A 57671-nucleotide genomic window follows, 5' to 3' on the forward strand; every position below is an offset into this window, starting at 1 on the left:
GTCGAGACCGCCCTTGATCAGCTGATCTGAAAGGGCCTGAGCGTTCACAATAACCTGCTTGATGTAGTCCTTGAACGCAGGTTGCAACGCCTCTCCAAAGGCCACGGCCTTGGCCGCGATCACGTGCATCAGCGGGCCGCCCTGAATGCCGGGGAAGATGGCCGAATTCACTTTCTTAGCGATATCTTCATCATTGGTCAGGATCATGCCGCCACGCGGGCCGCGCAGGGTTTTGTGCGTGGTGGTGGTCGCCACATGCGCATGCGGGAAGGGGCTGGGGTGCTCACCCGCTGCCACCAGACCGGCGAAGTGCGCCATGTCCACGTGCAGATAAGCGCCGACCATGTCGGCGATCTCGCGCATGCGGGCAAAGTCGATCTGTCGCGGAATCGCGGAACCACCGGCGATGATCAGCTTGGGCTGGTGTTCTTTTGCCAGCGCCTCGACCTGATCATAGTCCAGCATGTTGTCTTCTTTGCGGACACCATACTGCACCGCATTGAACCACTTGCCCGATTGGTTGGGGCGCGCGCCGTGTGTCAGGTGACCGCCTGCGTCCAGGCTCATGCCCAGAATGGTGTCGCCGGGTTGGATCAATGCCTGGAACACGCCCTGATTGGCCTGAGAGCCCGAGTTCGGCTGAACGTTGGCAAAGCCGCAGCCAAACAGCTCTTTGGCGCGGTCGCTGGCCAGGTTCTCGGCGATGTCCACGAACTCGCAACCGCCATAGTAGCGACGACCGGGATAACCTTCGGCGTATTTGTTGGTCATCACCGAGCCCTGCGCTTCCATGACAGCGGCAGAGACGATGTTTTCCGATGCGATCAGCTCGATTTCATCGCGCTGGCGGCCCAATTCGGATGTGACCGAGCCAAATAGCTCGGGGTCACGATCGGCAAGGGATTGGGTGAAGAAACCTTGGGTGCGTTGCGGGGCGTTCACGTTGAAACCTCCTGAAAAGGGTTAGCCGGTCCAGCCGAGGCCAGCGGAAATGGCATTCATGGATTGCAGCAAAGGCACAGGTACCGATCCTGCCTGCGGCTCGCTTCGGGCTTGTCGCAGCAGTTCGACTTGCAGCGCGTGAATGCGGGCCAGTTCGGCCCGTTTACGATCAAACCGCTCGCACAGACGAGGAAAACGGTGACCGATGGTCTGACCGCCGGTCAGAAACTGCACTGCGCTGCAGGCACTGTCGTATTCCGTTTTGATAGCCCGCGAGATGCGTTGGCGAGTCTCCGCATCGGGGACCAATTCGCCGTATTGTGCGGCGATATCCATATCCGCCTGATAGAGCGATTTTTCCATCTCATCGACGGCGAGGCGGAACAGGCGAGAATCATTGAACATGTCCTGCAGCACTTCATCACCGCGCGCGCCCCGGAATTTGCGAAAGCTGGTCATGGCGGCGCCAAACCCGTACCAACCGGTGATCAGGTGACGGTTCTGCGACCACGCAAAAACCCATGGAATGGCCCGCAGGTCATCCAGACTGGCTGCACCGAACCGGCGGGTCGGGCGGGAGCCGATTTTCAGGCGGGCGAGCTCTTCGACCGGGCTTGCCTGCTGGAAATAGTCCAGAAAACCCGGCATCTGCAGAAGCGAGACATAGGCTGTCTGCGACAGTTCAGACAAGGCATCCAGCGCATCGTCGAACTCGGGCCGGGCAGGGGTTTCGCCTGGGTTGGCTGTATGGCGCAGCGTGCTTGAAAGCAGCAATTCCAGATGCGCCGCAGCCGTCCCACGGTTGGCATACTTGGTTGAAACAACCTCGCCCTGTTCGGTCACGCGCAACCGTCCGGCAATCGTTCCACTGGGTTGCGCAGCTATGGCGCGTCCGGTAGGTGCGCCGCCCCGGCTGACCGAGCCGCCGCGACCATGAAAAAATGTGGCCTTGAAGCCTTGCGAGGCCAGTGCCGATACGATTCGGCGTTGGGCACGTTCCAGTTCCCATGTTGAGCAGAAGTAGCCGCCATCCTTGCCGCTGTCCGAATATCCCAGCATCACCTCGATTACGTTACCGTTGGATTTGAGGCTGCGGCGGGCAAGCGGAACGCCCAGGACATCCAGCAAGATCGCCGGGGCGTTACGCAGATCGGCAATCGTTTCAAACAGCGGAACTACCGAAATATCCAGTGTCTCGGACCCGAACCCGGCATAACGGGCCAGCAGGTAGACGCCGAGCATATCATCGGCAGAGCGGGTCATGGACAGGATGAACGGACCGATTGCCTTGGGATCTGGCCCTGATCGTACGCTGTGGACCAGCGCCAGAAGAGCGAGCAATTCCTGTGCCTGATCGCTCAGCGCGTCGCGGCTTTGATAAGGCAGGTTCTGATCCGACAATTCGGTGCGCAAACGGGCAGACCATTCGGCCGTGCCATAGTCCGGAGCCTGGCCGGATTGTGACCAGATTTCGGCCAGAACATCGGTTGTGACGGTCGAATTCTGGCGGATGTCCAATGTTGTGGTTCGGAACCCGAAAACCGTTGCAGCTCGGCGCAGGGGGCGGACATGCCGTCGCGCCAGAATATCGGCGTTGACCGCGCATAAAGCGTTATCAAGCGCATCAAGATCGCTCACGAATTGTGAGATGTGATCATAGCCGCCATCTGTCAGCCGATGGCGAATGGCATTGAGAGCTTGCCGAAACGGTTCGTTCCGATTGCGGCCAGCTTCTGGAAACCGATTGATTATTTCTTGTATACGCGCCCTATTGAGCTCGGGCAGCGGCAATATGAGGGCACTGATGCTCAGCCTGCTTGCAGCCTGTTCAAGGACCTGACGGTAAAGGTCCAGAACCGTTTCACGCCCGCGTTGCAAAGCCAGTGCGGTCATCTCGGTCGTGACATTCGGATTGCCATCCCGATCGCCGCCGATCCAGCTGTGAAAGCGGATATCGGGTGTTTCGTTCAGGGTCTGGCCCAGCACATGCAGGCAGGCCTGATCGAACCGATTCATGACCTGTGGGACGGCGTTAAAGATTGCATCCCGGAAGAATTGCAACCCCCACTCGATCTCATCGCGCAGGCTTGGACGCGTCAGGCGAAGTTCCCCCGTCAGCCATAGAAGATCGACCTCACCTTCCAGGCCATTCAGCAATTCGGCACGTTCGGTCGGGGTCCAGCGCTGGGTTTCAAGGCCAACGAGGTTGCGGTATATCCGCCGGTGAATTTCCAAAACAGTGACCCGTTTGGCCTCGGTTGGATGCGCGGTCAGGGTGGGGCCGGCACAAAGAACAGCGGTCAGTTTTTTTATTTGGCTGTCTGTCAGGGACAGGTCGGACAACACCTCGGAAAACCCGCCTTCGACCGCTTCGGGGCCGCTATTGGTCTCGGCCAGGCGACGATCTCTGACTTCGGCGTTTTCGTCGATGATGCGCAACAGTTGGAACCAGATCGACAGGGCCTGCAAATACGGAGTCGCCTCGGGCCCGGCGGGAATAGGCTGCAGCGGCGAAGACTCGGCCCATGTCGCTACATGAGGCGCCCGTTTCAGCAAAATGTTCCGCCACAACACCCGCAATTCCGAACGCAATCCTTCGGCATAGTTCGAAGGTTCTGGGGTGGGCTGAATATTCCGCGCCAGTGCTTGCATCAGATCACCTGATCCCGCGGAGTACGACCTGCAAAAAAATCGCCGAGATTGTCGAGAACGCGAAACCCCATGGCTTCGCGGGATTCGCGCGTGGCGCTCCCCAGATGGGGCAACATCACCAGATTGTCGCACTGCAGCAGGTCCGGGCTGATCCGGGGTTCGCCGTCAAAGACATCGAGCGCCGCGCCGCCGATCGTGTCGAACATGAGGGCCTGTACCAGAGCGTGCTCGTCCACAACTTCGCCGCGGGCGGTGTTGATAAGGAAGGCATCAGGCTTCATCAGGTCGAGCCTGCGCCCGTTGATCAGGTGTCGGTTCGACGAACCTCCGGGGCAATGCAGCGAGACGAAATCGCATTGTGGCAGCAAGTCATCGACCGTTTCGACCTGTGCTGAGTTGAACTGTTTCAGCATCTCGGCCGACACTGCGCTACGGTTCTGGACCAGAATTTTCATGCCAAAGCCGTGATGTGCGCGCCGCGCCATTTCCTGACCGATCCGTCCAAAGCCGATAATGCCAAGCGTCTTGCCGCTGACCTTCGTGCCGACAAGGTGGGTTGGACGCCAACCGGACCAGTTTCCAGCGCGCAATTCGCGCTCGCCTTCGCCAGCGCGACGGGCAACCATCAGCAGCAATGTCATGGCCAGATCGGCCGTACACTCGGAGAGGACATCCGGTGTATTGGTCACGGTCATCCCAAGATTGCGCACCGATGGTTCGCAGATATGGCTGTATCCCACGCCATAATTGGCGAGGATTTTGGTCTGTGCTGCGGGTACGTCCAGCGCCTCGGCGCTGAGCGTGTCCGTAACCGTGGGCAAAACTGCGTCATAGCTTTTCAGCGCATCGCGGAATTCGGCCGGTGACATTGGTTTGTCTCCGGTGTTAAGCACAGCGTTGTAGTTCTCGGTCAACTGCGCTTCGACCGCAGCAGGCCAACGACGGGTGACAAGAACCGAAGGCTTGACCATCACGCAGCCTTTCCCATGACACGGGCGATCGTTTCACCGATGACGGCAGGGTTTTCGGCAACGGTCACACCGGCGGCGGACAGAATCTCGACCTTTTCCGATGCACTTTCACCAAAAGCCGAGATAATCGCACCGGCATGGCCCATAGTCCGCCCTTTTGGCGCGGTCAGACCAGCAACATAAGCAATGACGGGTTTCGAGATGTGATCGCGGATGTATTCAGCCGCTTCAGCCTCTTGCGGCCCGCCGATTTCGCCGATCATGGCGATGACCTCGGTGTCCTCATCCCATTCAAAGCGTTCGAGGATGTCACGGAACGAGGAACCGTTGATCGGATCACCCCCGATGCCGACGCTGGTCGAAACTCCGATCCCGCGCTCTTTCAGCTGCGCCGCAGCCTCATAGCCAAGTGTCCCCGAGCGGCCAATGATGCCGACATTGCCCGGCAGGTAGATATGCCCGGGCATGATCCCCAGCAAAGCCTTGCCGGGGCTGATCGTTCCGGCGCAGTTCGGGCCGGTCAGCACCATGCGCTTATCCTTGGGATAGCGATACATGTAGCGTTTGACGCGGATCATGTCCTGAGCCGGAATGCCGTCGGTGATGCAAACGCAATAGCGGATACCCGCGTCGGCGGCCTCCATGATCGAATCCGCAGCAAAAGGCGGCGGGACAAACACAAGGCTGGCATCTGCGCCGGTGGCTTCGACAGCCTGTTTGACAGTGTCAAATACGGGCACACCTTCTACGGTTTCGCCGCCTTTTCCGGGAACGACGCCGCCGACTACATTGGTGCCATATTCCAGCATGTCCTTGGTATGAAAGCGCGCCATGCGTCCAGTGATTCCTTGCACGATAACGCGCGTGTTGCGGTCGAGAAGAATGCTCATTACACGGCCCTCATCTTGGTGTTTTGGGTCAGATCGTTCTGCCATGCGCCCACGGCCCGTTCGGCGGCTTCCATTAGCGTTGTGGCGCGGATGATCGGCAGGCCGGACTTGGCCAAAATCTTCTGGCCTTCTTCGACATTTGTCCCGGCTAGCCGCACAATAACGGGGATGTCGATTTCCAATTCGCGAAGTGCCTGCACGACACCTTCGGCAACCCAGTCGCAGCGATTGATACCGGCAAAGATATTGACCAAAACCGCCTGGACATTGTTGTCGGACAGAACCAGACGGAAAGCCTTGGCGACACGTTCCGGCGACGCCCCGCCTCCGATGTCCAGGAAATTTGCAGGCTCGCCACCCGCCAATTTGATCGTGTCCATCGTGGCCATGGCCAGACCAGCACCATTCACGATACAGCCAATATTGCCTTCGAGACCCACGTATGAAAGCCCCCGATCCGCCGCGCGGCTTTCGCGCGGGTCTTCCTGGCTTTTGTCGCGCAGTTCGGCGATCTGCGGATGACGAAACAGGGCGTTGTCGTCAAAGCTCATCTTGGCGTCCAACGCCAGTACACGATCATCCCCTGTGATGACTAGCGGGTTGATTTCGACCATGGTCGCGTCAAGTTCGCTGAACGCTGCGTAACAGCCCTGCAACGTCCGGACCATCTGCTGAATCAGACGGGGTTCCAGCCCGAGATTGAAGGCGATCTCGCGTGCCTGAAACTCCTGCAGCCCGACGGCGGGTTCCACGATTGAACGGACAATGCTGTCAGGGCGTTCAGCCGAGATCTCTTCGATCTCCATTCCACCTTCCGAAGAGGCGACGATCATCACGCGCTGGCTGGAGCGGTCCAGAACAAAGCCCAGATAGATCTCGCGATCGATCGGCACGGCGGATTCGACATAGACACGGTAGATGCCTTTTCCTTCCGGCCCGGTCTGGTGGGTCACCAGCTTGCGCCCGAACATCTCGTCGCAGGCTGCGTGGATCTCGTTTTCGCTGTCGCACAGCTTGACGCCGCCGGCTTTTCCTCGGCCGCCTGCATGCACCTGGGCTTTGACAATCCACTTGTCCCCACCCAGCTCGCGTGCGCGGTAGGCCGCCTGCTCGGGGCTGTAAGCCAACGCACCCGATGGTATGGCGACACCGAAATTCGAAAGAACCTCTTTCGCCTGATACTCATGAATATCCATCTGCATTCCTCCCGTTTATGCAGTGCGTTCAAGCAGCGATCGATGTGCCGTAACGGCTTTCGAGCAATGCCTCGATCTCTTCGAAATCGACGGTGCCGCCCAGTTCGCGCATGGCTTCGGCGAACAGACGGATGATCTGGCTGATCGCCTGGCGGTTCAGTTGGTTGAGGATGCCGATCCGGACCTGTACAGGTGCGCTGAGCGTCGGCCAGATGCCGAACCCGCGCGCCCGGCAATTCTGGACCAGCTCCATCTCGCGACCGGCCAGATCCGGCGGCAGGTTGAGGACCAGTAGGCTGGGCATATCCGAAGTCACTTCGCATCCCATTGCGGTTACGGCGTCACGCAGCACCTTTTCGTGCGTGCGGTACGAGCCTGACCGCTTTGCCAATCCTTCTGTCAGCGTCAGACGAAGGGATTCATGGAAGGCGGCCACAGCGTAGCCGGAATGGGTCCGGTGATAGGTACCTTTCTCGACGTCCTGCCCATCGACGATTCCCCAATGACGAGCCTCGAAAATGGGATTGTGGACATAGCTGTAGGCACCTGTTGATTTAAGGCTGTCGATATATTCATCGGAAAAGCTGACCGGCGCATAGGTCAATGGCAAGCAGCACAGACCCTTTTGCGGGCAAGAGGCCCAGCCAGCGATGCCCGGGTAGTTATCAATTTGAAAATCCTCGACACCCAGAGACGAAACAGCGTCGATCAGACCCATAGCGCCATGGCGTTCACAAGCATCGGAGAACCCGCGCAGATCATTTATCCGGCCAGAGCCCGTTTCCCAATGGGCCATGAACGCCCATTTTGGTCTATGCTCGGCCAGTGCAGCCTCGACCATATCGCCGGTTACCGACTGACCATGCGGTATATCGATCACGGTGACGCTGGCGGCTTGCGGGTCCAGCGGGTTGGCGGCATGCTCATCCGGTGTTGCTGCCTTGATCCTGAGGGTCAGTGTATCGATGCCTGAAAAGGTTCCGTTGTTGAATGCAATAACCTTGTCGCCGGGCATGACGGCCGAAAACATGGTGTCCAGCGCGCTCCAACCGGTGCCCGCGACCGCGAAGGTATAGGTGTTCGAGGTTCCCCAGATCTCGCGTAGCATGAGTTTGCATTCGACCATACCGCGCAAAACATCACCCTGCATATGGTCAGCTACCCCTGCGCTTGCGAATGCCTGCAGAACGCGGGCGTCGGTATTGCCCGGTCCCGGGCCGGCAGCCAAGGTTTGGGGGATTTCGAGCGTGGGATAAATCTGGGAATTCATTCGATCCTCCTTGATCGTCGGGGTGTTCAGCCACACCCAAATACCGTGTTGTGGATCAGGAAAGCCTTGCTTGCATCGGCACGCAACGTAACTTACTACTGCTTTAGGACTTCTAATAGGATGGGGAAAAACCTACCCGGTTTGGTAAGAATACTAGAGTATACTAATTTTGCACCTATACAAATGGGTAGAAAATTTGAATTTTGGATGTAAAATCAATGTCAGAGCTTCCACAACAACCGATTGACGTTATGTTGGCCGACAACAATCCGCTGGTGTTGTCGGCCATGTCGGAGATTTTTGAACGTGATCCGCGATTCTCTCTAGTTGCCACATCAGCCACCGCCGAAGGGTTTTTGGGCGCGGTCATGAGGGTACCAGTCAAGGTTTGCGTAATTGCATGGAATTTGCCGGTTCTCGGTGCGGCCAAATTGATCGAAGTTCTACGGGAACAGGAAAACGTACCCCGATTTGTCATCTATGGCGATGAGGTCGGAGATGTTCCGCGCCTCGCCATGCAGGCAGGCGCGGCAGGGTTCGCATCCCGGTCGGGTGAGGTTGAAGTATTGCTGGAAACTTGCGCGGACGTGGCGGCTGGTAAAATGGTGTTTCCATTTATCGATGTACGGAAGATGCAGCAGGACCCAATTCACAGCCTTTCCCGCAAAGAGCGCGTCATCCTTGAAGCGCTAGCCAAGGGCCTATCCAACCGCGAACTTTCGAAAGACCTGCAAATCTCGACAAATACCGTCAAATTTCACCTGAGCAACATCTATGAAAAGCTCTCGGTTAAAAACAGGACGCAAGCGATTGCTTTCTACTATTCTTCTGGCGCAGCCTCAGATTAACCAAATTACGGCTATGGCCGAGCATGTACTAGCGATCGCGCAATACCGGTGGGTAAGGTAAATTATGTGAAACTTGCGCCTGCAGTCTTTTTAAAGACGAAGCAGTGCGTTTTAGCCGAATTCAGAGTACCTGATCCGCAATCTTTGATCCCGATTACACGCAAGTTCCTCGACCACCTCGTTTGCACTCAAGTTAAACTCTCTCGCGAGATCCGTGAACTGGACCGGCTGAAAGCTATCAGCGTTCCGAACCAGTCTGCCGTCTTCAAAAGCGATAAACTCGTGAGACCTGCCACCCCAACGGACGATCCCACCGCATAGTCGCTGACTTTCCATATTGACCAGTTCGGCCACAGGGTCGGCAAAGAAATCGCTCCACTTAAGAAATCCAGTACTGACTGCCCGCGCCACTGCCTGTTCAATCGTCCGGCTTTTGAGCTTGGTGGTGATTGAAGCAGTCAGTGCCTCTACCATTCGCGACGAATGCCCCGTCTGCCGGGCAATGACAGACGGTATCAAACCCGACGCGAGCATCTTCAACACATCCAGCTCATCGCCGGACAGGGAATCCGAGGGAAAGTTGAATACGGTTTCAATCACATCTAGGGCAAGCAGGTGTAGAATCTGTGCTTCATGGCGTAGGGCAGGGAGCATTCTCGTGATCAATGCGTCCCACTCGGGGCGAGGCGCATTGGACGTGACGGTAAATACGCCCCGCTCCCCGAAGGGGTTGATAACCGGAATGGAAAGACCGTTGCGTCCAACGCCAAATTTTCGGGCTGCCTCAAAGAGCGCTGCGTAGTCAGCCTGGTTGTCGAACACTGACCAGTCGATCGGTGCGATCATTGTGGCGCCAAACCGAATGAGGGGATCGGCCAGAACCAGATCGTTATCGACGTAATACCTGACCCACTCGGCTGAAAACGTGGTGCAGCCGTGGACAACGTTGTGATGTTTGTCGATATGGGCATAGGACGCATTCTCCAACCCGAACCTAGAACATATCTCCTGAAGGCGCGCCTCCCCGGTTTGCCTGAAATCCAGTTCAGAATTGCCAATATCCGCAATTTTCATAGATCGTCTTTCTGTTCCGCGTTACCGTCGGGGCCGCATAGCAACCTAAAGCTGAACAAACTACTCGGGAATTCCCGTAGCCAATCACAGATTTGAATACAGTTCTGTTCTGGAGGTGGAAACAGAGCAAAAACCTGCCGATGAGACACACGAATTTGAAAAGCTGGCAACCGATAACCCGCCAAGGCTAAATTTGGTTCTTGTGGTCTTGCTGAAGCCCGCCTTCCTCTTCCCGCGCCCTTCGGCCAACAAACCCATGAAACTGGAAATCAGGTTCAACTCCCCGCGCTCATCTGCGTGCACCATACCACGCAGATATCCGCCCGGATTAACCACTGGCGGCAACCGTGGATCGCTCAGCCTCGCGTCTGTGATCAGCCCGGCCAGGATTGCACCCATCACGGTCAATCGGTCAATCGCCGTACGCCAAGCCGAGGCATTGGCGCCGTTCTCCGACAATCGCGACCAAACGCCGGTCTCAATCGCGTAGAGCGACGGGCTGGAATTCTGATCTCCGCCACCGGCGATATCGATATGCATACGCAGCTCGGGTGAGGCCAGTTCATATAGGATGCGGTTATTCACCCGCGGTAGTTTTTGGGCCTTGCGTGATGCCGTATCTGTCGGATGATTGCTTTCTAAGCAATGCGGAGGGCCGTCAGGCCCGGAACCAGAGCAATTTGGTTCCGAGGCTTCAATCGAGAGCATTATAACTTCGCCATCGGCGTTACAGGACAGAATTTCTTCTTCAATTTGGTCTTGTATATGGCACCCGAAACAGGCTTCGGGTTCACCCGAAATTTCACCGGGTTTTGCGACACATCCAATCGGGAGACCTCCGGCGGGTTCCGTTGCAAAGATTTCAGCCAGGCGAGCTACTTCAGTGATCACACCGGCGTCAATAGGCTAGTTCAGCGAACTGTTGGAACGGACAGAGTCCGGATGTGAGTTGCCCCTTGAGGATCATGTGCGCGAATTCGATCCCGGCCAGAGTTGCTGCAGCCGAGATATAGCACTTGAAGCCAAGCATCGGACGGGTTCGTCTTTTGATGAACCTGTGAGCTTGTTCCATGATGTTATTGAGGTATTTGCGCCTGATCATCTCGATCGGGATCGGGCAGCCATACCCCTTTAACATCTTGTAAATGGCCGTGATGCCAGCGGTGTTTGCGCCGCTTTTGTCGATGACTATCTCTCGCGGAAGGCCGTTGACCTCCAGCATCTGGGCAAAGAATTTCGTGGCAACTGGTTTGTTGCGCCGCTCGGACAGCATGAAATCAAGTGTTTTTCCGTGTTTGTCGACGGCACGGTAGAGATAGACCCACGCGCCTTTCACTTTGATGTATATTTCGTCCATTCTCCAGGAGCGGTCGCATGGTCCTTTGCGCCTACGCGCGACTTCGGCAATGGCGTCTGAGTATCGCGTTACCCAACGGTTCAGCGTGGTGTGATCCACGGAAACACCTCGCTCTCCCATGATTTCTTCCAAGTCGCGATATGAAACACGGTATCGAACATAAAAGAACACCGCGAACAGGATCACGTCCTTCGGATATTGCGCGCCTTTGAAAGAGTTCATGGACCGACTCTCGACTTGAATACACCGATAGCCATTCACTCGCAGCGCCTACGAGCGTCAACAGCCAAAAGTTTGCAACAGATCATCCGAGAGGTTAACAAAATCCTTAATCGGTTTGGTTGCACCGCCAAAATTTAAACAGTCAGGTCCAAGTATTTAAACAACCTGATCGAGCAGGATCATCGGTTTATCAAGCGTCGCATCCGGCACATGTGCGGGTTCAAATCTTTCAGATCCGCCTCGGCCACACTGGACGGCATTGAGGTCGCCAAAATGATCAGAAAGCAGCAATTCCCCAGCACTACGACATCTGGTTTTCGGCAATTTGCAGAGATCGCAGGATAAGTGTGTCCGGTAAGTCGCTAACTCTGACCGTCCCAAAAGTCTGCGACACATCCGTATGTGGATGCGCCCGTCTTGCCCCTCTGTCATAGTTTCGTTTACTCATTTCCATGTAGGCGAATTCAGAGAGACTGCCATGCACAGGGATATTGGCCATCCCAACGGCCCGTTTGGTTTATTGATTTTAGCATTGGTTTCGGTTTTTGGGACTGTCCAAATCTATTTCTGGACTGATCGCAGCATCTGGATTGATGAAGTTTCGCAGTTGCTGAACTTCCCGCTGACCAATCTGGCCCAGGCCTTCGGCCCTTTGCCCGAGGCGCAGCAGGCGGGACCGCCCGTATTCAACCTGCTGCTGCAAGCTATCTCTGGTCTGTCAATTCATGTGATGCGTCTGATCATCATCCTGCTGACGCTGTGCGTGATCTCGGCGGCAATGTTTGGCGCTTTTGGCAAGCGGGCTCTGCCGATGGCGGCGGGGTTGCTCGTGTTGCTGTCGCTCCCGTCTTTTTTGATCAATGGCTCGATGTTGAAATTCTATGCTTTCGATGCCGCCGGGTTCGCCATCTTTGCGGCCTGGATCTATGCGAAAGACCGGAGCGCGGGGCTGAATTTCCGCGACATTGCAGTTCTTCTGGCAGGCCTCTTTTTGGGTGTTTCCACTATTGTCGGGGCGTGCGTCGTGGTGGGCGTATTTCTGGTATTGCGGCTTCTCGGGCGTCAGCTTGAGGTCAAAGAGATCGCGCTGGCGGGCCTTCTGATTGTGCTGTCTTTGGCTTATTACCTTCAGATTGGTCATGCGACGAAAATCCAGATTACTGCGTTTCCCGATGCCTATGGGGGTCTGGGCATGGAGGCGTTGCAGCGGTTCGGCGACGCCACAATGGAGCTGTTTCGGATCAGAGGCGCGGCCATCTTGTTTGTGGTTTGCCTCGTCGCTCTGGCCGCGGTTGCGTTCACAAAAGGGGCAGAGCGATCGCAACTGTCAGGGCTGATACTGTTCATCAGCGCCATTCTGGCGGTCTTTCTAGGGCTTGCCGCAATCGGCAAATACCCGGCCGCCAGTTCGCGCCATCTGGTTTGGATGTTGGGAGTGTTTCCCGTATTGGCCGGGGCGGTTGTCGATTGCCTGCTCCGCTCGTTAAGCTATCGACGTTCAATTGCCATTGCAGGTTTGGCTGTATTGAGCTGCATATTTGCAGCGACCGGGCTGCGCGTGGTATCGAAATGGCCGCCGCAACTTGTCGAAGGATCCAGTGATCAGGTGATCGCAACTTTGGCTGATCTTCCGCCGTCGCAGGTATTGCATTATTTCGGAGCATTTCGCCTGATCCCATTGATGATCGAACGAGGCGCACCCATTTCCCATCACAGTTATGCGCCATCTCTGTCGACCCACAGTGTTGCGATTGATCCATCCTATTTTGATCCGGAATGGAACGAGATGGACGCCGATCTGTTTTCCGAACTGATCGAGGATATGCTGCACAATGATCCTGCGGGCTGGGCGAAGATGTACATCATGTTGCGTTTGCGCGGCGATTTTCGCCCGTTGGCACGATTTGTTCTGGATGCTGCGCCCCGCGATGGTAGTACGTTCTACATAAGCTCAATCCATGCGGTCTGGCCCGGAGACACGGGGCGGGCGACCCACGGGTTGCGGCAAGTGCTTGACGAAAAGTCCTGCGATTATGAACCGGTGGGGGTTTTCATAACGCTGCTCAGTCCCGGTTATGTCCTGAAGGTCAATTGCCCGAAACTCCCTTAGTCCTGAAGGCAGTAGATGGCAATTTCATAGTTTCAGCCTCTTGAATATGTTCTCTGGAATGTTGCAGATGATCGTCATGATCAGCCACCAGATTGAACGGACATAAATCACGTTCTTCCCGCGCTCGACAGCTGTGGCGATCTTCTCGGCGACCTCCATCGGTTGTGCCGTCAACCATTCAGGCAGGTCCAGGTTTTCGGTCATCTGCGTGGCGACAAAACCAGGCAGAACCGTCACCACATGCACACCCTTCTTTGCCAACCGGTTCCTCAGACCTGACAGGAAGGCGGTAAATCCGGCTTTGGCCGAACCATAGACATAGTTTGTTGCGCGCCCACGCAGCCCGGCGACTGAACTGATGCCTACCAGAGTACCGGAACCACGCGTCTCAAACCGATTGGCGAGTTCAGCCAGAATGCCCGCGGGGCCTTCGTAATTCGAACGCATGACCAGGCTGGAGGCTGCTAAGTCCTGTTCGTTCTGCGATTGCTCACCCATGAACCCGACGGCGCAAACCGCGATCAATGGCAATTTCGGCAAACTGTCAACGAAGCCTGCAAAACTGTCAGGCTGCAACGCATCGAACTCATGAAGTGTAACGTCGACTTTGTATCGTGTCGTGATGTCGGCGCGGTTGGGTTTCAAGGTTTCGACATTACGCGCCGCAAGCTGGATCGGATGGCCGAGGCTTGCGAATTTATGCGCCACCGCGAGGCCGATGTCCGAGCGCGCACCAAGGATGAGAACGGAATCTTTGCTCATATCGCTAGCCTTTCGGATTGGGAGGATTGAAAAGTTTCAGAGGCACCGCTGTCCTGACGTTGGGCTACAAACCGCGCCACGCGCGGATCGCTCTCGATCAGCGTCTGTGCGGTCATTCGGGCATCCTTGGCCAGATAAAAACGGCCCCCATGGGCAATGGTGATCCTGTCCAACTGCTCAAGCAACCTTAGGTTTTTGGAAGTGGCAGGGAAGTCCAGCGCCAGTGTGTAGCCGAGCATCGGAAATGAAAACTTGCTGGACTGCTCACCAAACCGTTTCAGCACAGCCAGAAACGACCCGGCACCGGCTTCGGAAATCGCCTCGAGCAGAGCTTCGAGACCTGCTTTGGATGCATCGAGCGGCAATGCGCACTGAAATTGTAGAAAACCCCGGCGCCCATAAACCCGGTTCCAGTTCAAAATCGCATCCAGAGGATAAAAGTAGCTGTCCCAATCTACCAGATTGTCGCCAGCCTTGCGCAGCCCGGCGCGGTAGTACAGCGCGTTGAACGCCTTTACTAAGGGGCCTGACATGGCAAAACCCGGAAAGTCGAAGGCTACACTCTTTTTTCGCTTGGGGCGTAGCGCGTATCGGTCATCGTTTTCCTGCGCGCCCAGCATGTCGCCTGAGGCGTGTTCGCCCAACATGACCAGAGATCGGCCCCGGTTCGCACCACCCTTGAGGCAATCGATCCAGGCGACCGAATACGGGCTGTCGTCAGAGGTTTCGAAGATCTCCATTGCCTCGGCGAGGTTTTTGGCCGGGATCGTGGTTTGCCTGATCCAGCCGGTCTCGACCGATTGCAGGCGAATGGCTGCCCGCAGGATTATTCCGGTCAGTCCCATGCTGCCAGGTACCCAGTCAAATAGTTCCGGGTTTTGTGTGCGGGATGCCCGGTGCACCTGACCGGATTGATCCATGACATCCACCCATTCGAGGGCCGCCGACATCGAACCGTCACGATGATGGTTCTTGCCATGTACATCGGCCGCGATCATGCCTCCCAAGGTCACGAATTTGGTGCCCGGCGTGACCAGAGGGAACCAGCCGCGCGGCAGGAAAGAGGTGATGACATCCGCCAGCATTACACCAGACTCTGCAACCAAGATGCCGGTTTCCGCATCAAACGAGATCATGCGGTTGAAGTGACGCATATCGATTGTACCACGACGGCTGACGGCGCTGTCCCCATAGGCACGCCCGTTTCCGCGCGCGATGACGCCGCCTTTGGCCTGGGCAGCGGTCAATTCTGCCTCGGAACGCGGCCTATCAACGACCGGAGCGTAGATGACTGGAAAGCGCCCCCATCCGCTGAGCATCATGTCGCACGCCCCAGCGACAGCATCGCGTCGGTGAACACGTAGCGCCGGTCCAGATTGTATTTTACCACATAGCCGATGGTCAGGCCGATCACGGCACCGATCTCCCGTGCAAGGTCGGTTTTCCAGATCAGCCAGCATGCTGTTTCGGAACCCCAGAAGATTACCGTCGTGACCAGCCCCATGATGGTGTAGAGCGTGAACTTCTTGCCATGCGCCGCAGCGCCCGAGGACAGGTCATAGAAGATCCAGCGTTTGTCCAAAAGGTACTTTATGACCAGTCCCACAAATGTACCTGCGCCCATGGCAATGACAAAGAGGCCCAAACCTTCGCCCCAGTGCAAAACCAGCCGTTGGGTCGTCAGGTTTGCAATCGTTGCGATGACTGCGAACACGCCGTAGCGCAGGACCAATCCCCCCAATGTCATAGCAGCGCACCCCAGATGGCGCAGAACAGAATGCCCAGAAAACACAGCTGACTGGTTCGGTCCTTGGCCGCAAACACGACCGGGTCGTCGTGCATGTGTCCGCGATGGGTAATCATGATGATGCGGGTAAGCCAATAGAGCAGGATCAGGCATACAACCCAAAGCGCCGTAGGGGATCGGTAAAGCTCCACAACGGTTGGCGAGTTGATATAAAGCGCCATCACCAGCACCGATACATAACCTGACGAGATTGCCACCTGACTGATCAGCGGCAGATCATCGACCTGATATCCGCGACCAGCAGCTTCCATCGCACCACGCTTGGCGGTGTCTATCAGTTCGGCTTGACGTTTGACCGATGCCAGAGACAGGAAGAAAAACACCGAAAACGCCAAAAGCCAGACCGATAGGGGTATTTCTGTCGCATAGCCACCAGCGATGATGCGCGTCGTGTACAATCCGGCCAGCACTATGATGTCGATCACGATCCGGCGTTTGATGTTCAGGGAATAAGCGGTGGTCGCAACGTAGTAAAAGATCATCGCCCCCAACAAGGCGAGATTGACACTGGCGGCGATGATGACGCCAAGTGCAAGCATGCCCATCGCCATCCAGGTGCCATGAGCGATCGGTATTGCGCCTGACGCAAAGGGCCGTTTGCATTTGCGCGGATGGGCCCGGTCGGCGGCCAAGTCCAGAAGGTCATTTGTGACGTAGGCGCTGGAGGCAACCATCGAAAAGGAGATGAATGCCATCAGAGCGGCCAAAAACGTGCCCCAATCGTACTGATGGGCCGCCAGCATCGGCAGAAAGACCAATATGTTCTTGAGCCACTGATGCGGGCGCATTGCCTTGATATACGGTTTGATGCTGTTGGGCCGGGTCTGAAGATGATCGACCTGAGCGTCCAGGCTGTCCACCGTGCTGCGCAACGAGGCAGAGGTATTTACAGTGATTGCGCGTTCGGCTTGTGACCATACAGGAATATCGGCATGGGCGTCGCCCATATAAGCAAAACCGCCCTCAAAATGGTCCTTCAGAAAGGATGCCTTTGCAGGGCCTTTCAGGTTGCGAACGCCGTCCGATCCGTAGACCTCATCGAAAATACCCAGATGGTCGAAGATGCCATTGGCAATCCTTTCGTCACTGGCCGTTACCAGCGCCGTCCGGCCACCACGATTGCGCCAGTTCTTCACATAAGAGATGACCTCGGGGTCGTAGGGCAGCGTCGCCACATCCAATGGGCCGGATTGGGCAAGGTCCCGTTTCAGCTTTGCCTTGCTTTGCATCAACGCGCCGACAGCCTGAATTGGCGTCCGCCAGTTTCTTCCCAATGCACTCCAAAAAGTCTCAAACAAAATGTCAGAGCGCAGCAGCGTTCCGTCCAGATCCACCACCAGTACTGGTAAAGGTGTTTCACTCGTCATATGAACAAATGGCCGAAGCCCCTCAAACTATTAGTCAGATAACGCAAGTATATATATTTACTTGGCTATGGATATAATACGGCGGATGTATGTCTGGCGAGGCGCTATTTCACACAGGCTCGTTCATTGTGCCCCCATTACCCGTACTGATTTGAAATACGGACTTTTTCGGGATCGATCAGGGATAGCCCCTGTTTCATTGCCAAGAACAATATGCTGAATCGAGTAGAATAGTAGAGGGTCCGCGGAAGAATTTGTTTTGCAGGATGTACTTCGCATTTGCGCGATGTACTGTATTTCAATGAGATGAACCTATCGGGAGTTTATGCAGTGCGATTCTTGAGTGCAGTCGTTGTTTCGCTGGTCACCGTATCCTCGGTTCCGAGCCTTGCCCAAGCCGAGGCGTTACAGCGGAGGTCGACTGGTGCGTATATGAACAGTCTTTATGATCTGGTTCCCCCGATGATGAAGTTGCTGGTGGAAGCGAATGGCGAACAGTTTTTTGCGGCTCAGGGTAGCTATGACATTACGCCGCCTGTCGCTCCGCCGAATTGGAACCAGAACTGGATTCGATTTGGGGTTCCGTCGCCAGGGGTCACCCAGTCATGGCCGTCAGTTGAACGCGCAAACGTGACAGATGTTATCATCGTGACGGATAACTTTTCGGGCCCTCCTGTTTATGGCTCGCAAGGTGCTAACCCGAACCCGGCTGTCGCCGGGCCTATCCCCAGGCCCCCGGTCGAAGGCAAAGCTTTAACCTGGGGCGATGAGGTAACGGATATCATCGCGGCCCATGAAGAAAATGTGACGGATGAGCCGATCTATTGGATCTACGAAGGCTGGGCTGATGGCGGCAAAATATTGGACGATAGTACCGGTGCCGGATCAGACCGCGACTTTGCCCGTTGGCGTGAAAGAACGACATCACAATATGATTACACGGGTTGGTTCGACAATCTTCTGGAGCACGCCAAAAAAACTGAACCCAGTGTCGCATCGCGCATCAGGATGATCCCGGTCGCCCGCACAATGGTCTCGGTCATGGAAAACACGCCGGCTTCCGACATCAAAGCTGGCGAATGGTTTAAAGATGCCGCACCGCACGGCAATGACACGCTGCATCTGTTGGTCGCGATGATCGTATACTCGACCATGTTCGAGCAAAAAGCGCCAAAACCGGATGTCTCGACAAAGAATATTCACAGCGTCTTCATGGACAACTATGAAGAAATCTCTGACCATGTGTTCGAGGCTGTGCAGCCCTACATACCGTCCTGACGTCATTACTGCGTTAGCCAGAACCGAAGGTGATCCCGCTTGAGGGTTCATCTTCGGTTGCCCATCTGACGCGAGAAGCGGGTTGTTAAGGGCAGGCTAGGGAAGATTATCCGGCGGTTGGTTAGAGAATGCCATTTACCGCTTTCCACGCCATGCCGCCCCAAATCACGTTGACGAAATGTGAGAAGCCCACAATCAGGAAGAAAATGAGCAATATGTTGAACAATACAGGCGGCAGCTCCCGGCCCGGTGTGTTTTTCGCGAAGCCGAGGCTTACGGCAATCAGCAATGTAAAGATCACAGCTGTTGTGTGGAAACTGACCCAACGGCCCCAATCCACTGCAACGAGATAAAGAGGCAGAAACAGGAATGCCGAGACCACGTAGGCCTTGATGAACATGCGACCATCAATGAAATGCCTGCCGATGACGATGATCGGGATCGCAGTTATTGCGTACAAAAGTGCAAAGGACAGGACGAGGGGTGAGAAAAACATCCAGAACGTCGCTGTCAGGTATTCCTTAAGCGGAATCTCAAGTGCTTTGATTGCTCCGGAACAAATCTCAGCGTCGACGCCCGCTGCCAGTACCGGGCGGCAAACTGTCATGTAATCGGTCACCGTGTCGAAGCTGAATGCAATGACGACGGTGGCGACGCAGGAGCCTGCAAGGATAATCAGAAGAGCAGCGAGCTCTCGGCGGGAAATCGCGGATTTCGCAAACAGCAGGTAATAGCTGAAGGCAAAGAAGGGGGCGAAGAAAAGGTTGCCTTCGTGGCTTAGAACAGCAAAGCCGAATACGAATGCCGAAACGTAGATCAAAATCCTGCTGGGTGTCAGGCGGCTGGTGGCATACAGCAAAAGGGTAAATGCCAGAAAGGTGATCAGCTCCTTTCGCAAGCCGCCCTGATCGTCAAGTGACCAGAAACTGATGAAAAAGCCCGGCGACAAAATCAGAAGCCAAATGGTCGCGGGTGTATCGGATCTTCTGATTGATTGGGTGAGCAGACCCATCGCGGCCAACAATAGGGAGATTTGCAGCAACACTACCAATAGCACAACGTCAATGGATAAGGTCTGAGAGACTCGTAGCAGTAATGAGCCCATTATTCCCCGACGCACGGTCGTATCGACGCTATTGATAAGCCAGTCACCCTGTTTCCAGGAGTTCCCACCCAGCAGAAAATCCTGGTACGCAAGCACCACGACATAGAGTGTGAACATCCATAAGAGAAATTTGGGAATGGAATAAATGTATCTTTGCAAGATCAACGGGTCCAGTTGAACATTAGCCAAAGCAGAGATTCACCATGGCGGTAATGCAGAACATATGAATTACCAACTGCAGCCGATGACTATGGTGGATCCGAGTATCTGGCAAGCCCACCTATGCAGTTGACGGTGAAAGCTGATCACGGCCGCCAAGCGAATTCTCGACCAATCTGAAAAAACGCCAGAGGACTGGTAGCTCGGCCAAGGCCCTCTTCATCACGGACACTGTAGTTTAGACCGGCATTTATAATCCATTGAGACTCGAGCTCGTAGCTGTATACGGCATTCAAGTCTGTCCGTTCAACGCGAGGATCTACTTCAGTAGAATCTTGGAAAATCTGCGTTGCACCAAGCCCGAAACGTGAAGATGGGCCAAGGCCCCAGATATAGCCGACGTCAAGAATATATTCGTCGCGAAATACCTCGTCATCTGTGATGACGACATCCCTATCGAAGAAGATTCGAAGTTCGTTGTCGCCAAATTCATTACTGTATGTCAACGACCCGATTGGTTCTGTTTTTCCACCATCTGTATGCGCAACACCCAAGCTGGCCGAGAGCTCAGCGCCAAGCACTTCAAGGCTGCGACCGACACGGAATGAATTAAGGCGCCCAGCCAGCGCCAACTCGCTTTCAGCATCGAAAAACACTGCGCCATTAGGCATATCATACTCGGCACCAAATCCTCCGATGAGGCCAGAGGCAGAGTCATCGCCGGAAATCAGTTCGCGCTCATCGATATCCACGTACCCTAACGCGAAGTCCAACCGCAACCGTTCGGTGACTTCCTGAGACAACCCAAAAACAATATCTTTGGTTTTCCGGTCAGTCTGATCCGGGTTATCTTCTTCGTATCGCTCTGCGCTGATATCAATCGCGGCAGTTGTGACCGGCGACAGGATAAAGCCAATGCCCGCACCGCCGCTAATTACATCAGTATCGAATAGATCCGGACTTGTCTGATCTACGTAGTCAAGATTCTGCGTATCTATGCGGAAATAATAGTTGACCAAATCCTGACGCCCAAAGTCCATTTGGAAGGAAAAGAGTAACTCTCTGCGAGTCCCGTCGCCCGTTAAATCGCCAAAGTCGGAGGGTAAATCGACTACACCGTCTTCATCTATGAAGTCATTAAGTGACCGAAAAAGACCTATATCATAGCTTGAAAAGTCGAGGCCAAGGTCGAGACCAGCGTTGGCTCCGTCTCGAATGTAACCAAAGTCAAAGATGGAATCACCGATATCAACGTCGCTGCCTCGATCTGGCAGATCGCTAAACCGCAAAGCGGTAACAGCATCCAAGCTCAGGCTCTGTATGGGAGTTTCACTCGATAGCCCAAAGGATAGGATTGTCGAAGCAATTGATCCATTGCCCTGCTCGGGAACATCAAGTGTCAAATTGCGCCCTGTCTCAAAACGCTGAGCTATGCCAAGGGTCATTTGCGGCCCGCCGGGATCCAACTCAATGCCCTGAGCGATTGCGCGGTTACCTGTATTTACCGACATACAAACAGCACCACAAAGTGCTGTTTGTAAACCAAGCTTTAATTTCACTGCCCTGCCCCTTTTTAGGGGTTATTCGAACAAGCGCCGTTGTGGGATTACAATCACATCACCGTCGGCCAGCCTCGTCGATCCCCCTGTTCCTGTGCCGTCCAACATCGCATCATAGTCAAACTGGTAAACAGTTTCCTTACCTGCGCTGTCTGTACGACGTAGCATTATCCGTTTTGTGGCGGCGAATCTAGAAAATCCACCCATCTCACCGAAGAATTGCATAAGTGTTGTACCGCGCACTGGCGCATGACGCCCGGGCGAGCCTGCTTCTCCAATCACATATACATAGATCGTTTCGTCGGGAAGCGGCGGAATCGGTACGTTCAACGCGCCCAGCGATACAAACACGTTGGGCGTAGAAGCGAAGTTGGGAGCAAGCAGTTCGGTCAGATCAGACCTGACCTGCTCAACTGTGCGGCCCCCGGCCCTGATGGTGCCCGCGAGCGGTACGTTTATCTGACCGTCAGGCGCCACAAGAATGTCGCGGTTGAGGCTCTCATCTTCAAGCACTTCGACGCGCAGCGTATCGCCTGACTGAATCCGATAGCCCTGCGCCAGCGCCGGCAGCGCCAGAACGCTGATCAATGCCGAAATAAGCAATGTGAAAATTGATCTCATGTCCAAACTCTTCCATCTCTGCATTGCAGTATCGCTCGGCGCTGCGCCGAATACACTCTATCCTGTTTCGGCGATATCTTGCCCAGCTTTCAAGTCAGTTTTCATGATTTCTTGCAGACTGTGACGTAGTTACCCTTTGTTAACCGGATCTTCCTAACCTGATCGGCGAATGACCGCTGCCTTCGTGCGCTGGACGAAGACATTATTGTGACACAATTGTATAATTTGCTGGCGTGGTGTCAGGACAACCGCGCGTAGGGACATCTCAGGGGATGAAGTGTGAGATGATAGTCGGATTGATCTTGCATGGATTGATGGCCGCGGGCGCATTGAGCGTCGGTGCGCTGGTTTCAGGCGCTTCATTGGGCACCGCGATCATGATCTATGCAGCAACAGGCGGTATTGTCGGCCTTATGCTGTGTGCCGTCCTCATTTGCCGCGCCCTGCTTGTCGAGGAAAATTGTGTCGAACACGTTTCGGTCCAACAGGTGAATTGACAGGCGGACCGCGCGACAGTCACCGGTTGACAGACAATTGCTGCAACAATTCCTGCGTTCTTTGTAACTGAGAGAAATCGTGCTGCGCCGAAAGCGCGACAGCCCGGTTCAAGACTCTTTGTGCGTCTTCCCCGCGTCCAGCAGCAACATAAGCTTCTCCCAGATGATATTGAACAGTCGGATTGTCGGGCAGTCCTTGCGCTGCTGCCTCAAGGTGAATTATCGCTTCATCCAATTCGCCCCTTAGAAATACAATCCAGCCATAGGTATTGCGAAAGGCAGGTACGTCTGAACGTTGAAACCGGCGGGCGACGACAAAGGCGCGCGACAGGCTTTCGGCATCATCGCGATGGATGCTGATCAGACTGGCCAGATTGTTGGCAAATACCTCTACGTCAGAGTTATTTGTGTAAAGCGCATCATAAGCTGCAATCGCTCCGTCGAAATCATTCTGACGTTGAAGCTGCTCTGCCCGCAGGGCGCGCGGCAACACTGCATCTGGATTGGCGTCTGACGCGACATTGAGCAGTGCCGTTAGCTCTGCCTCGCGCCCTTGTCGGGTCAGCATCCGGGCCATTTGGCGTACGGCTCGAAGATTTTCCGGGTCTTCTGTAAGCAACACGCGATAGATCGCTTCGGCTTCGTCATCCTGGCCTTCGGCCTCGTAAATCCCGGCGCGCAAATAGCGCAATACCGGATCGCCGGGCGTGTCCTGCAACCTGTTTTCAAGCACATCAACAGCCGTATTGATTTTGCCGTTCTGTACCATGGTGCCGATCAAGTTTGTCAGTGCATTAAGGTCCGCCGGCTCTGCGGCGCTCAGGTCGCTCAGGAATCTGATAGCGTCTTCGGTTCGGTTCTGTTGAACCAATACTGCTGCTTCGATCCGATCGGCGGCTGTCAGTGCAGAGGGATCATCTTGTGCCCGCAGGCGCCAGATCAGTCTCTTCACCCGAATCCAATTCTTTTGCCGCAGCTGAATCTCAGCCATTGCGGTCAGCAATTCGACATTGCCGGGCGTGACACCAAGCGCATCCGCCAGAACGGTTTCAGCAACATCAAGCCTGTCATCCGACAGCAGGAACGCAGCATAGCGCAAAGACTCGTCCAGAGCGCGACCTGAGGCCTCAACCGCTAGCGCATAGCGCTCACCGGCCAGCTCTCGCGCTCCGGTGCGCTCATGTGCCTGACCCATCAGAATCAGAATGTTGGGATCGCGCGGTGCTCCGGCCTGGGCGGTGCGCAGCGTCAGAATGGCCTCCTCGGGGCGATCCTCGCGAATTTGCCAGGTGGCGTGCATTTTCAGCGCTTCCGTATGACCCGGAGCTTCCGCCAAAACCTCGCTGATCAGCGCCTCGGCGGCAGGTACATCCCCGCCGCTGATCAACATGCGCGCCAGATTGATCTTAAGGTTTGCTGTCTCTTCCGTGGCCTGAGCGTCCGCCAGCAGTTCGTGCATCATTTCGATGGCGGCTGCGGTCTGGCCTGCCTCGTAGTTCAGGGCCGCCAATGTGGCCTGATAGCTTTTGTTTTCGGGCTGCGCGGAAATCAGGCTGTTCAGTTCCGAGCGCGCAGCTTCCTCACCTTGGGTGCGTTTCAAGAAATTGACCACTTGCAGGTGATCGTCGACGCCTGTGTTTGGTGCATTTGCGAGCTGACGCAAAAACGCTTCGCCTCCGGCGACGTCCTTTTGCTCCATATGCCATGCCAATCGCATGTTGCGCGCCAATCGCCGGTCGGGAAAGCGGCCCGTCAATTCCCGCAATGCCTCACCTATTGCCGCCATGTCTTGTTGGTCGGACAGGATACGCAAACGGGCCAGATGGAATTCATACTCATCGGGAAGATGCGTCAACGCTGTTTCGATACGGCGCAGGGCCAGATCAGGGTTCCCAGTCGTTACCGCATGATCAATAACCAATCGCCGGGCGAGGCGATCGTCGGGACTGTCCACCAGTCTGTCCTGTGCGACTTGCAATGGCGCGTCAAGCGCAGCAATGTCCTCGGCCTCGATCCCCTCACGATAGTCCAGAACCGCATTTAGAAAGCGGACATCCGCATTGTTAGCTGCCAGATCACGCGCAGTGCGACCATGGCGCAACGCATCCTCCCATCGGTTCTGGTCCAATGACATTCTGGTCACGATAAGTCTGGTATCCAGCCGTTCGGGCTCCTGTTCGACCACGCGCAGATACTGGTTCAGCGCCTCGCCTATCTGGCCTTGTTGTGCCAGAGTCTGCGCAAACAAGATCCGTCCTTGGGTATGAGAAACATCCAGCTCTAATACGTTACGCAGTTCAAGCAGCGCCAGTTCGGGATCACCCGTCTCCAAAAGCTCAAGCGCCGATTGATAGAAGCGCTCGGCCCGTTCTTCGGAGGATTCGCAGCCAGCTAGGAAAATGGTCGTGCAAAGCGCAATGAGTGGCGGATTAATCAGATGTCTGAACATAGCTTTTTAAGTTTGAGCTTTCGACTAACGGCATACTGTCCAGTAGTGCGTGATGTTACCAGCGCTTTGATCGAGAATTGTGTTCGCGCACGTTCACAGCCTGGTGTTTGTCGATATCAGGTTGGGGAGGCCTATCTTGCGTCATATGCGGGCAGAGGCGCGGAATTGTTCTTTTCCGGGCAAAAATTCGGGCATTCCCATTCGTAATTACGCTCACTTACTTTATAAAACTCTCGAAATTGACAAAATCCCGATTTACGCAGGGGTTTTAATAGGTCTTTTTGTTGTTAGGTTTGATAGTGTTGTGCGGTTGAGATTTCTTTTGAATACCAAGCACCAAGGGACACCCGGATTGTGTTAACGTCATGGCTGGGTTGAAGATTTTGATCACAGGCGCGAGCGGTTTCATCGGGCGCTACGCGGTTGACGCGGCGCGAGGCTCGGGGAATGAAGTGGTGGCATTGGTGCGCTCTGAAGCGACTACGCCTACTGCATGGAGCACTGATTCCGGGATTGTCGTGTTTCCTCTGGATCTGGCGGAACCAGATGCGAAGGGCAGACTAGCGAAACGATTGTCTGATGTGGATGCAATTATTCACGCTGCGGCAATAATGGGTGGGGCGCCAGACCGCCAGATTCGCGAGACGGCTAAGGCGATGGAAACGGTACTTGGCGCGATTCAGGCCTGCTCGTCTTCGCTTCGGCTGGTGCTGGTCAGTTCCCTGTCCGTCTATGATGGCCGTGCTGTAGAAACCGGCGTGCTGTTGACCGAAGATTGCCCGCTCGAAACTGCACCTCAGAAGCGGGACGCCTATTGTCAGGCCAAACTGATGCAAGAGCGGCAATCACGTGCTGTGGCCGAAGCACAAGGTTTCGATCTTTGGATTATGCGGCCTGGCGCGGTATTTGGGCCAGAGCGTTTGTGGAACGCGCATTTGGGGTATCCTGTTGGACCGCTGCTGATTTCGATGGAAAGTGCCGGGGAAGTCCCTGTCAGCTATGTGGTGCACACTGCGCAGGCGCTTGTGCAGGCAGCGCAGACCCCGTCCAATGGGGTCGAAGTGATCAATGTTTTTGATGATGACCGTCCAGACCGCGCCACCTATGTCGCGGCGCTGCGTCAGACGGGTTGGCCGCGCGTGGTATGGCCGATTAGCTGGCGTCTGTTCAGTATTGTCGGTGCCGTATTGGGCAAGATTCCGAGGCTGGGTAACAGATTACCGGGGCTGCTGCGGCCCGCTACGTTGCATGCCCGGATGAAACCAGTGCGCTTTGATACGACACGCCTTCATGCGCGACTGGATATCCCGCCGCAGCCGTCCTTTTCCGAAGTCATGCACCGGTTACAGATCGAAGGTAAGTCGGCATGAGCCAGCCAGCACCCATCGCATATCTGACTGGGGAATACCCCCGCGCGACAGATACTTTCATCCAGCGCGAAATTTTCGCCCTGCGTGCGCAGGGGGTTGAAGTCGAAACGTGTTCGATCCGCAAGACGGGCATCGAGCATCATGTGGGCCCCGAACAACAACAGGAATATCAGAATACATTCTATGTGATCGCGGCAGCGAAATCCCCGTTGCACCTGATCCAATGCCACCTGAAGGCACTGATGCGGGCGCCAGGTCGATACTTCTCGGCCCTTGGTCTGGCGCTGAAGACCCGTCCGGCCGGGTTGAAGGGATTGGTGTATCAACTGTTCTACTTTGCAGAGGCGGCGGTGCTGGCCGAGCATCTTCGCAAGCGTAAGGTACGCCATCTTCACAATCATATCGCTACGGCCACCTGCACGGTTGCAATGCTGACCAGCCGGATCAGTGGTATATCTTTCAGTTTCACAATCCACGGGCCGGATATCTTTTTTGAACCCAAACACTGGCGCATCGATACCAAGATCTCTGAGGCCCGGTTTGTGGCCTGTATCAGCGATTTCTGCCGCAGCCAGTGCATGATCTTTTCGGACCCCCAGCATTGGAAGAAGCTCAATATCATTCATTGCGGTATCGATCCCGAGAAGTATCAAGCGACCAGCACCGCTGATCCTGACAGGCCTCATCTGGTCTTTGTCGGTCGGCTGGCGGGGGTCAAAGGCGTGCCGGTCCTACTTGAGGCACTGTCGCGGCTTGAACAGGACACGCCCGGATTGCGTGCAACGCTGATCGGGGATGGGCCAGAACGGGCAGATCTTGAAGATCAGGCGAAGCGCTTGAAACTGGATGGGGTGGTGCATTTCGCCGGATACAAATCGCAAAGTGAGGTGGCAGAGATTTTGACCGGGGCCGATGCGTTGGTCCTGCCCAGTTTTGCCGAAGGTGTCCCGGTGACGCTGATGGAGGCGATGGCCAGTGGTCTGCCTGTGCTGACCACCCGTGTCGGCGGCATTTCGGAACTGGTCGAGGATGGCGTCAGCGGCTATCTGGTGCCGCCCGGCAATGTCGATGCGTTGACCGAACGCCTGCGTGATTTGCTGAGCGATCCCGAATTGCGCGCCCGCATGGGTCAGGCGGGCCGGACCAAAGTGACCGCCGAGTTCAACCAGAAAACTGAAGCGACGCGTCTGGCGCAGCTCGTCCAACCTGAAAGTCAGGGGGTGAGGAATGCCGAATGATACCCTGATCCCGGCAATCGGTCTGGTCCTGATCGGTCGAAATGAAGGTGAACGTCTGGTTCGTTGCCTGGCTTCGGTTCCCGATGAAGTGTCTGCGGTGGTTTATGTAGATTCGAATTCTTCCGATGACAGCGTGCAGCAGGCCCGTAATGTCGGGGCACATGTAGTTGAGCTGGACCTGTCCCGCCCGTTCACTGCAGCGCGGGCACGCAACGCCGGATATGCTGCCTTAAAGGCGATGGGTGTGCCACTGGACTTTGTTCAGTTTGTTGATGGCGATTGCGCCATCGTCGATGGCTGGGTCGCTGCCGCGTCTGAGGCGCTGGTCGCCGATCCCGGGCTTGGCATCGTGACAGGTTGGAGAGCTGAGATTCACCCCGATACAAGCGTCTACAATGCGCTTTGCGATTTCGAATGGCACCGCCCGGCGGGTTCGATCCTAACCTGCGGCGGCGACATGATGGTACGGGTTCCGGCCTTTGACGGGGTCGGCGGCTTTGATGACACCGTCATCGCGGCCGAGGATGACGAATTCTGCGTGCGCATTCGCAAAGCGGGTTGGAAAATCGAACGCTTGCCCCTGGACATGACCCGTCACGACGCTGCCATGATGCGTTTTTCTCAATGGTGGAAGCGGGCCGTTCGCACCGGGCATGGATTTGCCCAGGTTGGCGATCTGCATGCCGACTATTTCACGCGAGAGCGCAAAAGGGCCTGGTTCTATGGTGCGGTCTTGCCAGCCGTCGCGGCAATCGGGCTGTTCGTGTCGGCCTGGATCGTTCTGGCAGTTTTGGGCATCTATGTGCTGTCGTACCTGCGGACCACACAGGGCCTTATGCAGGAAGGCTTGCCTCGTCCATCAGCGATGCGACAGGCGGTTTTGCTGTCCTTGTCCAAACTTCCCAACGTTGTTGGTATGCTGACATACCTGTGGCGCCGAAAGCGGGCGGCGCCGATGAAGATCATCGAATATAAATAGTCATTCGTGTTGAAAAGAATATGTATCAGAACCCAATTCGCGTCGGCCTGATCGGAGCCGGATATATCGCAACCTGGCACGCAAACGCGCTGCGGGCCAGCAAAGGCGTTGACCTAACGGCAATCTGCGATGTGTCGCCCGCGGCGGCATCGGATTTCGCCGGAACCTATGGAATTCAGCCCTTCACCTCGATCGAAGAGATGGCGGCTGCCAATATCTGCGACGCGGTCCATATCCTGACCCCACCGCATATCCATGCAGACCTGGCACAGCGCTGTCTTCGGGCGGGCTTCCATGTGATGGTGGAGAAACCCTTTGCGTTGTCGCATGCCGATTGCAGCGCTGTCGCGGCTGCAGCAAAAGAGGCTGGGCGGCAGATTGCCGTCTGCCACAACTTCCTGGGTGTCCCGTCATACGAGCGGTTGAAACAAGCCTGCCGGTCTGGCGCGTTGGGCCGGATCAACAGCGCCGAATTCAACTGGCGCTTTCCCTTGGCGCCCCTGCGATCCGGTCCCTATGGCCTGTGGATGTTACAAGAGGCACGCAATCTGCTTTTTGAACTGGGGCCGCATCTTTACGCCTATGCCGTGGATCTGTTTGGTGAGCTCAGCGATTTCAGACTGGAAGCAGGTAAGCCCGTCACTCTGCAAGGGGGGCAGGTCCGCCCGCAAAGCTGGCAGATCCGGGCGCGGGCTGGTCATGTCGATCTGACGTTCAATCTCGAATTGGTTGAAACCATGGATGACCGGTCGGTCGTAGTGCATGGATCCTCGGCGATGGCGCGGCTGGATTATGCTACGGACACGCTGACGATCCGACGCGAGAACACATCCGACATCGTCATAAACCCATTCCGTCAACAGATGGGGCTGGCGGGTCAGCATCTTTGCGAGGGCGTGGTCAACGGCGTGAGACAACTGACATCGTTGAACCGCAAATCCCCCTATGCGCTGAGCTTTCTGGGGGCGTTTGGTGCGTTTTACGATGCGATCCGCACTAACAACCCGGTGGACGACCGTTTTTCGGCCGCTGCTGCCGGGGCCGTCATCGGAGCCATTGAACAAACCGCCGAATTGATACCGGATGAATTCACCGCGAAGCCTGCCCCGGTCGTGCCTGCTGCAACTTTGAAGCCTACGGTTATGGTGATCGGGGGCACTGGTTTCATCGGTCGCCATCTGACACGCGCTTTGGTCAAAAGCGGACGTCGGGTGCGGGTCCTCAGTCGTGGGCGGCATGGACCTTTCGCCGACATTGCTGATCAGGTTGAAACTGTTGCTGTTTCGTTGCGGGACAAAGAGGCGCTGACCGCTGCCATGGAAGGGATTGAGGTCGTCTATAACCTGGCCAAATCCATGGACAATACCTGGGAAGGGTGCCTTGAAAACGACGTCGGCGTGGCTGTGCGCGTGGCGGAGGCAGCGCAAGAGGCCGGGGTCAAGCGGTTGATCTACACCGGAACCATCGCCTCATATGACATGTCCGATCCAGCGCGCACGATCACAGAAGACACCGGATTTGGCGAGGATATGAGCGACCGCAACCTCTATGCCCGCTCAAAGGCGGAATGCGAGAAGCGACTGCTTGAAATGCACCGGAATCAGGACCTGCCTCTGGTAATTGCGCGGCCCGGCATTGTCATCGGTGAGGGCGGGCCGCTTCAACATTGGGGCATCGGGCGCTGGCATGGGGCCGGGGCGGTGCGGATCTGGGGGGATGGGCACAACATCCTACCGTTTGTCCTGATCGAAGATATCTCGGATGCTCTGATCGCAATGATCGACAATGACGCTGCCGTGGGGCAGTCATTTAATCTGATTGGTGAGCCGATGATGAGCGCGCGGGACTATTTTGACGCGATACATGAGGCTTTGGACGCGCGGATCGAGGTCAAAAAAGGCGCTTTCTGGACCTTCTACCTGTCGGGCAGCATCAAATACCTGCTCAAACGCTACGTCGTCGGGCTGCGTGATCTGAAGAACCAGTCCTATAGCGATTGGAAATCCCGGGGCCATCTGTCCCCCTTCAGCAATGCCCGCACCAAAGAGGTTCTGGGTTGGAAACCCGAAGCGGATCGGGATGAATTTGTCCGCAAGGGCATCACCCAGGCCAACCTGTTCGGCTTTTAGGATGTGGTGGAGTCAGACCATGGCTGAACCGGCATGAAGTTCATAAGCCAGCGCATATCCGGGCTGATGTCCGACCGCGACAGTCTGCGGCGCAAGATCATGGCGTCGGCCGCGTTATCGACAATGGTCTTCGTGATGCAGGTAATGGCGCGGATCGTCTCAACCATCGTGCTGACCCGAATACTGACGCCCGAGATATTCGGGGTCTTCGCCGTCGTCATGACCTTCATCTTCGTGCTCGAGATGTTTTCCGATCTGGGCGTGCGCTCGCTGATCCTGACCCGCGAGGGCGAATTGGATGATGGGTTTCTGCGCTCCTGCTGGACGGCGCAGATTTTGCGCGGAGTTCTGATCCTGCTGGTCTGTATCCTGCTGGCGTTTGGCATATCGTGGGGGCAGGGGGCAGAGTGGTTCGATCCAAAGTCAAGCTATGGTGACCCGACGCTTCCATTTGCAATCGCCGCAATCGGTGGGTTTTCTATCATCAGCGGCTTCGCGTCACCAGCCAAGTTTGTCTATGAACGCGAAATGAAGTTCCGTCAGGTCAGCAAAGAGACGCTGATCAGAGTGGTTCTGACAACGGTCATAACTATAGGTCTGGCCTTCTGGCTGCGTAATATCTGGGCGCTGGTTCTGGGTAATCTCGCAGGCGCAGTTATCATGGTTACGCTTAGCTATGCGATGTTTATCGGTCCAGCGATGCGGCTGAGTTGGAGCGTTGATGATTTCCGGGTGATCATCGAGCGCGGCAAATGGATCATCGGTCATTCGGCTTTGTCCGCCGTCACCGTAATGGCTGACCGCTTTGTTTTAGGCTTTGCGATGTCGGCAAGCTCGTTTGGATTCTATTATATCGCCCGTCAGATCGTGGATATTGTCGAGACGTTTTTGAACACGGTACACGCTCAGATGGGACTTCAGGTGTTCACTGAATTGCACAAAGACGGCGAAGAGGCATCTTTGCGCCGCCGCTATTATCGATACCGCATCCTGTTTGACAGTCTGGCGATGTTCGGAGCCGGTACGCTAATGACTTTCGCCCCAACATTGGTAGGTATTATCTACGATGACCGATACGCGGACGTCGCGGGCATGATCCAGATCCTGTCTGTGGGTCTGATCCTGATTGGCCCGCGCCTGTTGCGCGAGGCCTATAGCGCGCAACGCCGGTTCCGCGAGATGACGGTTCTCAGCCTGGTAAGCGCTGCAACGATCTGGGTCGGACTGTTCATCGCGATATGGGGTTTCGGGTCAACGACCCTTGCGCTAATCGTTGTCGCATTGCATCGCATACCCGAGGTCACCGCGCTCTTGGTGATGGGGCGTCGGGAAGGCTGGGTATCACTGCTGCATGAGGTCCGGTTGATGCCGCTTGTGCTGGTCGGAGCAGCAGTGGGCTGGGGAATGGCTGAACTTTGGGCCGCAGCAACATGATTTCGAGGAAGTGCATGGATGATGGTTCCAAGCACTCAGAGCTTCTTCACTTATCCCCTGAAAACTTCCAATTGCTTTCACACATGTCCCTGAGGCCGTGCTTCGCCTCAAATCCAAGGACTTCGCTTGCCCGGTCTGTCGCTGCATAAGAAACCGGCGGGTCGCCAGGGCGACGATCCACAATGCGATTGGGTATCTCGCGATTGATCACCTCCGAATAGGTGTTCAGAACTTCACGGACCGAGTTACCTCGCCCGGTGCCAAGATTGACGAGATGGCTTTCTTTCTGGTTCAGAAGTGCATCGAGACTCAGTACATGACCCCGAGCCAAATCAAGGACGTGGATATAATCACGGATGCAGGTTCCATCGGGGGTATCGTAATCGCCACCGAAGATGGAAAGCGCCTCGATTTCGCCGCGCGCGACGCGGGCAATCACCGGAACGAGATTGCCGGGCGGCTGAGAGGGATCTTCCCCGATCAGCCCGGATGGGTGAGCCCCAACAGGATTGAAATAGCGCAGTATGCCGGTTTTGACATCGGGATGCGCCTTGGTGACGCGCGCCAAAAATTCCTCTCCGAATAGCTTTGTGGAGCCATAGCAACTGTCCGGTAGGCAGGGGCTGGTTTCGGTTAAGGGCATTTGCGAAGCGCTGCCGTAAACTGCGGCCGATGACGAAAAGACGATATTTTTAACGCCACTTGCCTGCATTGCGTCGACGATGTTGATCAAGCCTGTGCAATTGGAATTGTAATAGCCGATGGGATCGGCTTCGCTGTCAGGGACGGATTTCAATGCAGCAAAGTGCACAACGGCATCAAAGTCGTTGGTGGCAAATGCGGATTTGATGGCGTCCTGGTCGCGAATGTCTGCCTCGATGACCGGTACAGCTTTTCCTGTGATTTGGGACAGCCGGTCAGGCACATCATGGCGCGCGTTTTCGAAATTGTCCAAAATGGTGACCGCGTAACCGGCATCCACAAGGGCTGCATAGGTATGCGAGCCGATAAATCCGGCGCCGCCGGTGAGAAGAATGTGCTTTGTCATGATTCACCTTTTTGCGGGATCGACCTGAGAGGGCAAGCCATCGTGATTTCCCGAGCCAACCTTTGCAACAATAACTCGTACCCTATTTGATTGTCCCCTGTATTGGGACGCCTCTTTCGAGGTCAAAATTGCCGCATATCACTGCAACTAAAGCTAGAATCCAGCGTGGATACTGTGCCACAGACAATGACAACTGCAACTGGAATCTAGCATGGACAGAGAGTCCCTGCTACGAGTCATTTACGTGCACAACCCGCGCCGTCCGGTGGCAGTTGTTCCATCTTTAAGAGATTTTGATTTAGGCCCCAAGAAGGAGATGGGCAGAGAACCGTTTGCTCAGATTTTTGGACATGAATGAAAGAACCGACCAGCCGATGAAGATCGCGATTTACGTCTCATCTTGGCCGCCCGGACGCGTCGCGTCCGGAATTGTAACATACACGTCGCAGCTTGTGTCCTCGCTGCGGGCATTTGGACATGAAGTTTATATTCTGACGCCTGACGCTGGAGAGAAGGATCCGTATACGATTGACCTCGGGGACGTTCAGGTTCCTTTTCTTTCAAGGATTTGGCACAAAATACAGTCGAAGCTGACGGCGCGCCCCTACGACGCGTTGCGGCATTCGGCCAAGATCGCATTGGCCATTCGCAAGCTGGTGGCCGAAAAAGGGATCGAGGTTTTCGAGATCGAGGAATCCTTCGGAATGGGTGCCGAGGTTGCGATGATGAATATCGTCCCCGTTTCAGTGCGTTTGCACGGCCCATTCGTCCTGACCGGTGGTTTCAAGGACGCAACATCCGCGCAGTCCATCAATGACGGGCGTTCGACGTATGAAGGGCTGGCCATCAAAGCAGCGCATTATGTGACGGCCAACTGTAACGACACGCTGGATACAATTCGCAAACACTACGATCTTGGGATTGAGAGCAGTACCATTATTCCAACTCCAATTGTTTCGTCGCCAGAAACTGAGACCTGGCAAGTTGACCGGTGTGACAAGAACAAGATGTTTTTCGTCGGACGTTTCGACAGCATCAAGGGCGGGGATCTGGTACTGCGGACCTTTGCGCGGCTTGCCGAGGCGAACCCAGATCTGACCTTGACCTTCATCGGCCCGGATCAAGGTATCCAAACCGAGAATGGCACAGTCTATTTTGAGGAGTTCTTCGAGCAGAATTTCCCACCGAAGTTGCGTGATCGTGTCGACTACCGGGGACAGATGACTCATTCCGAGCTGATGAGTCTGAGAACAAGCCACTACCTGACTCTGATTGCGGCCCAGTACGATACGATGGGATATATGTTGCTGGAACCGATGTCTCTGGGCTGTCCGCTGGTCACAACGGCGGTGGGTGGCATTCCCGAAGTCATCGAAGACGAGCGAAATGGCCTTTTAATCCCCAGTCAGGACCTAGAGGCAATGGTTGCGGCCTGTCAGCGCCTGTTGGACGATCCGGACCTTGCCACGCGGCTTGGGCGACAGGCTTGGGCAGATTGCAGCGAGCTTTACAGCCCCGATGCAGTCGCGACCAAAACCGTTGAAGGATACAAGGCCGCGATCCGTGCCTTTAAAGGCTGACGCAGATATTAACCCGTACAGACGTTATCATTTGAATGTAGGAACTTGCACATGGAAAAGACCCAGACGTTGATCATCGGGGCCGGCATTAGCGGCTTGTCCACTGCTGCAGCCCTTGGCGATGCCGAGTACCTCGTCATTGATGCGGACAGCGCCATTGGCGGCTATTGCAAAACCATCAAGAAGGATGGGTTTGTCTGGGACTATTCCGGTCATTTCTTCCACTTCAAGAACCCGGAAATCGAAGCCTGGTTGCGTGAGCGGATGCAGGGCCAGCAGATTATCACCTGCGAAAAGAAGTCCTTCATCGCTTATGGCGGTGACTGGGTTGATTTTCCATTTCAGAAGAACATCCACCAATTGCCCAAGGCGGATTTCATCGACTGCCTGTATGACCTGTATTTTGCCAAACCGAACGAGCAGGCAGAGGGCAGTTTTCTGGACATGATCTATGGCCGTTTCGGCAAGAGTATCAGCGAAAAATTCTTGGTTCCGTACAACGAGAAGCTCTATGCCTGCGACCTCAGTTCGCTCGACAAAGACGCCATGGGGCGGTTCTTTCCGCACGCAGATGTGGATGACATCATCCACAATATGAAGATCCCTGACAATCAGAGTTATAATGCCACGTTCACCTATCCCGAAGGCGGCGCCATCGAGTATGTGAATGCCATTGCCAGTGCCGTGAAGCCTGATGCGATTTGTCTGGACGAAGCGTTGGTCGGGATTGACCTTGACCGCAATGTGGCGCGCACAACACGTCGCGAAATTGGCTTTGAGCGGCTGGTGTCGTCCGCACCGTTCAACCATCTGGCCAGAATTGCCGGTCTGGAGCATCAGGAAGAGGCATTTACCTGGAACAAGGTGCTGGTCTTCAATCTGGGCTTCGACCGGAAGGGGCCGCGCGATGTGCATTGGGTTTACTACCCTAATCGCGAGCGGGTGTTCTACCGTGTTGGGTTCTATGACAACATATTCGACGCCGACCGGATGAGCCTTTATGTTGAGGTCGGCCTGACGAGCGATGCAGAGGTTGACGTCGAAGCCACCCGCGCACGCGTGCTTGAAGATCTGGCCCGTGAAGGTCTGATTGATGACCATGAGCTGATGGCTTACCACGCCTTGGTGATGGACCCGGCCTATGTCCATATCAACCAGCAGGCCAAATCAGAGGTAGAGCGTTTGAACAAAGTCCTCAACGATAGTGGTGTCTATTCCATCGGGCGGTACGGAGGTTGGACCTATTGCTCGATCGAGGACAATATAATCGAGGCACGGGAACTGGTTGCTTCATGGCAAGCGGACTGAACATTTGGCGATGCGGTGGCTTTCAAACCACCGCGCCACGCGTTTGTTACGAAAGGCGCAGCGGGATGCGCTTTTTACCGGTAATCTTGTTCAATATCTTTCGTTTCAAAGAGATTGGCTCCAGAAACTCGGTGTCCTGATCAAACAGGCGTCCGGTGAGCATCGGATCATGCCACAATGCCAGTCGCACGCCCCATTTTGCGGCCTCTGCTGGTTCGATGCCATCGGGTATGCCCATTCGGGTTTTCAACGCGCCGGGTATCCAGTCATTGATGACGATATCCGGAAAACGGTCGGCAAGATCGGCAATCAATGATTTGGTCAATGTCTGCGCAGCCCCCTTGGTCACCGAATAGGCCGCGGCCGTGGGCGCCGGTGCAATGTGGGCGAAGGTGCTGAGGTTGACGATCCGGCCATAGCCACGCTCGACCATGCCGGGAAGGACTGCGTGGCAGCAATAAAAAACGCCGCCGAGATTGATGTTGACCGACTGCATGAAACTTTCCGGGGTTTCATCCAGAATGTCGCGGCGCGGATAAACGGCTGCGTTGTTGATCAGGATCGTGGGCGCGCCTAAGGTGGCGGTGATATCTTCGAATGCCCGTGCGACGGCCTCTGGGTCCGAAACATCGGCTGTGACGGGCATGAATCCATCCCCCAGCTCGGTCGCAACGGCCGTCGACTGTTCGGGGTTGCGACCGATGCCCGCGACACGGATGTCTTCGGCAATCAGGGTGCGACACAGTTCTCGTCCCAATCCCGCGCCGGCACCTGTGACGACGGCAATACCTTCGCGAATTCGCTGGCTTGTATCTGTCATGACGCCTCCGTGGGTTGTTTAGACTGGTTCGTTCGATCAGCGATGATGTCTGCGACCCGCAATGCGTTGGCGGCGATGGTCAGGCTTGGATTGACCCCCATCGATGTTGGCATGAACGAACCATCGGCGACATAGAGGTTTTGCAGATCATGTGCCTTGCAATCGGGATCAAGCACCGACGTGGCGGGATCGCTTCCAAAGCGTAACGTGCCCAGCGGGTGACCGACGTTAACGATTGGTTTTATTGACAGAAACATCACACGCCACCGGCCGATTGCGCTCCGGATGGCGCGGCGCAGTCCGGTTTGACGGGTGAAGACGTCGCGCGCGACTGTGTATTCGAATGTAAAGACCTCGGGGTCCTTTTGGTTCAATACTACCCGGTTTTCGCGGACGGGGAAGTCCTCCATCTGGGCCACGAACACGTCGGCGTTTCCAAACAGTTTGGCGGCCAAAAGGGCGGGTATGTTCAGAAGGCGGCGCAGCTTTGTGTATTTGGCAAACCGCGAGCGTTCGAGCTGCATAAGCAAAAAGCGCAGGATGGTTCCGTAATCCGCCTCGTATCCCATGGATTGCGCCAGGCCCATACGCTCACCTTTCACAACATAAAAGTCGCGTGTGGATATTGCCCTGCTTTTGCCGATCGGTTCCGCACCCCGCCTTGGCCAGACAGCAAAGAAATTATCAATATGAAACATCAGCCCGCGCCCGACCCAATCGCTTGAATTGGCACATCCGGTTGCGGATAGGTCGGTTGACCGCAGCAACAGGGTGGGCGAGCCAAACGAACCCGCAGCCAAAACATAGGTCCGGGCGTGCAGGGTGAAAGTCTCGTCACAATGGCGCACGCGGACGCCGGTGATCTGTCCGGGCTGGTCTTCTGCCAGCGCTTCGACATCGCATTCGGTGATGATAGCGGCGCGACCGCTGGCCAGTGCCGGTTCTACACCGGCCGAGCGGCCATCCATCTTGCAGGTGCGCGGGCATTTCCTGCCGAAGCAATTGGCACACCCCTCAATCCATTTCTGTGCGATATGAGAGTAATACGGATGCAGGCCCCGATCACGGAAATCGGCCATCATCGCCGCTTCTTGGGGTGTGAATTCTGGCGGCGGGCGCAGTTTGACCGAAGGAATATCCGAGAGCGGGTCTTCCGCGCCATGTACAAAGAGCAGGTCCTCGGCCTGATCGAAATAGGGAAGGAACGCCTCAAATCCCACGGGCCAACCGCCAGTCGGGTGCGTGATATCCGGTACGTCGTCCAGATCGTGCGGTTCAGGACGCTCCAGTGCCGCTGCATAGAAGACGGATGAGCCGCCGACCCCGCTGCCCAATGGCGCGAAATAGTGTGAAACCGCCCCGCCGTCGTGTGCCTCGACCGGTTTGGGCCAATACCCCCGCAGCTTGCGAGCAATCGGCTCCGTGACATCATCGGCATAGTACTGACGTTCGCTCCGGTAGCCCGTCACGCCCTTCTCGAGAAACAGAACCGACAAACCGCGTTCCGTCAGACGCCGCCCGGCCATGCCGCCGCCCATGCCGGCGCCGATGACGATCACATCCCACGACTGCGACTGCGCTTCATCTGGCGTTATCACCCGGACCCTCCTTTCATGGTGTTGCTACAGGCCGGAGGATTGCGCGATTGAGGCATTATGCTTCCAGCCAAATATTTCTCCACCTTGCACCGCATTATCGACCCCGGCTCCAGGCAGAGTCGCTGCGGCTGCGGACGGATAGGCTCACAGCGACATATACCCCGAAACCAATCGGGTCGGTCAGGGCAAGGCGCAGCAGATGTCCCGCTTTAAGCGGGGCTTTGCCTTCCCGATCCAGTATACCCGGATATAAACGCGCAAGCTCGGCTACTCCTGCGTCCTGCCTGCGCCGGACACGTACAAGAGCCTGAAATCCTTCGACGAGGGGCCAGGAATACGGAGGCGAAACCGGCAAACGCTCATCCGGTGTGAATTGCAGCCGTACAAAGGTGTCGTCCGAGATGATCTGCGGAAATGCCTCCCAACGAGCGCGACCAGCCGCATTGACGGCAAACAGCCCGGCACCGGGCACGCCCTCTGTCATGAAGGGCAGTCGGGTCCAGATCCGGCCATAGGCCCGTGTGACCCAGCTTTGTGCCGAGCTGACCTTCAGATCGCCGCTGGCATAGGCCGGTTCAGTGCGATCCAGCACTTTCACCAGCGCGTCCAGTAGCATCGGTGACATGACAACATCCGCGTCCAGATAGACCCTTGTGCCACCCGTTGCCACAGCGTCGGCGCGGTTGAGCGCCGCTGGTTTGCCGCCCTCTTCTGAATCCAGTACCTCCAGATGCCAAGCCCGCTGCTCAAACCGCTGTGCGTAGCTACGGGCGATATCTGCTGTCTTGTCGGTGCAGGCATTTGCCGAAACGATCACCTCGGCCCGGTGCGCGATGACCTGTGCCAAGAGAGCCTCGAGGCAGGGGCCGATATAAGCTTCTTCGTTGTTAGCAGGGATGATGACCGAAATCTCAAACATGGTTCAACGTGCGAGGCTTTCGGCCCAAGGCATAGGCGCGACGGGATCGAAGCGGGTCTGCATCGTGACCGCTCCGCCGTGTTCTCCGGCATTTTGCAAGGTCAACGTGACTTCGTTCATATGCAGAGACAGGTCGGGGGACAGACGGCAGGGCCGCTCTTCGCGGATTGCGTCCCGCATCTCGACCACGCCGAGGGCAAAGTTCATCGCCGCGGCACCCTTGCGCCCAAGTTTTTCGTGGGTCGGCCCCTTGATTTTAAGACGCCTGGCCAGCGGCGCATTGACCAGTCTGCGGCGCAACGAGAAACGTCGGCGCAAGCGGACCGGTGCGGCGTTGTTCCAGCACTCATCTATCTCGATCACGCCCGTATCACCGATGATCCGAAGTTCGTGGTTATGTCTGGCCAATATGGAACAGGTGAGCCGTGCCACCACGCCGCTTTCGAAAAAGAGTGTCCCGACCGAAATATCCGGTGCGGCCCCGGCGGTCACATCGGTCACATCTGCCAGCGCCGCCGAAGCTGCGACAACCGTCCGGACCGGGCCGAACATGGGCAATAACCACGCCAGGTAATAGCCTGCATGTTCCAGGGTACACCCCACTTCGAACTCGTCTTTGGCCGGCCACGGCGCGCCGCTTTCCGAGAACCATTTTTGATAGGGGGCCTGCGAGATAAAATCGTCATCCATCTCGGCATAGATCAGGCGGGTTTTGCCGATTACGCCAGCGCGTAATCCGGCCCAGATCGTTTGCGGGGCTTCGCCAAGAAAGCTGCAGGGCGCCGAGGCAAGGCGCAGCCCGCGCTCAGCGGCAAGATCAGCCAGCACCTGGGCCTGGTCCATCTCCATCGCCAGCGGCTTTTCGGAATAGACGTGAAGCTCGGCTTCCAGGCCCTTGCGCGAAACATCGTAATGCGCGGACGGATTGGTCAGGTTGAGCAGAATATCATCTGGTTTCGCCAGATTCAGCAATGCCTCAAAACTGTCCACCGCAGGCAGTGACCAGTAGGTACAGAATTGAGACAGCCGCTCGGGATTGCGATCATAGCACCCGGCAATCTCGATTTCAGGATAGAGCTTGAGGGAGCGCAGATACAAATCCGCGACATATCCGGTACCAATAATCAACAACCTGGGCATAAAGAGAATGGTCTCTTATTCGACGGGCGGGAACTCATAAACAACGAATACTGTAATATGGGCAGAATTGCGGATGTGCCACTGTAAATTGGCCGATGCCCTGCAAATCGTTCAAACATCACGCGAGATCACCCTGTTCCCAACCGGAGACTCGGGTATTTCATGCCTCAGAGTTTCAAGTTTCATTGTCGCAAAATAAGGGACTTTTCTTCTGAAATAGCCCTATTGATCCTGATCATGTGTTTGTCAGGCATGGTTGGATATGTCACATTGTGAAATGGGGGGAATCCCCCCATTTTTCTGATAGAAGACCTTGATCCCCACTTTGCTCTGCCGCTGCAGAAGCTGGCCGGTAATTCGAGTTGTATTATTGTTTAGATAGGAAAAGAAGATGGCGATCTATCAAATTGATCCCGAACGTCTGAGTATCAGTGTTGAAAACGCCCGCGCGGCGGCGGCCCCATTTGCCGAAGAATATCAGAGCGGCGAACCCTATAACCATATTTGCATCGATAATTTTCTTCCTGAAGAAGTTCTGCGCAAAGTTCAGAAGGACGTGGCCACGCTTGAAGAAGGCGAAGACAGCGACACATTTGAGCGGGCGCAGGAGAACCTGAAAACGCAGTACAATCCCGAGAGATTGCCGGTCTATTCGCGTGAGTTGTTCCACGCCTTCAACTCCCGCCCGTTTATCCTGTTTCTTGAGGAAATGACCGGTATCAAAGGGTTGATCCCCGATCCTTATTATATCGGCGCAGGCATCCACCGGGTTAAAAACGGGGGGCATCTGGATATTCATGCGGATTTCAATCTGCACAAACAGATGGTCGTTGAACGGCGCCTGAACGTGTTGATCTATCTGAATGACGACTGGCGCGAGGAATGGGGCGGTTCATTCGAGATCTGGAGCAACGATATGACTACCAAGGTCAAAAGTTTTGTGCCGACCTTCAACCGCATGTGCTGCTTCTCGACAGGCACAAGCACGTTCCATGGCAACCCCGAAAAAGTGAACCATCCCGATGGTGAGCCACGCCAGTCCATCGCGCTGTACTACTATACAGCGACTTGGGACCCCAGCCGCAAGGCACATTCGACGATCTTCAAGCCACGCCCCGGTACAGAAGATCAGTTCGACCGCCAATCGCACCGGCAGGAAGTTCTGGAAAACTGGTTGCCACCGGTTGTTTATCGCAGGATTTATCCCCGTCTGGCGCGTCTGGGCTTCTGAGCAACGCCAATCGCGCTCGATGCCAACGGCTCGGGCGCGTGACAGGCTGAAAAGATCGGATCCATGCAAGGCAATATCCAGCAAACGTCAACTGTTGAGCCAGAGCAGCCGTTGGTGGTCTCAGCGACAGTTCCGGACTGGTCGCGCGAAGAAGTGCGGCAATTTTGGGACCCGGGTTACAAGCTGTTGCGCGCGATCAGGCGATATCAGGCGGCCAAGGCGCGGGGTGGCCCAATTGGATGGGCGTTCAGCAAGTACTGGGCTCTGGTGCACCGGTTCTGGTCGGTGATCACACAATCCGAGATTCATCTGAATACCCATATCGAAGGCGGTCTTCGGTTGCCGCATCCAACTGGAATCATCATCCACCCCACCGCCCGTATCGGACCGAATTGCATGATCTTCCAACAGGTTACGCTGGTATCAACGGTTGTTCTCGGGGGACATGTGGATCTCGGAGCAGGTGCCAAGATCATGGGCCCGCTCACGATCGGTAATGACGTGACCGTTGGCGCTAATAGTGTTGTCACCCGCGATGTCGAAAGCGGTGCGACCGTCGCTGGCGTCCCCGCGAGAAAACTGAACACTTAGGTGTTGGTCTGCCTCGAACGTCGTTTGTTATGCGGGTTCTTTAGCTGAGCGGAAGTGGTTGCTTTCGCCTGACCACGCGGCTTGCGCACATGAGCCACACGAGGTGGATCCGGCTGGGGGACCGTTACGTCGGCCTCATCAGATCGGTCCCGCACCGCAGCCGTGGACTTGGCTAGCAGCATGCCAGCCATAATCCAAGTCATGCTGTTGATGGATGCGTTGGGGATCAAATCAACAAGGTTGATACTCAGCATGAGCGCAATGCCGTTCGTAACATACTCGTCGGGTGAGCCGATGCACTTTTTGCGTCTTGCCCAAAGCCGGAGAAGTGGGAAGATCAGCATCCCAAAAATGCAGATATACCCGAACCAGCCCAGCACACCGATGATTAGGACCCAATATCCATCTGGAACAGTCAGAACGCGACCGGTTTCTGGATCCATGTTTCGATTTCGATTCCAGAATGCCCAGCCGGTGAGAGGTTTTTCGGCGGCGCGCTCCAACAGCATGCTTTCGTTCTCAAAGCGAAATTCCAGAGATTGGGCCCGTTCAGCCTGAATCTGTGCCGCATAGCCGAGAATACGCTCAACGGGTATTGCATCTTCTGCGCGCAAGATCGGGTAAGCTATCAGGAATACAGCACAAATCAGCATTACCCAGCGTTGTATACGGGAACTGGCAAATAGCACGATGGGCGCGAACAGAACGGCAAATAAAATCGCACCCACCGTTTTGCAGAGAATGAGGATGGCGAACAGATATACGAGAATGCCAAATTTGTGCCACCGATCATTGCCCAGCGAACCTCGCAAAAGCGCGGCTGTCGCCAGAAACGACATCAGGACGAAAAACGCTACCAACAACCCGTGGCCAAGAAACACGGTGGGCCTAAAACCACCAAATCGAACTTGCTGCCAAAAGAGTTGGGGAAAAAACCCATAAACCCAGTTGTTGAGTTGCGGGCTGAGCCGAACTTCGAGCAAGATCGGAATCGAGTATATCAACCCGATAACCATGTAGAGTGTTAGGAATTCTCTCTTATTGTCGGGTGTTGAGAGAATATTGAAGCCCAGAACAAATGGGATAATGATAATCACGTGCTTCAGGAACTCTGAAATCGCATCTCGGGCAGTCATCCCCGGCAGAACGACAGGTCCGGCAAAAACCGGTTCCAGATTGCCCAAAGCGCTGACAATCGGGCTGAGCAGGAACCCCAGCATCAAGATCGAAACCAGACGGGATTGCGGAAAAAACCTGATTTTCTGATCCAACATTGTCAGGCACAACACTAATGCAGCCAAACTGGGGATTGTGTGCTTGTCTAGCGTCGGTATCAGCGGCAGATCAAAATATGTGTTTGGGGGCAAGATAACATAGCCGCCCAATATCGAGATCAGCAGAGCGCGTGGCGCCGGAAGTTTCTTGAACAATACTACCATGATGATCGGCCAGACCATCAACATCAGATAGGCGAGTGAATTGGGCATATATATCAGGTCTTGGCGTTAAAGGGGTTGAGTGTCAGGTATCACGTTGGCGATGATTCTGTCCTGAGCGTTTCAATTCGGCAAGATGGTTGTTTGTCCCGGCATCAGCCCAGCGTGTCTGTGGGTGGGCGAGATCAAGGATCAGGACTGGCCAACCCGGTAAACCGCAAATTAGTCACCACATCCCAGACGATCTCCTGCATCAGACGTGCGGCTTCGGGGCATGGGTCTTTGGCGGGCGTGCCATCGGCTTTGGTCAATACATGTGGCAATCCTAGGGGTGAGGTTTGATACAACACCGCGTAATGGGTCAACGCGACCAGATAGGTGCCATAATCACTCAGGTGGATCGTGTCAGTGAACAGGTGGTTTCGGTCGGCAATAGGTCCGACGCCGCCACGGTGCTCAACTTCACGCACGAAACGCGCCATGACTTGCCCGGCAGGGATGACATAGACCGGGGCCGGTGTTCCCTCATAACCCAAAGCAACCCGAAGAATGCCATTGAACCAATAGCGCTCAAGATCTTTGTCGATCCGCTCCAGCCAGCCTTCCTTGTCGTCCAGATTGTGCCATGTCTCATAAAAAAAGATGCGTATGTCCGGATTGGACTGGCGGCCAAGTTGGATCCAATTGCGAAGGTATTTTGCGCTGTTATAATACTTGATGGCGGCCCGGATTTCGACCATCTCAGTCATGACCAGCGTATTGTATTCGCCGGACGAGAGGGCCTGTTTAGCATCCTCATATTCAGCTGGGGCATTTCTCAGCTCGAACCCGTTGATGGTTTCTTCTGGATCCCAGTGGGCCCGCAGCGGTGTGCCCCAGCCCAATTGGCTGGTGTAATCGTGCCTTTTACCCGCCAGTTGTTTTAGCATTTCAGGGATATCCGGGCCGACCAGACTGTGCCCCAGATGGAAAACCTTCTGCGGAATGGCGGGCTTAGGGCCGGGATTGTCATATAACGAATCAAACGTGGCGATATCGATTGGTCTTGCGCCGTTTAGGCGCAAAACACCGGCTATGGCGGCTGTGGCCACCCGGATACGACCTGGAATATATCGCTTGATCAAGACACGCTCTCTAGGCTGAGCAAAAACATGGCTGACATGTCGTCGAGTGCGGCGAAGCTGAAGAATTTATCATCGAGAGTCTGGCTCATCAGTCTGAGCTCCAGCCTGGTTGTGCGATCACCAATGGTCAGCGCAATGGGGCTGTTGGGCTGCAAAGGGCGCAGGAATTCGACGTCCTGGAATTCGATCATTTGTCCAATCAGCGGGTGGATCGCTTTGTAGATGCTCTCTTTCACGCAGAAAATCTGTTTTGCCAGATGTCCACGTCGCTCAGTGTTCTGGGTATCCAGCCATTCTCTTTCAGACGGTGTACAGATCACCGCCTCAAGGTCGGGGTCCAACAGCCCGTCAGGCTCGATATCAATACCGATACCGTGTTCAGAGCCCTTATGTGCAACGATTGCGATACAGATATCGTTGCAATGGGTGATCGAGCCGATTACGCCGTCGGGCCAAACTGGGCTGCGATCGTCAGCCATCGGGATTGCGACGGGGCTGAGGTTTAGTTCTCTCATCGCCTGTCGAGCAGCGCTACGTCCGGCGGCGAACTCCAATCGACGCGTTTCGACCGCGCGTTTCATTGCGGGAATTTCCCCGGGCAATAATGCAGCGCCCGAAGCTTTGGGATCGGTCACCCCGATACCTATCTCCGGGCCGAGCATCTTGCGAAGCTCGGCCTTTATCGCTGTAAACCTGTTCACGCCGACCGTCTGCGCGCCCGCATCTCGCGCCTGCGCGCCATAGCATCGCTACGGCTGCTGGCTTTTTCTGGCGACGACTGCGTCGGGCTTGCTTCGGCAGGTTTGGAGCCTGATTTCTTTTCGACCGTTTCGGCAAGGGCCGCCAAAGTTGGGCACCGGAAAATATCCGTTATGCTGAGCCCCGGCACGTTCAACTCTGTGCGGATTTCGCGATGTGCCTGTACCGCCAGCAGGGAGTGCCCGCCCAGATCGAAGAAATTGTCCCGCCCGCTGATGTCTGAAACACCCAGAATCCGTGACCAGATCGCCGCAATTTTCTGTGTGGCAGAACCGCCCGAGGCCGGCTCAGATACGGTGGATTCGGTACGCGGTTTCTGTGCTGCAGGTGCAGGCAGGGCCTTGCGATCTACTTTCCGGTTCGGTGTCAGCGGAAAGCTGTCCAGCGTCACAAAATGCGTTGGCACCATGTAGTCCGGCAGTTGCATCGCCAGCGCCTGACGCAATGCCTTTTCATCCACAGCGTGATCGACGGTCATATAAGCCGCGAGTTGCACCAGATTGGGCGTATCCTCGCGCGCGATGACAACCGACTGCCGTACACCGGCTTGCGCGTCCAGCAGGCTTTCGATCTCGCCCAACTCGATCCGATAGCCGCGCAGTTTGATCTGGTGATCCGCGCGGCCCAGGAAATCGAGCCGTCCGTCCGTCCGCCAGCGCACCAGATCGCCGGTGCGATAGAGCCGCGCCCCGGGGGTGTCTGAGAATGGATCGGGCACGAAGCGGTCGGCCGTCAGGTCTTCGCGCTGCCAATAGCCGCGTGTCACGCCTGCGCCTCCGATATAAAGCTCTCCGGCCACGCCGATGGGGGCGGGACGGTTGCTTTCGTCCAGTACATAGACCTGTGTGTTTGCAATCGGGGTTCCGACATTGACCACGCCATCCGCAGCTGTTGCGGTCTCGGTTGTCGACCAGATCGTTGTCTCTGTGGGCCCGTACATGTTTTCGATATGTGCAGGGGAAAGTTTGTTGATCTGCTTGACCAGCGAGCCGGGCAGGGCCTCACCGCCGATCATCATGTGCTTGATCTTGGACAGGGCAAAGCGCGCCTCATCGCTCATCAGGATCATCTGCGCCATGCTGGGGGTGCATTGCAGATGGCTGACCTTATGGCGGATGATCTGGGCGGCGATGGAATAGTCATCCTCAGCCAGGTCTGTATCCTGATTGGACAGGCGCAGCACCTCGGCCAGAGGCTTCAGCCCCTCCATCACCTCATCGACCGAAATGCCATAGTCGATCAGGCAGGCAATCTCATCCACGCCGATGCGTTTCAGCTCTTCAACCCGGTTCAGACAGTCCTCAACGGTGCCGAACAGGCCGGAATCCTCGAAATATCGCAGGAAAGCGAAATCGAGTATGCCTTCGAGTTCCTCGTCAGACAGGCTGCCCAGATCCAGTTGGAATGGGTTTGAAACACCTTTCGGTTTCTTGAAGGCCGGGAAGGCCCAGGCATATTGCTTGATCAGCCCGGCAGCCGAGCGCAGGTAATCCTTCATCGGCTCTCGCGCGACCTCGCGCACCTCTTCGCGGTCCTGACCCACATAGGTATGCAGCATCAGGGTGACCGTGTGGTCGTCGGGATCATGGCCCGCTTCACTTAGGGCGGTGTGGTAGATGCCAATCTTGTCGGCGACCTCCTGCACGCTCTGGCCCAGAAGGTGAGTCAGGACGTTGGCCCCGATGGCCCCGGCCTCGCGCCATGTATCCGGGTTTCCGGCGGTGGTGACCCATACAGGTAATTTCTTTGACACCGGGCGAGGCTGCGTGACGACGCCATGCATATCCCCGGACTTGGTGGGGAATTCCACTGTTTCACCAGCCCAAAGTTGGCGCAAAGTGCTGATCGCCTTAAGCATCGCAGGTTTGTTCTCGGGAGGCGTGTTTTCGGGTCGCAGAATGAAGTCATCTGGCTGCCAGCCCGAGGCGATGGCAAGCCCCGCGCGTCCGTTGGTCAGGTTATCGATGACCGCCCATTCTTCGGCAATACGTGCCGGGTGGTGTAGCGGTGCGACGCAGCTTCCAGCACGTACGCCGATATTTTCGGTCACGGCAGCAACAGCTGCGCCTGTGACCGACGGGTTGGGGTAGGGGCCGCCAAATGCGTGGAAATGACGTTCGGGCGTCCAGACAGCACAGAACCCGTTCTGATCCCCGAATTTTGCGCCCTCTAGCAGCAATTTGTACTTGTCGCGCCCAACACCATCGTCATTGCCCCAGTAGAAAAGGCTGAACTCCATCCCTTTGCCGGTGATAGATTTCCCAGGGGCCGAGTCGCCCGCGACCAGGGCGCGGTTTTCATCATCGCTGAGTACGATCTTGAAGCCGCGTGCGAGGGTCCAGAACAACTCGAGCACCGAAATATCGAATGATAGGCTGGTCACCGCCAGCCAAACCCCGGCCGGATCATGGCTGATGCGATCGTCCATACCGGTGAAGAAGTTCGACACGTTGCGATGTTCGACCATGACACCCTTGGGCCGACCAGTCGAACCCGAAGTGTAGATCAGGTAGGCGAGGTTGTCCGAGGTCACACCGCTGCTGATATTGTCTGTCGCGGTCGTTCCCAGCCGCGGGTCCGTATCCAGCAGCAATGGCTGTGCGTTATGTTCCGGCAACGCGGGTGCCAAGGCGGATTCGGTCAACAATACCTTCGCGCCGCTGTCTTCAAGATAAAGAGCGGTTCGATCGGCGGGATAGGCCGGATCCATCGGTACATAGGCGCCGCCTGCCTTCAGAATACCCAACGCCCCGATCAACAAGAGTGGAGAGCGTTTGACATGCAGGCCCACGAGCGTGTCCGGACCAACCCCCATCTCACGCAGAATATGCGCGACCTGGTTGGCCCGTGCATTCAGTTCGGCATAACTGAAGCTGAGATTTTTAAATACCAGTGCCGGTGCATTGGGAGTACATTCAACCTGGGCTTCGAAATGCTGGTGAACGCAGGTGACTTCATCATAGGCGATAGAAGTATTGTTCCAATCCTGCAGGATCTGTGCACGTTCCGTATCGGGCAGAATGGGAAGCTCGGCAATTGGCAGGCTCGCCTTGGCCGGATCTGTCAGCGACACCAGCAGATTCTCGATACGTGCCGCGAACAAGCGCAGCGCGGCTTCGGAGACATGTCCACTGTCGGCAAACAGCACTGTCTGTCCATCAAACGTGGCCAGCGTCAGACTTGTGCCTGGAACAAGACCTTCCGAAACATCATCGGATAGCCCGATCACCGGTGTTTGCAGTGCCGCCGCACCGGGCAGGCGCGCCGGCAGATCATGGGCGAACGGACCAAGTGCCTGAGCTTGCGTAATTGTCTGATCAAACTCCTCCTGCGCCGCTGAGAATGTCTTGTCCGCAGCAAAGCGCACCGGAACCCAGTCGTTGAGATAGGGGGATGCGCTGTTCAGCCGGAGCGCCAGATCGAGGGTGAATGCATCCCCAAGGCGTGCCATCAGGGCCGCTAATGCAGCCTTGACTGTCACATCTGCAAGCCCATCCGGCGCATGCAGCGCTTGCGATCGGGGGGCACCGGACGGCATCGCCGGATTGATCAGCGGAATGTCGACCTCTTGCAGCGATTCCAGGCGGGCCCGCCATTGTGGTTCGGAGGCAAGCGTTTCAGCAATTGATTGATTGATCGCGGTCGCCTTTTCCGCGGTCAATGCAGGCAGTGCGCTGCCGCCATTCAAAATACCATCGGTAGGCATAGGTGCGCCCATGCCATTTCGCAGATCGCTGATCTCAATTGCGCCTTCACGGGTGGCGATGGTCACACTTTCTGCGCTGCTGGCCAGAATGGTGCCGGGCACAGCATCGGTTGGCTGTTCACTCACCTTGGCCGCGCCGACTAGCCAGAGCTGACCATCGCGCTCGACCTTCGGGCGACACAAAGGGTTCCAATAGTCTCCGTGATCCAATGCGCGCACCAAAGCGGCCAATTCATGCGCCGGTTTTGCGAAATCCAGCCGGGCCGCCGCCTCAGGGCGGTCGTTCTTTGCAAAATAGCTGCGCTGCGACAGATCCTGTGGGGCAGGGGGTTGATCCGCTTCCAGTGCCCGGATGACCTCGGCAAAGCTTTCGATGGCGGCACCGTAGCATTTGGTGTTCAATGTCAGGGCAGTTTCGCTGTTGTTGATATCAAACAGGTTTTGGGCAACGATCCCGCCCTCATCCACGCCGCCCGAGATAATGTGCCAGGTGATCCCGTGTTGTGTCTCCCCATTCAGAATGGCCCATACCGGCGCGTTAAGCCCTGCATAGCGCGGTAGCGGGCCATCGTGGAAATTGACAGCACCTTTCGCAGCTTTGTTCAGCAACGCTTCTGGTAGCAGATCGAGATTTGCGATGCTCAGCAGCCAATCAAACGAGACCCCTTCAACCCGGTCTGACAATCCTTCGCCAGGTGCATGAAGAGGCAAGGAGTGAGTCTTGGCCCAGGCTTCCACATCGGAATTCCGCGTAGCGACGCCCTGAATGCTGTGCCCCGCCTCCAGCAGCATTTCCCCGCACTGAATGACAAGGGATTCATGGCCGACAAGAAAAGTGCTGAAAGGCATCTTCATTCTCCAATAACGGGCCTGGCCTGAGCATCCGGATTGCGCTTGCGCCACGGCGCGCGCATGCATGCGGACAGGTCATGCCAGGCAAGAGTACGCAAAAAATGGGGCGGCACACCGGTGCGCCTGCGTGTTATTAAGCAGCGCAGCCAGTGCAGAAAGCCACCAGTCAAATGTACGCAGGTAGCGCAGGCGGCGTAAAAAGCGCCATGGTTTTTGACGAAATAGTACAGGCGTGAGTCAAACCAATAGGTCGGCACCCGGTTCCAGTTCTTCATGCCGGTTGAAACAGATCCGATATGCATCACCTCGCTGACGCGTACATAATCGGTGCGATACCCCGCGCGCGCCGCTCGCAGGCAGAGATCGGTTTCTTCGAAATACAGAAAAAACGTCTCATCAAATAGACCGATCTCATCCAGAACGCGTTGCCGTATCATCAGGCTGGCACCGGCCAACCAGTCGACTGTTCGCGTTTCGGACGGGATCGGAATGGGTACGATCCGGTTTTTGAACAACCGGGTGACGGGGCCAAAGTTGATGCTGCTTTCAAACTCGCTTGCGACCGAAGGAAAGCGGAAGCTGGTCAGGTGGGGCTCTTCGTCGTCGCCGAATATGTAGCTGCCCGCAAACCCGGTTTCGGGTGTGGTTTCAAGATGCTCCAGCAAAATGCGAATTGCATCTGGAGCGGGGAAGGCATCGGAATTCAGGATGTAGACGTAATCGGGCCGCGTTCCGTCCGAAAGCCCCGCGCGCATACCTACATTGTTGCCAGCGCCAAAGCCGCCGTTATGCCCTGACTGAATGACCCGAACGCGATTGTCCTGATCCCAGCCTTGATCATGAACATGGGTCGAGATCGCCGCGAAAGATCCATCTTGCGAGTCGTTGTCTACAACGATGATCTCTCCGGGGATCCCCTCCATGGCTATTTTTGCCGCCTCGACCGACCGCAACGTCATGTCCGCTGTTTTATAGTTCAGAATTACGGTCAGAAGTACAGGATCAGGCATGGCTATTCCGCTGCCTCTTGCAGAGTGGGTCGCGGGCGCAAAATTTGGCGTTCTGCATTTTCAAGGCAGGATTTCATCTGCGCTGCCAGCACCCGCACATTCGGCTCCAGCACCATCGAGTCGTGATCACCGGGCACTTCGAACACTTCGATATTCGGGGCCCAAGGTGTCCAGTCATTGTCATGGGTCAGATAGTAGCGTTCGTGGTGAACCAGCTTCCCGGGCGCAACCTCCCATTTTCCGACCAGCGGTGGCCTGAACAGGGTTAGTGGTCCGTCCCAGGCATTCAGGGGATAGCTTTTCACGCTTTCCATGAACGCAGCTTCGATCTCGGTATCGTGGAACTGTTGGCCAGTTTCGGCGATCTCATCCTTGGGCTGACGCTTTTGTATTTCCCAGGCGATCCGGTTTTTTGCCCATTGAATCGGATAGCTTGCGCCTTTGTTCTTCAGCTCCTGCAACTGGATTACCAGACGATCCCGTCGCGTCAGCGGGTGGCGAACGGGCAAGGGCGTGTCCAGCATCACCAGCGCTGCGATCTCTTCACCGGCTTCGGTCAACTGACGCGCGATCTCGTAGGCGGTGATGCCACCCCCCGAGAAGCCGCCCAGCATATAGGGACCGGTCGGCTGTACCTGCCGCATTTCGGCGATGTAGTCTCTGGCCGCTTCGCGCAGATCACGGTGTGGTTCTTCATCCCCGTAAAGACCGCGTGCCTGCAGCCCATAAAACGGACGGTCGGTGCCCACCAGATGCGCCAGATGGCGCAGGTTCAGGACGTTTCCGAACATGCCAGCCACCAGGAAGAACGGTGTCTTCGGTCCGCCCTCGCCGGAATGCATCGGAACCAGATGGGTAAAGCGACGTTCCGGTGTGGCCGGGGCCGCAGTTGCCGGCGCATCGTCTTCGCCCGCGTCTATTGGCACGCCGCGGGCGGCGATCAGGTCGGCGCATGTGCGGATGGTCGGGGCCTCGAACAGGACCGAGATCGGGAAGTCCACATTGTAGGCCTTGCGGATCTGCGCGAACAGGCGCACCGCAATCAGGGAGTGCCCGCCAAGATCGAAGAAACTGTCCTCGACACCGATCTCGTCCACACCCAGAAGCTCTTGCCAGAACCCGGCCAGACGGCGTTCGATATCATTTTCCGGCGCAACGTAATCCGAGTCCAACTCGGGCCGTTGGAATTTCTGATCCGAGCTTTCGGTGGAGGCTCCGCTGTCGGCAGCCTGTGCAATCAGCCCGTCAAGATCCAGCGAGGACAGGATGATCTGAGACTGCCCGCTGGTCAGCGCCTTGAAGAACAGGCCCGGCCCTTCTGATGCCGGAATGCCCTGAGACAGGTTATGGCGCAGCCGTTCTTCGGCCGGGGATAGGGGCGCTGGGGTGTCGACCTCCGAGGTGACGACAGGCGCGCTTTCGGTGAAGGCGAAATCCACGGAATCCTCCATCCGGCGGATCGAGAAGCCCTCGACCTCGATGCAGATCGTGCCGTCTGGCGCAGCGATGGTGACATCGAAGCTGGCGGTTTCGCCTTCGGCCCGGTTGTCGCCCGCGTTGCGGACCCAACTGACGATCTGCGCGGGCAGCGGCGCAAAGACACGCACCGAGCGATACGAGACCGGCACCCATAGGTGCGAGGCCTGGTATCCTGCGATCAGCTCCATCGCCCAGCCCGTGGCCAGATCCATCAGGGCAGGGTGCAGGTGATAGCCCGCCTCGATATCCGTCTGCAAGCCTTCGGGCAGGGCCAGATGAGCCAGACCTTCATCCTGCCCCAGCGCGGTTGAGGTCAGGACCCGCCAGCGCGGACCAAAGTTCAGATGCGCCTCCTGCAGGGACCGCAGGCGCCCCGCACCCTCGGCCTGATGGGCCGTGCCACAACGGGCCGCGATGGCCGCAACATCCAGCGGTGCGGGTGCGATCAGCGGCAGCAGCGACAGGCTGGCCTGTGCATTCAGCTCGAACGCGTCATCCGATCCGCTCTCGACCGTCAGATCATAGCCAACATCGCTGCGTGGCAGGCGCAGACGGACCTGCTGATCTTTACTGTCCGCAACCGCAAGTGGGCGCAGGAAATACAGGTCACGGATTTCAAACGGGCCGGTTTCGCCCTGTACCCGCAGCGCTTCGGAGGCCAGCTCCAGATAGCCGGTGCCGGGTACCAAAGCGTGCCCGGCCTTGGTTCTGTGGTCATTCAGGAACCAGCGATCATGGGCGTTATAGGTCGCGCTCAGCATGCGGTTGCCAGCGTCATCAAAGCTTGCCTGATCCAGCATCGGAACGCCCGCCGAGGTGACAGGAGCCGGTTCACTGGACCCGGTCCGTGCCTCCATCGCGTCGGCGGCCATGCCGACATCGGCCCAAATACCCCAGTTGACTGACACAACCTGCGTTTTGCCGCCCGAGCGCGCGCGGGCAAAGGCGTTCAGATAGTCATTGGCGGCGACGTAATCGACCTGACCCACAGGCGCTGTCGCCGTTGAGCTGGACGAGAACAGAACCAGCCAATCCAGCGATCCGCCCGGGAAGATCTGGTCTATGACCTGCGTGCCATGGATCTTGGGTGTGAACACATCCTCAATCTCCATCATGGTCTTGGTCATGATCGGCGCGTCATCGATCAGGCCGGCCGCATGAATCACCCCATTGATCTGGCCGAACTCCTGCGTCGCGCGATCCACGCAACGACGCATCTCTTCAACATTGCTGACATCCACGGATATCGGCAGAACTTTCCCGCCTACGGCTTCCAGCTTTTCGACGGCACGGATACGGCGGGCGGTCTTGTCCTGAGGCGCTGAATTGTTCAGCACGTTTTCCCATTGGTCCCGCGGCGGCAGTTCACCGCGGGCGAGCAGGACGATATTGGCATTCACCTTCGAAATTAGCGCCTCGGCCAGTGTCAGACCAATACCCCCAAAACCGCCGGTGATCAGATAGGTGCCGCCGTCACGCAGGGGTAGGTCTTCCAGAGACGGCTCTTCCAGTGCCTGCGGTCGATACCCCTGTTCAAACCGCTTGCCCGCACGGATTGCCGCCGTGAACGAGGCGGGTGGGGCCAGCAGGTCTTCCAGCACCTGATCCGTCAGGCCTTCGGGCAAGGCAGGGGTCCGGCGTTTGCCAGCGCTTTGTGGTAGATCGATATCCAGCAGCGCACAGGTCAGGCCGGGGAATTCGCGCGGGATCACCCGGGTCGGGCCGGTCACGGTGGCTTTTTCCGGATAGGGCAAGGCCTCATCCCGGACCTGCAACGCGCCCGAGCTGAGGACATGGAGATGCAGAGGCATCGGCAGATCTTCATCCCCGATTGCCTGCGCCAGGAAGAACAGGCTGTAAAAGCCCTGCTCCAGATTGCGGTGGAAGAAGCTGCCACCGGGGCGGAAGGTTTCGGCCTGTGTCAGCAACCAGCCATGCACGATCCGGGTTGGGCTGCGTTCCCGCGTAACCAGATCGCGGATCAGCGCATCATAGCTTTCGCGCCCGCGTTCGGGGGCCAACTGATAGTGATCTTCGCTGATACGTGCAAAGGCATCGCCGGGCGTGACCGTCACCACCTCATGACCGGCCTGTTTCAGGCGCTCGGTCAGCTTGTTGCAAAGCCCGGCCTCATCCGCGAAGATCAGCCAGCTTTCCTGAGGCGCGTCTGACAAATCGCCTGTGACATCGACGTCGCAGGTTGCGTATTTCGGCGTCCAGGCGACGCGATAGCCCCAATCGGCTGAATCTTCAGTGCGCATCAACCACTGGCTGGCCGTCTCCGCCTGCGTCTTGCCGGGTTCGATGAAATAGGGTGAGCGCTGGAATGCATAGGTCGGCAGGGGTACCCGGTTGCGGCGCGCCTCACCCCAGATCTGTTCCCAGTCGAACGTGCCGCCCAAAGCCCAGATACGCCCCAGCATGGCCATGAAATAGGCATCGTCAGCCACATCATCATTCGGGTGGCGCAGGCTGCTGATCACCTGATTGGCGTCCACCTTGTCATGTTGCCCGGTCAGCGAAGCCAGCGCTTTGCCCGGACCGACCTCGATGAAAATACGCTCGGGGTTTTCAGACAGCGTGGTGATGCAGTCGGCGAAATGAACCGTGTTGCGCAGATGGCCGACCCAGTATTCCGGGTCCGTGGCCTCGGCCTCAGTGATCCAGTCACCGCTGCGGTTCGAGGGGAAGGGAATCTGCGGTGCCTTCAATTCGATCGAGCGCAAATAGTCGCCGAAGTCCTGCAGGATCGGCTCGAGCATCCGGGAATGCGCGGCGATATCGATCGGGATGCGCTGGCAGTCGACACCCTGATTGCGCAGGCGCTCCTCCAGATCGTCCAGCGCGGCCTGAGGTCCGGTTGCAACGCTCAGGCTGGGGGCGTTGACGGCGCCCAGATCAAGGTCATCCCTCAATAGCGGCCGCAAATCGCCGGCGGGCAGAGGGACGCTGAGCATGCCGCCAGCGGGGACCGTATCGAACAGGCACCCGCGCAGATGCACCAGACCGATGCAATCCTCGAACGACATCACACCAGCCACGCAGGCGGCGGTGTTTTCACCCATCGAGTGGCCAACCAGCGCGGCGGGCTGCACACCCCACTCCATCCAGAGCTGCGCCAGCGCATATTCGGTGATCATGATCAGCGGCAGCTGCACCGAAGGGGTTTTCAGCCGCTCATCCGCGGCCTCTTCCTGTCCCGGTTCGGGCAGCCATATTGCGCCGATATCGTAATCGAGCTTGGCCTGCAGGATATCCAGACCGCGGTCCATCCAGTCGGCAAAGGTCGGCTCAGTTTCATAGAGGTCCCGTGCCATTCCAGCATACTGCGCCCCACCGCCGGGAAACATGAAGACTTGTTCGGGCGCGTCCGAAATCACCGTGTGCGTGAATACCCGGCGCGGATCATTTTCCTCCAGTATGGCCGCAGCCTCTTCATGGGTTTCAGCGACGATCACACGCCGCTTTTCAAACCCGCGCCGCCCGTTTTTCAAGGTCCAGGCGATGTCCGCCAAATTCTGATCTGGATTGGCGCGCAAATGCTCGGCCAATGCGGCACTGTTGGCATCCAACGCTTTCTTGCCTCGTGCCGAGAGAGTGAGGATCTGAAACGGCCAGTCCGAAGGTTGGGACGCGGCCCGCTCAGGCGCTTCTTCCAGAATAGCGTGTGCGTTGGTCCCGCCGACGCCCAAAGAGTTGACACCCGCTCGTCGTGGGCCGTTGTGCGGAACCCAATCGGTGAGGGTGTCGTTCACCTGGAACGGGCTGTTTTCGAAATCGATGGCAGGGTTGGGCTTTTCATACCCAAGGCTGGGCGGGATCTGCCTGTGGTGCAGTGCCAGCGAGGTTTTGATCAAGCTGGCGACCCCGGCGGCGGTATCCAAATGGCCAATATTGGTCTTGACTGAACCCAACCGGCAGAAACCGGTCTCGTCCGTGGTTTCCGAAAACGCCTGGGTCAGGGCCGCAACCTCGATCGGATCACCCAGATAAGTGCCGGTCCCGTGGCATTCGATGTAGTCCAACGTGTCGGCCTGAACGTCGGCCATCACATGGGCCTCGGATATCGCAGCAGCCTGACCATCGACAGACGGAGCCAAATACCCGGCTTTAGCTGCCCCGTCATTGTTGATCGCCGTGCCCCGGATCACGCCCCAGATATGGTCCCCATCCTCAATTGCGTCAGACAAACGGCGCAGGACAACAGCGCCTGCACCTGACCCAAAAACAGTACCTTGCGCACGATGATCGAAGGCATGGCAGTGGCCATCAGGCGACAGTACTTCGCCTTCTTTGTAGACATAGCCCCTGTTGTGGGGCAGCTCGATCGTGACCCCTCCGGCAATTGCCATGTCGCACTCACCAGTCAGTAAGGCCTGTGTTGCGTAATGGGTTGCAACCAACGAAGTCGAACACGCGGTCTGCACGTTCACACTTGGCCCTTTGAGGTCGAGGATATGGCTGAGCCGTGTGGACATGAAATCCTTGTCATTGCCCGTGTGGCGCAACAGAAACATGCCCACATCGTCGACCAGATCCCGGTTCGAACAGACGTTGAAATAGAAATAGCTGCCCATTCCGCATCCGGCGAATACACCGATGGGACCAGGAAAGCTCTCAGGCGGATGACCGGCGTTTTCCAGTGCCTCCCATGCCACCTCCAGAAACTGGCGGTGCTGCGGATCCATGATGGCGGCTTCCTTCGGCGACAGCCCGAAAAACTCGGCGTCGAATTCTTCGAACCGGTCCAAAGGCGCGGCGAAGGGAACATAGTCCGGCCGCTC

At 56.5% G+C, this 57671-nt stretch carries 41 protein-coding genes and 1 pseudogene (1 of these 42 running past the window's edge); 14 read left to right on the forward strand and 28 right to left on the reverse strand.

Going from position 1 to position 57671, the window contains the following annotated elements; translation table 11 throughout:
• From glyA to AC2FI7_RS21405, 6 genes are all read right to left on the reverse strand, one after another.
• Positions 1 to 942, reverse strand: a 942-nt coding sequence (gene glyA, locus AC2FI7_RS21380) for a serine hydroxymethyltransferase (protein WP_496816928.1), incomplete at its 3' end; no start/stop codon positions are given.
• Positions 943 to 963: 21 nt separating this feature from the next.
• Entirely contained in the window at positions 964 to 3594 is a 2631-nt protein-coding gene (locus AC2FI7_RS21385) for a phosphoenolpyruvate carboxylase (RefSeq protein WP_496816929.1), read from the reverse strand.
• Complete coding sequence (locus AC2FI7_RS21390; RefSeq protein WP_010443364.1) at positions 3594 to 4565, reverse strand: 2-hydroxyacid dehydrogenase; 972 nt, start codon at positions 4563 to 4565, stop codon at positions 3594 to 3596. The genes AC2FI7_RS21385 and AC2FI7_RS21390 overlap by 1 nt, the downstream gene beginning before the upstream one ends.
• Positions 4565 to 5455, reverse strand: coding sequence for a succinate--CoA ligase subunit alpha (sucD, locus tag AC2FI7_RS21395; protein WP_480876465.1), 891 nt, complete (start codon positions 5453 to 5455; stop codon positions 4565 to 4567). The genes AC2FI7_RS21390 and sucD overlap by 1 nt, the downstream gene beginning before the upstream one ends.
• The gene (locus AC2FI7_RS21400) at positions 5455 to 6651 is read right to left on the reverse strand and encodes a malate--CoA ligase subunit beta (protein ID WP_010443366.1); all 1197 of its coding nucleotides are present in this window, start codon (positions 6649 to 6651) and stop codon (positions 5455 to 5457) included. The genes sucD and AC2FI7_RS21400 overlap by 1 nt, the downstream gene beginning before the upstream one ends.
• A 28-nt stretch (positions 6652 to 6679) precedes the next feature.
• Positions 6680 to 7921 carry a pyridoxal-phosphate-dependent aminotransferase family protein gene (locus tag AC2FI7_RS21405; protein ID WP_010443367.1) on the reverse strand — a complete coding sequence of 414 codons (1242 nt, stop codon included), beginning with the start codon at positions 7919 to 7921 and terminating at the stop codon, positions 6680 to 6682.
• Between the two features lie 218 nt (positions 7922 to 8139).
• On the opposite strand from AC2FI7_RS21405, the gene AC2FI7_RS21410 reads away from it, so the two are divergent.
• Positions 8140 to 8769, forward strand: a complete 630-nt coding sequence (locus AC2FI7_RS21410) for a response regulator transcription factor (RefSeq protein WP_010443368.1) — start codon at positions 8140 to 8142, stop codon at positions 8767 to 8769.
• 111 nt (positions 8770 to 8880) lie between these two features.
• Here the strand turns inward: AC2FI7_RS21410 and AC2FI7_RS21415 are convergent, their stop codons facing one another.
• The 3 genes from AC2FI7_RS21415 to AC2FI7_RS21425 form a co-directional block, all read right to left on the reverse strand.
• On the reverse strand, positions 8881 to 9843 hold the full coding sequence (locus tag AC2FI7_RS21415) for a helix-turn-helix transcriptional regulator (RefSeq protein WP_496816930.1): 963 nt from the start codon (positions 9841 to 9843) through the stop codon (positions 8881 to 8883).
• 84 nt (positions 9844 to 9927) lie between these two features.
• The gene (locus AC2FI7_RS21420; protein ID WP_496816931.1) at positions 9928 to 10734 is read right to left on the reverse strand and encodes a hypothetical protein; all 807 of its coding nucleotides are present in this window, start codon (positions 10732 to 10734) and stop codon (positions 9928 to 9930) included.
• Positions 10735 to 10741: 7 nt separating this feature from the next.
• Positions 10742 to 11422: an IS6 family transposase gene (locus tag AC2FI7_RS21425; RefSeq protein ID WP_010442228.1), complete on the reverse strand. Its 681-nt coding sequence runs from the start codon at positions 11420 to 11422 to the stop codon at positions 10742 to 10744.
• Positions 11423 to 11566: 144 nt separating this feature from the next.
• Between AC2FI7_RS21425 and AC2FI7_RS21430 the strand changes: the two are divergent.
• Together AC2FI7_RS21430 and AC2FI7_RS21435 are read left to right on the forward strand one after the other, a co-directional pair.
• A pseudogene (locus tag AC2FI7_RS21430) lies at positions 11567 to 11767 on the forward strand (DDE-type integrase/transposase/recombinase); the annotation flags it as partial.
• Positions 11768 to 11900: 133 nt separating this feature from the next.
• The gene (locus AC2FI7_RS21435; RefSeq protein ID WP_496833621.1) at positions 11901 to 13532 is read left to right on the forward strand and encodes a hypothetical protein; all 1632 of its coding nucleotides are present in this window, start codon (positions 11901 to 11903) and stop codon (positions 13530 to 13532) included.
• 24 nt (positions 13533 to 13556) lie between these two features.
• Here the strand turns inward: AC2FI7_RS21435 and AC2FI7_RS21440 are convergent, their stop codons facing one another.
• Genes AC2FI7_RS21440 through AC2FI7_RS21455 form a run of 4 tightly spaced genes read right to left on the reverse strand, consistent with a single transcriptional unit; the run spans position 13557 to position 17468 of the window.
• Entirely contained in the window at positions 13557 to 14294 is a 738-nt protein-coding gene (locus tag AC2FI7_RS21440) for an SDR family oxidoreductase (protein ID WP_010442225.1), read from the reverse strand.
• Positions 14291 to 15616, reverse strand: coding sequence for an FAD-binding oxidoreductase (locus AC2FI7_RS21445; RefSeq protein WP_010442224.1), 1326 nt, complete (start codon positions 15614 to 15616; stop codon positions 14291 to 14293). Before AC2FI7_RS21445 ends, AC2FI7_RS21440 begins: the two co-directional genes overlap by 4 nt.
• Positions 15613 to 16041 carry a GtrA family protein gene (locus AC2FI7_RS21450; protein ID WP_010442223.1) on the reverse strand — a complete coding sequence of 143 codons (429 nt, stop codon included), beginning with the start codon at positions 16039 to 16041 and terminating at the stop codon, positions 15613 to 15615. The genes AC2FI7_RS21445 and AC2FI7_RS21450 overlap by 4 nt, the downstream gene beginning before the upstream one ends.
• On the reverse strand, positions 16038 to 17468 hold the full coding sequence (locus AC2FI7_RS21455; RefSeq protein WP_010442222.1) for a UbiA family prenyltransferase: 1431 nt from the start codon (positions 17466 to 17468) through the stop codon (positions 16038 to 16040). The genes AC2FI7_RS21450 and AC2FI7_RS21455 overlap by 4 nt, the downstream gene beginning before the upstream one ends.
• 330 nt (positions 17469 to 17798) lie before the next feature.
• Here AC2FI7_RS21455 and AC2FI7_RS21460 point away from each other — a divergent pair, with 330 nt between their 5' ends.
• Entirely contained in the window at positions 17799 to 18746 is a 948-nt protein-coding gene (locus AC2FI7_RS21460) for a hypothetical protein (protein ID WP_139056610.1), read from the forward strand.
• 121 nt (positions 18747 to 18867) lie between these two features.
• On the opposite strand, the gene AC2FI7_RS21465 is transcribed toward AC2FI7_RS21460, so the two are convergent.
• From AC2FI7_RS21465 to AC2FI7_RS21475, 3 genes are all read right to left on the reverse strand, one after another.
• Entirely contained in the window at positions 18868 to 19968 is a 1101-nt protein-coding gene (locus AC2FI7_RS21465; protein ID WP_496833623.1) for a hypothetical protein, read from the reverse strand.
• Between the two features lie 188 nt (positions 19969 to 20156).
• Entirely contained in the window at positions 20157 to 21569 is a 1413-nt protein-coding gene (locus AC2FI7_RS21470; protein WP_480874325.1) for a hypothetical protein, read from the reverse strand.
• A 21-nt stretch (positions 21570 to 21590) separates the two neighbouring features.
• Entirely contained in the window at positions 21591 to 22190 is a 600-nt protein-coding gene (locus AC2FI7_RS21475; protein WP_010442218.1) for a polysaccharide biosynthesis/export family protein, read from the reverse strand.
• 284 nt (positions 22191 to 22474) lie between these two features.
• Here AC2FI7_RS21475 and AC2FI7_RS21480 point away from each other — a divergent pair, with 284 nt between their 5' ends.
• Positions 22475 to 22687: a hypothetical protein gene (locus AC2FI7_RS21480; protein ID WP_010442217.1), complete on the forward strand. Its 213-nt coding sequence runs from the start codon at positions 22475 to 22477 to the stop codon at positions 22685 to 22687.
• 19 nt (positions 22688 to 22706) lie between these two features.
• Here the strand turns inward: AC2FI7_RS21480 and AC2FI7_RS21485 are convergent, their stop codons facing one another.
• Positions 22707 to 25136, reverse strand: coding sequence for a tetratricopeptide repeat protein (locus tag AC2FI7_RS21485; protein ID WP_496816934.1), 2430 nt, complete (start codon positions 25134 to 25136; stop codon positions 22707 to 22709).
• Positions 25137 to 25501: 365 nt separating this feature from the next.
• Between AC2FI7_RS21485 and AC2FI7_RS21490 the strand changes: the two genes are divergently transcribed.
• The 5 genes from AC2FI7_RS21490 to AC2FI7_RS21510 are packed head-to-tail and all read left to right on the forward strand — an operon-like array spanning position 25502 to position 32286.
• Entirely contained in the window at positions 25502 to 26506 is a 1005-nt protein-coding gene (locus AC2FI7_RS21490) for an NAD-dependent epimerase/dehydratase family protein (protein WP_496816935.1), read from the forward strand.
• A complete protein-coding gene (locus tag AC2FI7_RS21495; protein WP_010442214.1) occupies positions 26503 to 27744 on the forward strand; it encodes a glycosyltransferase in 1242 nt (413 codons plus the stop codon). The genes AC2FI7_RS21490 and AC2FI7_RS21495 overlap by 4 nt, the downstream gene beginning before the upstream one ends.
• Positions 27734 to 28723 carry a glycosyltransferase family 2 protein gene (locus tag AC2FI7_RS21500; RefSeq protein ID WP_496816936.1) on the forward strand — a complete coding sequence of 330 codons (990 nt, stop codon included), beginning with the start codon at positions 27734 to 27736 and terminating at the stop codon, positions 28721 to 28723. The genes AC2FI7_RS21495 and AC2FI7_RS21500 overlap by 11 nt, the downstream gene beginning before the upstream one ends.
• Before the next feature lie 20 nt (positions 28724 to 28743).
• Positions 28744 to 30852, forward strand: a complete 2109-nt coding sequence (locus AC2FI7_RS21505; protein ID WP_010442212.1) for an NAD-dependent epimerase/dehydratase family protein — start codon at positions 28744 to 28746, stop codon at positions 30850 to 30852.
• Between the two features lie 33 nt (positions 30853 to 30885).
• The gene (locus AC2FI7_RS21510) at positions 30886 to 32286 is read left to right on the forward strand and encodes an oligosaccharide flippase family protein (RefSeq protein WP_010442211.1); all 1401 of its coding nucleotides are present in this window, start codon (positions 30886 to 30888) and stop codon (positions 32284 to 32286) included.
• A gap of 46 nt (positions 32287 to 32332) precedes the next feature.
• On the opposite strand, the gene galE is transcribed toward AC2FI7_RS21510, so the two are convergent.
• Positions 32333 to 33334: a UDP-glucose 4-epimerase GalE gene (gene galE / locus AC2FI7_RS21515; RefSeq protein ID WP_010442210.1), complete on the reverse strand. Its 1002-nt coding sequence runs from the start codon at positions 33332 to 33334 to the stop codon at positions 32333 to 32335.
• 350 nt (positions 33335 to 33684) lie between these two features.
• Between galE and AC2FI7_RS21520 the strand changes: the two genes are divergently transcribed.
• Complete coding sequence (locus tag AC2FI7_RS21520; RefSeq protein ID WP_010442209.1) at positions 33685 to 34914, forward strand: glycosyltransferase family 4 protein; 1230 nt, start codon at positions 33685 to 33687, stop codon at positions 34912 to 34914.
• 51 nt (positions 34915 to 34965) lie between these two features.
• Positions 34966 to 36222 carry a protoporphyrinogen/coproporphyrinogen oxidase gene (locus AC2FI7_RS21525; protein WP_010442208.1) on the forward strand — a complete coding sequence of 419 codons (1257 nt, stop codon included), beginning with the start codon at positions 34966 to 34968 and terminating at the stop codon, positions 36220 to 36222.
• 46 nt (positions 36223 to 36268) lie between these two features.
• Here AC2FI7_RS21525 and AC2FI7_RS21530 read toward each other — a convergent pair whose 3' ends face one another.
• From AC2FI7_RS21530 to AC2FI7_RS21545, 4 genes are all read right to left on the reverse strand, one after another.
• Positions 36269 to 37042: an SDR family oxidoreductase gene (locus AC2FI7_RS21530; protein ID WP_010442207.1), complete on the reverse strand. Its 774-nt coding sequence runs from the start codon at positions 37040 to 37042 to the stop codon at positions 36269 to 36271.
• Entirely contained in the window at positions 37039 to 38640 is a 1602-nt protein-coding gene (locus tag AC2FI7_RS21535) for a GMC oxidoreductase (RefSeq protein WP_496833625.1), read from the reverse strand. The genes AC2FI7_RS21530 and AC2FI7_RS21535 overlap by 4 nt, the downstream gene beginning before the upstream one ends.
• A 94-nt stretch (positions 38641 to 38734) precedes the next feature.
• Complete coding sequence (locus AC2FI7_RS21540) at positions 38735 to 39559, reverse strand: glycosyltransferase family 2 protein (RefSeq protein ID WP_496816938.1); 825 nt, start codon at positions 39557 to 39559, stop codon at positions 38735 to 38737.
• 3 nt (positions 39560 to 39562) lie between these two features.
• Positions 39563 to 40699 (reverse strand): Gfo/Idh/MocA family protein, encoded by a 1137-nt coding sequence (locus tag AC2FI7_RS21545; protein ID WP_010442204.1) that lies wholly within the window; start codon positions 40697 to 40699, stop codon positions 39563 to 39565.
• Between the two features lie 391 nt (positions 40700 to 41090).
• On the opposite strand from AC2FI7_RS21545, the gene AC2FI7_RS21550 reads away from it, so the two are divergent.
• A complete protein-coding gene (locus tag AC2FI7_RS21550) occupies positions 41091 to 41930 on the forward strand; it encodes a 2OG-Fe(II) oxygenase (protein WP_010442203.1) in 840 nt (279 codons plus the stop codon).
• 63 nt (positions 41931 to 41993) lie between these two features.
• Positions 41994 to 42521, forward strand: a complete 528-nt coding sequence (locus tag AC2FI7_RS21555; RefSeq protein ID WP_010442202.1) for a serine O-acetyltransferase — start codon at positions 41994 to 41996, stop codon at positions 42519 to 42521.
• Here the strand turns inward: AC2FI7_RS21555 and AC2FI7_RS21560 are convergent.
• The 6 genes from AC2FI7_RS21560 to AC2FI7_RS21585 all read right to left on the reverse strand — a co-directional run.
• On the reverse strand, positions 42518 to 44008 hold the full coding sequence (locus AC2FI7_RS21560) for an O-antigen ligase family protein (protein WP_010442201.1): 1491 nt from the start codon (positions 44006 to 44008) through the stop codon (positions 42518 to 42520). The two genes, AC2FI7_RS21555 and AC2FI7_RS21560, sit on opposite strands and share 4 nt — an antisense overlap.
• 134 nt (positions 44009 to 44142) lie before the next feature.
• On the reverse strand, positions 44143 to 45081 hold the full coding sequence (locus AC2FI7_RS21565) for a hypothetical protein (protein ID WP_496816939.1): 939 nt from the start codon (positions 45079 to 45081) through the stop codon (positions 44143 to 44145).
• Complete coding sequence (locus AC2FI7_RS21570; RefSeq protein WP_010442199.1) at positions 45078 to 45782, reverse strand: 4'-phosphopantetheinyl transferase family protein; 705 nt, start codon at positions 45780 to 45782, stop codon at positions 45078 to 45080. The genes AC2FI7_RS21565 and AC2FI7_RS21570 overlap by 4 nt, the downstream gene beginning before the upstream one ends.
• Positions 45779 to 50395 (reverse strand): MupA/Atu3671 family FMN-dependent luciferase-like monooxygenase, encoded by a 4617-nt coding sequence (locus AC2FI7_RS21575; RefSeq protein WP_496816940.1) that lies wholly within the window; start codon positions 50393 to 50395, stop codon positions 45779 to 45781. Before AC2FI7_RS21575 ends, AC2FI7_RS21570 begins: the two co-directional genes overlap by 4 nt.
• 2 nt (positions 50396 to 50397) lie before the next feature.
• Positions 50398 to 51408, reverse strand: coding sequence for a glycosyltransferase family 2 protein (locus tag AC2FI7_RS21580; protein WP_496816941.1), 1011 nt, complete (start codon positions 51406 to 51408; stop codon positions 50398 to 50400).
• A 2-nt stretch (positions 51409 to 51410) separates the two neighbouring features.
• Positions 51411 to 57671, reverse strand: the 3' portion of a protein-coding gene (locus AC2FI7_RS21585) for a type I polyketide synthase (protein ID WP_496816942.1). It continues 186 nt past the right edge of the window; 6261 of the gene's 6447 nt are visible here — the last part of the coding sequence; the start codon falls outside the window, past its right edge; its stop codon occupies positions 51411 to 51413.

Source organism: Ruegeria sp. YTSA064, from assembly GCF_059610325.1.

Excerpts from the sequence above, each read along its gene's own strand:
- AC2FI7_RS21385 (WP_496816929.1), bottom strand. The coding sequence starts at position 3,594 with ATGCAAGCACTGGCGCGGAATATTCAGCCCACCCCAGAACCTTCGAAC.
- AC2FI7_RS21390 (WP_010443364.1), bottom strand. The coding sequence starts at position 4,565 with ATGGTCAAGCCTTCGGTTCTTGTCACCCGTCGTTGGCCTGCTGCGGTC.
- sucD (WP_480876465.1), bottom strand. The coding sequence starts at position 5,455 with ATGAGCATTCTTCTCGACCGCAACACGCGCGTTATCGTGCAAGGAATC.
- AC2FI7_RS21400 (WP_010443366.1), bottom strand. The coding sequence starts at position 6,651 with ATGGATATTCATGAGTATCAGGCGAAAGAGGTTCTTTCGAATTTCGGT.
- AC2FI7_RS21405 (WP_010443367.1), bottom strand. The coding sequence starts at position 7,921 with ATGAATTCCCAGATTTATCCCACGCTCGAAATCCCCCAAACCTTGGCT.
- AC2FI7_RS21410 (WP_010443368.1), top strand. The coding sequence starts at position 8,140 with ATGTCAGAGCTTCCACAACAACCGATTGACGTTATGTTGGCCGACAAC.
- AC2FI7_RS21415 (WP_496816930.1), bottom strand. The coding sequence starts at position 9,843 with ATGAAAATTGCGGATATTGGCAATTCTGAACTGGATTTCAGGCAAACC.
- AC2FI7_RS21425 (WP_010442228.1), bottom strand. The coding sequence starts at position 11,422 with ATGAACTCTTTCAAAGGCGCGCAATATCCGAAGGACGTGATCCTGTTC.
- AC2FI7_RS21435 (WP_496833621.1), top strand. The coding sequence starts at position 11,901 with ATGCACAGGGATATTGGCCATCCCAACGGCCCGTTTGGTTTATTGATT.
- AC2FI7_RS21440 (WP_010442225.1), bottom strand. The coding sequence starts at position 14,294 with ATGAGCAAAGATTCCGTTCTCATCCTTGGTGCGCGCTCGGACATCGGC.
- AC2FI7_RS21445 (WP_010442224.1), bottom strand. The coding sequence starts at position 15,616 with ATGATGCTCAGCGGATGGGGGCGCTTTCCAGTCATCTACGCTCCGGTC.
- AC2FI7_RS21450 (WP_010442223.1), bottom strand. The coding sequence starts at position 16,041 with ATGACATTGGGGGGATTGGTCCTGCGCTACGGCGTGTTCGCAGTCATC.
- AC2FI7_RS21455 (WP_010442222.1), bottom strand. The coding sequence starts at position 17,468 with ATGACGAGTGAAACACCTTTACCAGTACTGGTGGTGGATCTGGACGGA.
- AC2FI7_RS21465 (WP_496833623.1), bottom strand. The coding sequence starts at position 19,968 with ATGTTCACACTCTATGTCGTGGTGCTTGCGTACCAGGATTTTCTGCTG.
- AC2FI7_RS21475 (WP_010442218.1), bottom strand. The coding sequence starts at position 22,190 with ATGAGATCAATTTTCACATTGCTTATTTCGGCATTGATCAGCGTTCTG.
- AC2FI7_RS21480 (WP_010442217.1), top strand. The coding sequence starts at position 22,475 with ATGATAGTCGGATTGATCTTGCATGGATTGATGGCCGCGGGCGCATTG.
- AC2FI7_RS21485 (WP_496816934.1), bottom strand. The coding sequence starts at position 25,136 with ATGTTCAGACATCTGATTAATCCGCCACTCATTGCGCTTTGCACGACC.
- AC2FI7_RS21490 (WP_496816935.1), top strand. The coding sequence starts at position 25,502 with ATGGCTGGGTTGAAGATTTTGATCACAGGCGCGAGCGGTTTCATCGGG.
- AC2FI7_RS21495 (WP_010442214.1), top strand. The coding sequence starts at position 26,503 with ATGAGCCAGCCAGCACCCATCGCATATCTGACTGGGGAATACCCCCGC.
- AC2FI7_RS21500 (WP_496816936.1), top strand. The coding sequence starts at position 27,734 with ATGCCGAATGATACCCTGATCCCGGCAATCGGTCTGGTCCTGATCGGT.
- AC2FI7_RS21505 (WP_010442212.1), top strand. The coding sequence starts at position 28,744 with ATGTATCAGAACCCAATTCGCGTCGGCCTGATCGGAGCCGGATATATC.
- AC2FI7_RS21510 (WP_010442211.1), top strand. The coding sequence starts at position 30,886 with ATGAAGTTCATAAGCCAGCGCATATCCGGGCTGATGTCCGACCGCGAC.
- galE (WP_010442210.1), bottom strand. The coding sequence starts at position 33,334 with ATGACAAAGCACATTCTTCTCACCGGCGGCGCCGGATTTATCGGCTCG.
- AC2FI7_RS21520 (WP_010442209.1), top strand. The coding sequence starts at position 33,685 with ATGAATGAAAGAACCGACCAGCCGATGAAGATCGCGATTTACGTCTCA.
- AC2FI7_RS21525 (WP_010442208.1), top strand. The coding sequence starts at position 34,966 with ATGGAAAAGACCCAGACGTTGATCATCGGGGCCGGCATTAGCGGCTTG.
- AC2FI7_RS21530 (WP_010442207.1), bottom strand. The coding sequence starts at position 37,042 with ATGACAGATACAAGCCAGCGAATTCGCGAAGGTATTGCCGTCGTCACA.
- AC2FI7_RS21540 (WP_496816938.1), bottom strand. The coding sequence starts at position 39,559 with ATGTTTGAGATTTCGGTCATCATCCCTGCTAACAACGAAGAAGCTTAT.
- AC2FI7_RS21545 (WP_010442204.1), bottom strand. The coding sequence starts at position 40,699 with ATGCCCAGGTTGTTGATTATTGGTACCGGATATGTCGCGGATTTGTAT.
- AC2FI7_RS21550 (WP_010442203.1), top strand. The coding sequence starts at position 41,091 with ATGGCGATCTATCAAATTGATCCCGAACGTCTGAGTATCAGTGTTGAA.
- AC2FI7_RS21555 (WP_010442202.1), top strand. The coding sequence starts at position 41,994 with ATGCAAGGCAATATCCAGCAAACGTCAACTGTTGAGCCAGAGCAGCCG.
- AC2FI7_RS21560 (WP_010442201.1), bottom strand. The coding sequence starts at position 44,008 with ATGCCCAATTCACTCGCCTATCTGATGTTGATGGTCTGGCCGATCATC.
- AC2FI7_RS21575 (WP_496816940.1), bottom strand. The coding sequence starts at position 50,395 with ATGCCTTTCAGCACTTTTCTTGTCGGCCATGAATCCCTTGTCATTCAG.
- AC2FI7_RS21580 (WP_496816941.1), bottom strand. The coding sequence starts at position 51,408 with ATGCCTGATCCTGTACTTCTGACCGTAATTCTGAACTATAAAACAGCG.